The following is a 52,871-nucleotide window of genomic DNA, read 5'->3' as shown; positions in this document are numbered from 1 at the left end:
TGGGCATCGGACCGTCTTTTTCTATTCCTGGAGCCTTAGTTTCACTTACGGTTGGAAGCTGGTTTTCATCCCCGAAGGATGCCCCTTGGCCCGCCCGCATCCAAACATCCAGTCCGTCCCCTTGGCCCGCTTTCCTGCGTAACTTCCTCAACTAAATAAAGATTCCCTACAACACTTTCTGCTCCGCCTCGTGCCATGTTTCGACGCTCTGCAATGCTGTGTCTATTAATTTAATGAGCTCCAAAAAGCTTCTGAAATTCATAATCTGTGAGGTATCTTTCCAGCAGATACGCCCCTGCCAGGTTCCGTTCTGTTGGAACAAGATGCGGATAACAAACGTTGCTTTTTTCCCCTTCTCCCGATACACGCTCAGCGCCTGATTATTTATCACGTTGCTGATATTATGGGGGGAGTTTAGGATTCTCTCCATATAGTCCATCAATTGGATCGTACTGCAGAAATAATGTTTTTTACCGGATACGATCTGGTGAATATTTCCCTCCAGGCAATGGTTGTCGTATTCGTCCACCGCAATCCTGCATACGGGCTCTCCGTTTTCCCATTCTCCGCTTTCAGATTCTCCCTTCAGTTGTTTATTCAACAGCTTCACTAATTCCAAAAAGCTGATAAATCCATATTCTTCTCCGCTTTCCAGGAAAGCTGCATTTCCCTGCCAACTGGCATTATAACGGTGCCTTATGGATAACCTGGCGGTCATAAGCCTGCCCTTCTTTGCCTCATCCTGCTCCGCCTCCACGGTTCTCAACTCCATTTTTGGCGGATTTTTTACCTTGCTGAAATTTCTTTGATCCATGGAAGGCATTGGATAATGAATCTCATCAAATATGGTTTCCATAGACCGGGCCATCTCGATCAGGCCATCAAATGGGATGGATACGCTGCGGCTTGCGTGGTAAATCCTTCCTGTGATCTTTTTATCTTCATAGGAATCTATTGCAATTAAAAATTCTCTGTATTGGTTTATTAAAGCACTCGATTTGGAAATTGCCATCTGCTTCACCTTTTCTTTCTATAACTTGTTTATTAACCCACTAATCCATATTATTTTTTATTATAAACCATACCGGTTACAAAATGGTTACATACATATCTTTTTTTGAATTTCACTAGACAATCTTACTTTTTTTCCGTATACTCAATGTAACGTATTGTGTTTACCTGAAGTGAGGAGATGGATTATATGGAAATTGGGACGAAAAAGCCTGCTGTTTATGTTAATATGTTAGGCGAATTTTCCATTACGATAAATGATAAAAAGATCAATGAAAGCAGCAATCAATCGAAGAAGCCATGGTGCCTGCTGGAATATCTGATCACATTCCGCAACCGGGAGATTCCTCCCAATGAGCTGATCGAACTGATTTGGTCCAATGACGAAAGCAGCAACCCCGGCGGGGCTTTGAAAACCCTTCTCTTCCGGTCCCGGAAACTGCTTACTCCTTTGGATTACCCGCCCCAGAATCTCATTGTCTTACATCGGGGCTCCTATGCCTGGACCAAGGACATGGAAACGGTTGTGGACGCCGACCTTTTTGAACAGATGGCTAACAAAGCCCTGGATTCGCAAACCGATCCTGAGGACCAGCTGGATTACTGCCTGGATGCCATTGATATTTATAAGGGAGATTTTCTTCCTAAGTCGGAATGGGAATCCTGGGTAGTCCCTATCAGCACCTATTATCATTCTTTATATTTAAAGATCGTTTTAATGGCGGTTGATATATTAAAATCTCAGGGTAATTACCAGAAAATCATTGATATCTGCCAGCGGGCAATCGCCGTCGAACAGTTTGATGAAAACCTTCATTATAATTTGATTTATTCTCTGTATAAAAGCGGAAACCAGCACAGCGCGATGGAGCATTATAACCACACGGTTGATATGTTCTATAATGAATTTGCCATCACCCCATCCGCACACCTGAAAGAACTGTATAATATCATCCGGGATACCAAACATGGAATTACAACGGATTTAACAGCCATTCAGGACATTCTGCGCGAAGATTCCAATGTGAGCGGCGCTTTTTACTGCGAATACGCAGTATTCCGGGATATTTACCAGTTGGAGAGCCGTGCCATTGAGCGTACAGGTGATTCTATTTTCCTTTGTCTGCTCACCATTACCGATATCAATGGAAATCTTCTGAAACAGTCGGTTTTAACGAAGGCCATGGACGAACTGAATACAGCAATCTGCCGTTCCCTCCGCCGCGGAGACGTTTACAGCCGTTACAGCGTCAGCCAGTACATGATTCTGCTCCCCACCTCCACTTATGAAAATGGAGAGATGGTTTTAAAACGAATCAGCCAGAATTTCCGCAAAAAATATACCCGCAAGGATTTAGTTCTTAACTATTCCCTGCAGGCAGTACAGCCCAAATAAACAATAGGTAAAAAAATAGATCCGCACATATACGGATCTATTTTTTATCCCTGCTTGAAACAGCAGTCTCTTATTGCTCATTCATCTGGCTCAGCTTCGCTGCCTGGTCAGCGGCAATCAGGCTGTCCAGCAATTCCTGAATATCCCCGTTCATAATCGAATCGATCTTATACAGAGTAAGCTTAATCCTATGATCCGTCACACGCCCCTGAGGGAAGTTGTAAGTACGGATTTTCTCGGACCTGTCGCCCGTACCGATCTGGCTTCTTCTCTCATCCGCTTCCGCGTTCTGGCGTTTTTCCAGTTCGATATCATACAGCTTGGAACGGAGCAGGCGGAAGGCCTTTTCCTTGTTCTGTAGCTGGGATTTTTCCGTCTGGCTGTAGATCACGATTCCGGTTGGGATATGGGTTAAACGGACTGCGGAATCGGTGGTATTGACACACTGGCCGCCGTTTCCGGATGCCCTCATAACATCGATTCTGATGTCCTTATCCTCAATCACCACATCCACTTCCTCAGCTTCAGGCATAACAGCAACCGTAGCCGTGGAGGTATGGATCCGTCCGCCGCTCTCTGTCTCAGGCACACGCTGTACCCGGTGCACGCCGCTTTCGTATTTCATCTTGGAATAAGCGCCTTTTCCGGTAATCATGGCCACAACCTCTTTAAAGCCCCCGATTCCATTTTCATTGACGCTGATCAGTTCCACTTTCCAGCGCTGGCTTTCTGAATAATTCACATACATGCGGTATAATTCAGCAGCGAATAAAGCGGCCTCATCACCGCCTGCACCTGCGCGGATTTCCAAAATAATGTTCTTGTCGTCATTAGGGTCTTTGGGAAGCAGAAGGATCTTCAATTCCTGCTCCAGTTCTTCGATCCTCCTTTTGGCATCCGATAATTCCTCTTTCGCCAGTTCCCGCATCTCCTCATCGGATTCCTCTTCCAGCATGGCAACGCTGTCTTCCACATCCTGCTTTGCCTGTTTATAAGCCTTATAAGCTTCCACGATGGGAGCCAGATCAGCCTGTTCCTTCATGAGCTTTCTGAAACGGTTCTGATCCTCAGCAACCGACGGATTATTCAGTTCCAGCATCAATTCTTCATAATGGATTAAAATATCATCTAAACGATCAAACATGGTAACCTCCTGGTTATCTAATCACAATCACCGGCCGTCGCCTTCACCACACGGTCCAGCCCCGGTAAATCCTTCACTGTTACAATCCGGGTAAAACCGGCATCGGCCAGCAGACCGCCCACATCATCTGCCTGATCCCAGCCGATTTCAAAATAAATACTGCCGCCGGGCTTTAAATACTTTCGGCATTCCCCGGCCAGTTTCCGGTAAAAATACAGGCCGTCCTCCGTACCGTCAAGAGCCAGAGCCGGTTCATGATCCCTGACTTCCGGTTCCAGCCCCCCGATCACTTCACTCGGAATATAGGGGGGATTGGAAACAATAATATCAAACTGCCTGCCTTCCGGCAAATGTTCAAATAAATCACTTCTGATAAAAGAAATCTGGCCTTCCTTTTTGCAGAGCCGCCTGGCATTGTGTTCAGCCACCGCCAGCGCGTCCGCCGAGATATCCACGGCCACCACCTCCCGGTAACCGCCTAAAACCGCCAGACTGACCGCAATGCAGCCGGATCCCGTACACATATCGAGCAGGGCCAGGTTCTGATCCGGATGATCCTTTAAAACCTGTTCAACCAGGGTTTCCGTATCCTGTCTCGGAATCAGCACATGGCGGTTCACCATGAACTCCAATCCCATGAACTCCTGGCTGCCGGTCAAATGCTGTAAGGGAATCCTCATTCCCCGCAAGCCCACAAGCCTGCGGTATTCCTCTGCCTTCTCCCGGTCATGTTCCACCAAGATCCTGTTTCTCTCCATCAACCACCGGGTCATATCCAGATCAAAAACAAAAAACAGAAGAAGCCTGGCATCCAATGCCGCATCCGGCACCCCTGCATTTTTTAATTGTTCTGCCGCATCATCCAGCAGCCCTTGTAGCGTCAAATCCATAGTCATTCTCCGGGAAATTCTCTGTCAGATATTCCTTCCAGTCAAATACGGTTTCTACGGCGGCAATGGCCACCTCGATCATGCTGTCATCCGGTTCCTTTGTGGTCATATTCTGCATCCACATTCCCGGCTTGCTGAGCAGATTAACGAGTTTCGAATCACTCCGGCCCGCAAGCCGCAGAAATTCATAGGACACTCCTGCGATTACAGGAATGAGAACGATCCGGCTGAGAATCTTCAGCCATACGTTATCCACCCTGATCACCATGAAGAACAGGATGCTGATGATCATAACGATGATCAGAAAACTGGTTCCGCAGCGTTTATGCTGTTTTGAACTTTTCCTCACGTTCTCTACGTTCAGGGGAAGCCCGTGTTCTATGCAGTTGATGCATTTATGTTCCGCGCCGTGATACATAAAGGTGCGTTTAATATCTTCCATATTGGAAATAAGCTTGATATACACGATAAATATGCTGATCCGGATCAAGCCTTCAATAATCGCCATAACCGTAGAAGATGTAATAAACCGCTTGAACACCCCCGATATCAGCAATGGAAGCACCATAAAAATGCCTATGGCCATCACAACAGAAAATACCATGACAACCGTCATGAGCATCTTTTCCAACCGTTCCCCAAATACCTTATTCAGCCACAGCTCAAATCTTCCGGGTTCCGATTCCTCGTCATCCTCAAAAAAGCTGGCTGAAAAAGTCAATGTCTTCATACCCAATATCATAGAATCAACAAAGCTGAAAATCCCCCTAATAAATGGCAGTGAGAAAAATTTAACCTTCTCAGTCATACTGACATAGGTATCCTTTGAAACCTCAATCTCACCATCTGGCTTACGTACTGCCGTAGCATAATTCTGCTTGTTTTTCATCATTATGCCTTCGATCACGGCCTGACCGCCAATTCCAGAATATTTCATCTGCAACCACCTTTCTAATTCACTTCAAAGAGAATAACAGCGGAGCGTTTTTATTCCATAGGATGGATTTTCCTATGGAATAAAGAAAATGATGACGCATGCAGGCATGGTCATCATCTTTTCCTTTATGCAAGTCTTCCTCGCATGAAACAGTTTGCATACACAAGCTGTCATTAACCCTATTACTGAGCATTAACACCGTACTTACGATTGAACTTATCAATACGTCCACGTGCAGATGCAGCCTTCTGCTGACCGGTATAAAATGAATGACACTTGGAACAAACTTCTACGTGGATGTCCTTCTTTGTAGAACCTGTTACAAATTCATTGCCACAGTTACATACAACCTTTGCCTGATAGTATGCTGGATGGATTCCTTCTCTCATGATATTCACCTCTCAAATCTCATAAATTATATTGTTCTGTGATCATCTAACAATCGCTATTTGAACTGTTAAAACCACGTCTCGTCTTACAAACAGCTTAACAAGTATATCATAGAATAATTTCCTTTGCAAGTCTAATATGCTCAAATCCTTAGAAAAAACGGATCTTTTTTGAGTTTTCCACAAACTCTTTATTGTTCTTCGTCCTCGCAAACAAATCCAGGATCTTTTCAACCGCATCTTCCGGTTTCAGGGTATTGGTCGCCTTGCGGATCACATCCACAGCCTCCCGCTCTTCATCCGTAAGAAGCAGGTCATCCCGTCTGGTTCCTGATTTTAATATGTCAATGGCAGGGAAGATTCTCTTCTCTGAAAGCTTTCTGTCCAATACCAGTTCCATGTTGCCGGTTCCCTTGAATTCCTCATAAATCACGTCGTCCATACGGCTGCCCGTATCCACAAGGGCGGTTGCCAAAATCGTTAAGCTGCCGCCTTCCCTCATGTTCCTGGCCGCACCGAAGAAACGCTTAGGCATGTGAAGGGCCGCCGGGTCAAGACCGCCCGATAAAGTCCTTCCGCTGGGCGCGACTGTCAGGTTATAAGCCCTCGCCAGACGGGTAATGCTGTCCAAAAGGATAATGACATCCCTTCCATGTTCCACCAGACGTTTTGCGCGTTCAATTACCATTTCTGAAACCCTTTTGTGTCTCTCCGGCAGCTCGTCAAAAGTAGAATAAATCACCTCTACATTAGGACCCACAATCGCTTCTCTGATGTCCGTAACCTCCTCAGGACGCTCGTCGATCAGCAGAATAATCAAATGCATATCCGGGTGATTGGTGGTCACCGCTTTTGCCACCTGTTTTAACAGTGTGGTTTTTCCTGCTTTTGGCGGGGACACGATCATACCTCGCTGTCCCTTTCCAATCGGAGAGAGCAGGTCCAAAACACGCATGGCTGTGGTAGTTCTTCCCGGCGTTTCCATATGAAGCCTTACATTTGGAAAAATAGGAGTTAAATTTTCAAAATTAGGACGTTTTTCTACCACATAGGTGGGATATCCGTTGATGGTTTTCACATATAACAGGGCCGCAAATTTCTCAGTCGCGGTCTTCACCCTGCGGCTGCCCTGGATGATATCTCCTGTTTTCATATTAAAACGGCGGATCTGTGAGGGAGCCACATAGACGTCGTTCTCTCCGGGAAGGAAGTTCTCACACCGTATGAATCCGAATCCGTCCGGCATCACTTCCAGAATTCCCTCTGCCAGCATGCCGCTGTCCAATTCCTGAAGTTCCTGTGGCGTGATATCCACTTTGGCTTCACTGCGGACTGCCGGCTGGCGGCTGTCACTGCGGCCATCATTCCTGGCATCCGTCCTGGTGCCGCCTGCATTTACATTGGTGCGTATATTTTTGTTATATCCCTGTCTGGGCGATGCGGAATCCCCCTGTCTGACAGGTGTGGAATCGTTCTGCCGGGCAGGCGTATAGTCACTCTGCCGTGCAGGCGCAAAATCACTCTGTCTTGAAGGCGCGGTGTCATTCTGTCTGAATGAATTGCTTTCCTGGGCTGCAGGAGCTTTTACCGCCGGAGCGGCGTTATCTTCCTTGGATTGGTTTTGTTCTGCGGTCTCGCACAATACGTCTATCAAATCGGCTTTTTTCATCGTGCTGATTCCTTTTATACCCTGGCTCTTGGCTAATTCCCTTAACTCGGCCAATGGCAGTGTTTTTAATTTTTCTCTCATTTCTACTTTCCTTTCAATCTGTCATGCTTTTATCCTGGGATTTTTTTTAAGAAAATTTAGATACATATTAGATAATTCTATAGTGCAGCTTATCTTTTATTGTCTATTTGCAGCTGTCCGCAGCGGCTCATCTTCTTCACTGGAAAAGCCGGTCAAGAGGCATCGGATGTTCTTCCGATTTTCCCGCCGTCCTGAACTGCAACATTTATTTTATTGAGTTTCCGCGGCAAAAGCGCGGAAACTCAGGTATTGCTTGTATTATAACCCACTTTTCCCCAAAAGAAAAGACATATGATCCTTAATTTTCTTTTCATAGCCATTTTCTGATGGATGGTAAAAGCATCCTCTTTCCATTCCGTCCGGCAGATACTGCTGGTCCACGTAATGGTTTGGATAGTCATGGGCATATTTATAGCCTGCTCCATGGCCTAATTTCTCCGCCCCTTTATAGTGCTTGTCCTGGAGATGAACCGGAACCGGCATCGTTTTCTGTGTCCGCACCGCATTCATCGCCCCGTCTATGGCCATGACTGCAGAATTGCTTTTAGGCGCAGTGGCCACATAGAGCACTGCCTGGGACAGGATGATCTGCGCTTCCGGCATTCCGATTCTCTCCACCGCCTGAGACGCGCTGACCGCCACGGTCAGGGCCTGAGGATCTGCATTTCCCACATCCTCAGAAGCGCATATCATAATTCTCCGGGCTATGAATTTTATATCCTCTCCCGCATAGAGCATCCGGGCCAGATAATAGACCGCCGCATCCGGGTCCGATCCCCTCATGCTCTTAATAAATGCAGAAATCGTATCATAATGGTTGTCCCCATCTTTATCATAACGAACCACACGCTTCTGAATACATTCCTGGGCCACATCAATGTCAATGTGGATTTTACCATCCGCACTGCGCTCCGTGGTGAGAATGCCCAGTTCCACCGCATTCAGCGCCGCCCGGGCGTCTCCGTTAGCCACGTCGGCCAAAAATTCCATGGCATCCTCGTCGATCACCGCTCCGTAGCTTCCCATTCCCTTATCCATATCATAAACGGCCCTGTGGATCAGCTCTTTAATATCGTCTTTTTCCAGTGCTTTCAACTCAAATATACGGGATCTGGAAATCAAAGCCCCGTTCACTTCAAAATATGGATTCTCCGTAGTCGCCCCGATCAGGATCAGCGTGCCGTCCTCAACAAAGGGCAGCAGATAATCCTGCTGGCTTTTATTAAACCTATGAATCTCATCCACAAATAATATGGTTTTCCTTCCATACATCCCCAGAGAATCCTTGGCCGCTTTCACCACATCTTCCATGTCCTTTTTCCCGGCCACCGTGGCATTGAGCTGGCGGAAATCAGCGCTTGTGGTATTGGCTATCACTTTAGCCAACGTGGTCTTTCCCGTTCCGGGCGGTCCGTAAAAAATAATTGATCCCAGCTTATCGGCCTGGATTGCCCGGTATAGAAGTTTATCCTTACCAATAATATGCTTCTGCCCCACCACTTCATCCAGGGTGGACGGTCTCAGTCTGGAAGCCAGAGGCGATTCTGTTTCCATCGTATTGCTTCTCATATAATCAAATAAATCCATGTTCACCAATCCTTATCTTCTGACGCAGTCAATCGATTAACAATTCATCTACTGTAACAAAAGTATATCCCTGCGCCGTCAGTGTGTCAATGACTTCCAGCGCCGCATCTACGGAACTTCCATAAACATCGTGGAGGAGTATAATGCTGTTGTCCTCCACATATTTTAAAATGTGCTTTGTCACCCTCTGGGAACTCTGGTATTTCCAGTCGAGAGGGTCGATATCCCACAAAACCACGGTCATGGGCACCATGCACTCCAATTCTTCGCTCCAGGAACCATAGGGAGGGCGGATGTATGTTGGATATTCACCAGTGATTTCGTAGATCTTGCGGTTGGTCATGTCAATTTCCTCACAGGCCTTTTGGGCATCCTCTGCGGTTAACTGCACATGGGTGTGGCTGTGGTTTCCAATCAGATGGCCGTCCTCCTTCATCTGGCGGACAATCTCTTCATTGCCGTCTATGCTGGCTCCGATCAGAAAAAAGGTTGCTTTTACATTGCGCTTTTTTAATCCTTCCAGGAGACGTTTGGTATATTGGGGGTGAGGGCCGTCGTCAAAGGTCAGAGCTACCAGTTTTTGCTCTTTTACGACAGGTGCATCCACATTTTTAACATCAAGCGTGAAGGCATTTTTGAAAATGCCTTCACGCTTGATGTTAAAAAATCCCTCGCCAGAAATCAAAAAATACGCGGCACAAAAAACCGCCGCGCAGAAAAGCAGCCATTTCATCCATCTTTTTTTATCTGTCATTCCACTACAATCCAAAGCGTCATTATTATCTATATATGCTGTTTTTTACAGAATATTCCGCCGTCTCCCCCCTTAGCCGTCAGCGCCGGCAAAAAACAGGGGCGCGAGCCCAAATGCCGGATCCAATCCGACGTTTTGCCTCACGCCCCTTTTCCCTTTTCCCTTTTTCATCGGCATGTTATGCAGCCAGCCTGTAATTCACCTGGCTTATAATCCGCCTATTTTGAAAAAGTTCCATCCTGATAAAACGTATACTTCTCTTCTTTTCCATTGATCTGGAACGTAAATGTGCCGGTCTGCATCCGACCGCTTTCGTCAAAATAATACCCTTTTTTTCCAGCCTCATCCACAATCCACAGCCCCAGTTTCATCTTTCCGTCATCTCCGAGATAATACTGGGAACCTCCGTCCAGAAGCCATCCGGTACGGCAGGTACCGTCTATATTATAAAAATACCAGTCGTTCCCAACCTGCGCCCAGCCGGAAGTCCCTGTTCCATCCGCCATCTTCTTAAACGGAGACACATCAAACAATTCTTTAGGGTTGTTTCCATCTAAATCACAACTGTACAGCGGCGTCCACTCATTGGACTGGCTCGTGCTGTTCATGTAGATCTTTCCGTTGATAATGTTATACCAATCCAGCACATAAGGGAAGGTCTTTTGATTGGAGCCGTCTAAATCCATCACACAGAGATTTCCCGCATTGATTCCCGAGATATAGTAGACCTTATCCCGGAAAATGTTCAGCTTCATATAACCGTTGGAATTGGCCGGCACCAGTTCCTCCAAACCTGTACCGTCCAGTTTTACACGCCCTATGTATTGGGGATATTCATTTTCAGGCGCGGTCACAAAGTAAATATAGCCTTTCGCCATCAAAAACTCATGGCAGACCAAACCAGGCACCAGACAGGTCACATTGCTTCCATCCAGTCCGCAGCGGTAGATTCCGTCGGACTGCTGATAATAGAGGTAATCTCCCACCACATTAGGAGAAATGCGGCGCGTCACCTTGTCCGGCGTAATATGAGCTATGGTCCAGCTCCGTCCGGTCTGCTCGTCAAACACGCTGATATCCGAGCCGTAACCAGGGCCGCCCCCGTAAAGATAATAAAGGCGTCCGTCCACAATCGTTTCAAAGCTGCATCCTGAATCTGCGGCTGTAAACTGCAGATTGGTCAGTTTTATCTTTTCAGAACCGTCTGTCTTTATTTTAAACAGGTTATTATCCTGCTCTCCGCTGTAATAGATCCAGTCTCCGATCAAATGAAGATCTTTCACCGGCTCGTCTAAGAGCCTGACAATGCTGCTTCCATCCGGTTTAAATGCATAGAGCCTGGCGTTGTCATAGGAATTCCGGTAATAAATATTCTTACCGTCAAATACCATACGGCCAAAACAGTGTTCATTTCCCACCGTATTACCTTCATTTACAGACCCTTCCGGATCCTGCGGCTCTTTTTCAAGAGCTAAAATGGCCTCTGTTTCACTCTCTTCGGCCGTTGTACTCTCCTGCGTTTCTTCTTCCTTTGTTCCATCCGCTGTGCTTTCCGTCTCTTCTTCCGTTGTTTTTTCAACAGATTCCGTTTCGATCAGATCAGTGATTCCTTTTACTGTCTCAGAATTTTTTTTGAGTTTCAGCATGGTAATCACGCCCACCGTCATGGCGCACGTGATCAGAAAAACTAAAATCAGCGCCAGAATCCACGGGAATTTCTTCTTTTTCTTCTTGGGCGGTACCGGCGGCGTCCCCTGAGGCGCAGGCGGCATTCCCTGCGGCTGCGGCATTCTTCCCTGAGGTACCGGAGGAGTCCCTTGAGGTACCGGCGGCCTTCCCTGGTATGACGGCGTCTGATTCATGTTTTGAGGCGCAGCAGGCTGAGACGCTCCGGGAGCCATGCGCATACCGCATTTGGGACAAAATGAAGCGTCATCCTTCATCTGCCATCCACATCGTGTACAAGTTTTCATACTCTTATCCTCTGTTCCTTTAATTATAGTTACATCTTACACTCAATTTTACTGTCGGTGTCAATTCTTGTCAACTGCTGATAATGATACCGTCAAAGAATGATAAGATAAAAGTCACAGTTTTTAAGTATTTTTTGCCGCCCCATCCCGATAAAACATAACCCTGTTTTTTCCGTGGCATTTTGAGCTGTATAAAGCTTTATCCGCCTTTTTCAGCAGTTCCCCAAACGTCTGTCCATCCTCCGGATAAACAGCGACGCCAATGCTGGCCGACAGGTGCTGGTCCGGTTCATCGATTTCCAAATTCCTGCAGATTGCCGCCGCTTTTTTCAAAATATCCTCCCGTCCTGAAGTATGCCGGAGGAATACCAGGAATTCATCCCCGCCATAGCGGCCGACCACAGCTTCCTCATCCGTCAATTCCCTAAGACGGTATGCCAGACTGGTCAGAACTTTATCGCCGCAGCTATGGCCGTAGGTGTCATTTACACGTTTGAAATCATCCATATCTAAAAAACAAAGAGCGCCCTGACAGCAAGGCTCTTTTCCTAATAGTTCTTCTATTTTCTGGATCACTCCGGTCCGGTTCAGGACCCCGGTCAGCGGATCAATCTTCATCTGCCGTTCCACAGCCTTCAATTCTCCCGCATAACGTCTATTTTCCTGCTCATAATATTCCAGAATGTATTTCAGCCGATTGATTGCGGATTGGTCAAAACAATACCAGATTCCATCCCCGCCCTCTTTTGCCACGCCATCTTCCCACTTATCAGCCGTCAGAAAGGTACAGCCATCCGCGTTTCCATTTTTCATAAAATCTTCAAGCCAGGAATAATCTATATTTTTATCCTTATCAATAATTACTACGTTTTTCTTCCTGTCCATTTTTCTCCCATAATTAATCTGTATGCACACTATGTTTATCCAGCTAATTATAACATAAAGTGAATATCGATACAATATAGATACCAAAATAAACACCAGAGTGTGTTTGAAATATCCCGCACACAGCTCATCACCCAGATGCCGTGGGCATATATCAGGCACGTTCCAGGAGAAAACCGGAGGTCGCACAAGTGGAAATAAATTATCAGGAAATTGGGAAACGAATCCGGCTGGCTCGGATCAGGAAAAATTATACTCAGGACATGCTGGCGGAAATAGTTAACCTGTCTACTCCTCATATGAGTCATATAGAATCAGGCAAAACTAAATTAAGCCTGCCAACCTTAGTACGTATCGCCAATGCGCTTAATTGTACCGTTGACCAGCTTCTATGCGACAGTCTGGATAATGCCAAAATTCTTTTTGAAAATGAAATCCTATTGGAAACGAAAGACTGTTCAGAAGAAGAAATTAAAATTATAACAGATATGGTAAAAGCTTTAAAAAAAAGCCTGCGCAAACGAAGCTCTAAATCAAAAAGCCATTATGAATAATAAGAAAGAGGCCCCATCGCGGGATTCTCCGCCTGCGGCGGGCCGCTTCAGCGACATAATTCCCTACCGCCGCGTTCTATGCGATACGCATCCTATGCGATACGCATCCTATACGATACGCAGTGCGATCCTGCCCGGAGGTTTTTTTATTTCATAAAACGCTCTTTCCTATGAAATAAAAAAGAGCCGCAGTCACAGCAGCTCTTTTCTTCTTATTAAATTAAGCCAGAGATACGTTAACAGCCTGGATTCCTCTGTTTCCTTCAGCTGTATCGAAAGTAACTTTCTGTCCGTCTTCCAGTGTCTTGTAGCCGTCAGCTACGATTCCTGAAAAATGTACGAAGATTTCTTCGCCTGAAGCGTCGTCTGTAATAAATCCGTATCCCTTTGTTCCGTTAAACCATTTCACTGTACCATTTCTCATTGTTTGGTACCTCCTATTAAAATATTTGTATTTCTCTTGAAACAAAAAAATCACATATTTTTGTAAATCATCAATTGCATAATGACTTACAAAAATATGTGAATCAAAAGCTCATATCAAAATACATTTAGAATATAGCATTTAATTTGAAAAATGTCAAGTGTTTTGAAAAATTAAAAATGTATTTATTGTTATACAAAGTAACCGTTCAGATAGGTCTGCGCATTTACTGCGCAGACCGTACGAAAACATAATAGTTGCAGGCATCCAGCCTCTCGCCGCAGGCGACTTTAATGGGCTGGATGCGTAACAGTTACTCTTCATAGCCCCGCAAAGCGGCACGGCCGACAGGCCGGGTCTGCCTGAGGGGTTATGAAGAGTAACTGTATACAAAAATTCCGCCTCTTAACAGGGTCTTCTGCCGTCATTCATCCGGACCAGTTCTATGGATTCTTTCCCCGTCATGTGGTCCACAGCGATCTCCACCATGCATACCTGCTTAAACAGTTTGTCTATTTCCTGCAGGCGGCCTGCCTCATGATCCGGCGAGTATTTTGCCGCCAATTTTTCCAGCGCGGCTCTTTTCTCCGTCTCCTCATTTAAAATCCTGGCTGTTCCAAAAATGATCACACTGCGGAAATAAGTGGTATATTCCTCAGGCACCACTTTATCCTGATCGATTACACAAAATGATACCTTATTATTTCTCCCTATGGCATCTAATTTATGTCCTGTTTTTGCACTGTGGAAAAATATCTTAGAATCCTCATACACATAGCTCAGCGGAACCGCATAAGGGTAGTCCCCATCTCCCGCCACAGCCAAAATTCCCGATGTCCCTTTATTCAGAACACAAACACTGTCCTCATAGGACAATTCCTGATTTTTACGGCGCATTCCTCTAAACATACACTCACCACTTTCTTTAAACATTTCCCCAGGGCCTATTTCCCATGGACGAAGATTCCCGTGAAACAGGAAAGAATCCAGCCCGGAGGGCTTTTTTATTTCATAGGACACACTTTCCTATGAAATAAAAAAACGCCTGGCCTTCATTCCTTCTTAGGCCTAATGGAATGAGTGCAGGACGCTTACCCGGCGGCAATTCAACTATTAATAATCCCCATGGCTTCGCAGCCACAATCCCTTTAATTAAGGAAAATCCCCATGAAGCCCGCATATCCGCAGGCTTCGCGGGGATAAAGAAGAATCAAAATTACTTTAATGTAACTTTTGCGCCTTCTGCTTCTAAGGAAGCTTTCATCTGCTCTGCTTCTTCTTTAGAGATGCCAGCTTTAACTACCTTAGGAGCGCCGTCAACTACTTCTTTAGCTTCTTTCAAGCCTAAGCCGGTAGCTTCACGAACAACTTTGATAACTTTAACTTTGTTAGGACCAACTTCTGTCAGTTCTACGTCGAATTCAGTCTTCTCTTCTACTTCTGCTGCTGGGCCAGCTGCTGCTACAACAACGCCTGCTGCTGCGGATACACCAAATTCTTCTTCACATGCTTTTACTAATTCATTTAATTCTAATACAGATAATTCTTTGATAGCTTCGATAAATTCAGCTGTAGTTAATTTTGCCATTTTAATATACCTCCGTTTTATTCTTTCTTTTATAAGTTTCGTTCCGGCCTGGCCGGTATTATGCGGTTATCCGCTTCATGTCCAACATGAAATTATGCTTCTGCGCCCTGAGATTCTGCGATCTGGTTAAGCACACGAGCAAAGTTGGTAATTGGGGACTGCATGCTTCCAAGCAGTCTGCCGAGAAGTTCTTCTCTTGACGGGATGCTGGAAATAGCCTTCATACCTTCTGCGTCGTAGTAAGCTCCTTCAACAACGCCGCCTTTGATTTCTAACTTGTCTGCTTTTTTAGCAAATGCTGCAAGAATTCTTGCTGGAGCAGTTGCGTCTGTTTTAGATACAGCTAATGCTGTAGGGCCTTCAAGTACAGCGTCTAAAGCAGCAAAATCGGTTCCTTCAGCAGCACGGTGAATCATGGTATTCTTATATACTTTGTATACGATACCTGCTTCTCTTAACTGTTTACGCAGTTCTGTATCCTGCGCTACGGTTAAGCCACGGTAGTCTACAACTACTGCAGTCTGTGCTCCGTCGAATAATTCTGCAATTTCTGTAATGATAGGCTGTTTTAATTCAACTTTTGCCATAACTGGTTTACCTCCTGTTTTATTTTTTCCGGAAATGCATCCGGACTGGAAAGTAATTAACCGCGAAAAAAGCCTCCCCGCACAAGACAGGGAGGCCACATCATCTCTGTAATTCCGCACCTGGGCACGGATTCTCTGAGTTTCTGTTCGCTTCAGTGTTGTCTGAAGCATTCCTCGGCAGGCGTTATCACCTTATACCTTACGGTACCTGCTGTCTTCGGCAGTCAATACTTGCATATATTAACATGATATATTACCAATGTCAATCAAAAAATCAAAATTAGTTGGTTAATTTCGCTACGTTCAGTTTTACACCAGGTCCCATTGTGGAAGTGAGTGTAACGCTCTTTAAGTAAGCGCCTTTAACTGTACTTGGTTTTGCTTTCATGATTGCATCCATAAGCGTCTGGAAGTTGTCCGCTAATTGTTCTTCTGTGAAAGAAGCTTTTCCAACTGGCACGTGGATAATGTTTGTTTTATCAAGTCTGTACTCAATCTTACCAGCTTTGATATCGTTGATCGCTTTTGTTACATCCATGGTAACTGTACCAGCTTTTGGGTTAGGCATTAAGCCCTTAGGTCCGAGTACACGTCCTAAACGTCCCACAACACCCATCATATCTGGTGTAGCAACAACTACGTCAAAATCAAGCCATCCTTCGTTCTGGATCTTCGGAATTAATTCCTCTGCTCCTACGAAATCTGCGCCTGCCGCCTGAGCCTCGTCAGCTTTAGGTCCCTTAGCAAATACTAAAATTCTAACAGTTTTTCCAGTTCCATGAGGTAATACAACCGCACCACGGATCTGCTGGTCAGCGTGACGTCCATCACAACCGGTTCTGATATGAGCTTCGATAGTTTCATCAAATTTAGCAACAGCAGCTTTCTTTACTAATGAGATAGCGTCTGTTGTATCATAAAGAGTAGCGCGGTCTACTAATTTAGCAGCCTCTACGTATCTTTTTCCTCTTTTCATTATAAATAACCTCCTAGTGGTATTGTCGGGGATTTCCCTCCCACGTTTTTAATGTTGCAGCAACGTTGAATAATTATTCTTCAATTGCGATTCCCATACTTCTGGCAGTACCTGCGATCATGCTCATAGCAGCGTCAAGGCTGGCAGCATTTAAATCAGGCATCTTCAGTTCAGCGATCTTCTGAACTTCTGCTTTGGAAATGGTAGCTACTTTTGTCTTGTTAGGAACTGCAGATCCTGATTTGACCTTAGCAGCTTTCTTTAACAACACTGCAGCCGGTGGAGTTTTTGTAATAAAGCTGAAACTTCTGTCAGCATATACGGTAATTACTACCGGAATAATTAAATCACCCTGATCAGCGGTTCTTGCGTTGAATTCCTTAGTAAACTGTACAATATTAACACCATGCTGTCCAAGTGCAGGACCAACTGGTGGTGCTGGTGTAGCCTTTCCAGCAGGGATCTGTAATTTAATATAACCTGTTACTTTCTTTGCCATAATTAGGCACCTCCTAAATAAATGTGGTATTGTCGGGGATTTCCCTCCCACCAGCCCTTAACCGATAAGAGCCGATTTTACATGTTACATCTTCTTCACTTCTGTGAATGCCAATTCAACCGGTGTTTCACGGCCAAACATTTCAACATTGATGGTGATGGTTCTCTTACTCTCGTTGATGGACTTGATGGCACCAACAGTATCCTTCCATGCACCGGCAGTTACGACCACCATATCGCCTTCTTCAAAATCGATCACAATATCCGGAGTTCTGAATCCGAGATTTGCCATCTCTTCTTCCGATAACGGAACCGGCTTCGATCCAGGTCCGACAAATCCGGTCACGCCACGGGTATTACGCACCACATACCATGTATCATCATTCATGACCATGTTAATCAGCACATATCCGGGGAACATCTTTTTGTCCACCTTTTTCTCCACACCGTTTTTGAGTTCAGTCACTGCTTCCATCGGAACCGATACTTCCAGGATCTGGTCCTGAAGGTTGCGGTTTTCGATTGTCTTCTCAATATCGACTTTAACTTTGTTCTCATAGCCTGAATAGGTATGGACTACATACCACTGTGACTCTGCCATAAATTACTCACCTTTACCCTTATTAAATGATAAAATTAATTCCAAGTTTGATGATGAGATCGAGAACCCCGATCACCAAGCCCAGAGCTACGGACACTGCGATTACCGCTGCTGTCTGTTTGTAAATGGTTTCCTTGTCCGGCCAGACTATCTTGTTGAACTCTGCTTTTAAACCTTTAAAGAAGCTCGCCTTTGGAGCTTTTTCAGCATTGCCTGATTCTCCCATAGTTCACACTCCTTACTTGGTTTCTTTGTGTAAAGTATGTGTTTTGCAGAATCTACAATACTTCTTTGTTTCCATACGATCAGGATGCGTTTTCTTATCCTTCGTCATGTTGTAGTTACGTTGCTTACATTCTGTACATGCCAGTGTAATTCTTGTGCGCACGACTTCCACCTCCACTTAAATTTTCGTTGATTGTTTCGGACTTTCTTTTTCTCGTAAATTTGAGCATAAAAAAAAGACCTAAGCTCTTCCATTCGCCCAATAACTATACCACACGATGATTAGTTCGTCAATATTTTTTTAATTATCAAGGGCTGATGGGGGGATATGAAGCAAAAATGTGCTTTTCGTAAAACAGGAATCAAGTACATCCCGCTTCAAACAATTACCGGCGGGAGCAAAAACTCCCGCCGGTAATGTCTTTATGCATATCTTATGCCTCCGCGGCCTCTTCGTTATCCGTCTTTACCACAGCATCCGGCTGCCGGGTCTGTTCCGGTCTGGCACCGCTGCTCTGTTCCCCTTTTTCTTCAGCGCCAGACGGTTCATCCTGCTCATTTTTATCGTCATTGACTGTAATTATAGTTTCGGTCATGGAATCGGTCTGTCCGCTGCTGTTCTCTTCGTTTTCAATTACGATGCCCGAATCCGGGATCTCTTCATCATTTTCGATATCCGTTTTTTCGCTGGCGCTTTCTCCTCCCTGCAATTCATCGGGGTGTCCGCTGTGATTTCCGTCGTTTGTTTCATCTTTTAATCCGGGGGCAGTTCCGGTGTCTGCTGTGTCTTTCGGCGCGTCTTCTGATGTATCTTTTATCTGATCCTTTGACGAATCTTCTGTTTCGTCTTTTGATGCGTCCTCCGCACCATCTTTTATCTCATCTTTTGACGCGTCCTCCACACCGTCTTTTATCTCATCTTTTGACGCGTCCTCTGTACCGTCTTTTATCTCATCTTTTGACGCATCCTCCGCACCGTCTTTTATCTCATCCGTCGGCACATCCTCCGCACCGTCTATTATCTCGTCCGTCGACGCGTCCTCTGTTTCATCCTGCCCAATGCCGCCGTCAGCCTCGTCTCCCGCTCCTGCATGTTCTCCGTCAACGATGCCGTCAGCCGTACCATCCTGAATGATTTCATCTTCCTTCCCATCGATCACTTTATCCGTTTCCGGATTTTGAACCGGCTGTAATATTTCATTTTCCTTATCCAGAAGATATTCCTCATATGTTGGAAGGCCTTCATAGTATTCTTTTGCTTCCTCAATTAAATTTTTCAAGTCATCCGCAGGCAGACTGTCCGTATTTTCATCCCGGATGGATTCGTCCATAGATTCTTCCATGTACTCTTCCATATATTTTTCCACATCAGAAATGAATTCAAAATACCATTCATCCGTTGTTTCGTCCTTATACTCCAACGCCATGATGTCATCCAGAATCTGCCGGATTTCCGCTTCCTTCCCTATCAAAGAAAAGGCTGATTTGATACCGTTTCCATCGGCCGCCCATCCTGCTCCTCCGGAAAACTCCACTTTGCCCAACAATTCGTCACTGCAAAGTTCCGTTGGTTTCTCTCCTTTATAATTCTGAGAATACATGTACTTGGATACACGGATGCTGCTGTCTCCGGTAATATTAATAGAAGAAACTGCATCCAAAGAATCTCCATTGCTTCCGGCGCCTAAATAAACATCCCCGTTAAGCTCAAATCCCGGTTCAAATTCCACGCTCAAACTGCTTCCATCCAGGAATACGGCATCCTGGCCATCGCCTTTTATGCTGTTCGTACCTATATAAAAGTCACCGTCCAGCATAGCTCCCTGGCGGACAAAAATATCCACATTGCCAACGATTCCCCGGAATCCGCCCTGGAAAGTCATACAGCCGGCATATTCAGGATTACCAGGATACGCTCTCTCTCCCGGCAGCACCGCATTTTCACCTATTTCAACGTTGGCAGAACCGGTGTATCCATTGGCCCCTCCTGCAACCAGCATGGTGGTTATTTCCCCGTTGACGGTAATTGACGTTTCATCGATGGAGCTGATTGAAAATCCGCCTCCATGGGCTGAATTAGCGGTTCCGTTAATTGTAATCTCAGCCCGGTCCGTGTGATTGTCCGTATGATGGCTGCTTCCATCAAGCTTGCTTTCATTGATGCCCATTCCTCCGCCGTTAATATTGTATACCCAGCCGTCAACCTGGATATAGCTGGTGCCCCTGCGGACGCTTCTGCCGCTTCCTCCGCCGTAGACATTTCCTGCTTTGGCTCCTTCCTCAATTACGATTCTGACATCTCCTTCTAAATCTGCTGATCCTGTCCCTTTCGCCGACACGGGTCCTGCACCGCCTGCAAAAATCCATTTTACGGCAGCTCCGTCTTTAATTGTGATTGTCTGTTCACCGGACAATTGGATATCTTCATCGTCCAGACCTCCGGCCACTATGACAAGTTTTTCCGCATCTCCGGTATAAATGCTCTGCTTTTCTCCTATGGTCACCAGGCATCTCCCTCTTCGGTCCTTTTCTACCGTCACGTCTTCTCCCTTAGCCGCAACTGCCACAGCAGAAGAATAGGGTGTATTGATATTTACAACAGCAAGGGATTCAAGGCTGGAAACCCGGGCCGTATTTTCAAAATTCTTATCCGCGTTGGATGCCAGGCCGCCAATCAGCAGGCAGGTATCCGTCACATCCTTATCTTTTAAGGTATAAATGACGCTCTCTGAATCCGTAAACGTATCCTGGGCATCCAGGGTAATGGTCTTACAATATGCCCAGCCGCCCAAACGCCCCAGCGTGCCTTGGAGGGCTGTTATATCGCCTTCATTACGGCAGCCGCTGATGATCATTTCCGTATCATAACCGGTAGCCGTATACTCAGTCCCATCCGGTTTTACCTGGTCAAATGTATTCGTATTAAATGCTTCCGTAATCGATCCCCACATCGCCCCTACATTATACTGGCCGGTTATGGCGGCGCTGTTTTTGCAGTTGCTGATAGTAACCGTGCTGTCGGGTCTGCCCACATTATAATCACTGTAATTCCATACCTGGCCGATGATGGCGCCGCAGGCCCAGCCGTCCAGGGCCTCCACCTTACCGCCTTCAACCGTGATGTTGTCAAATACCGTATCTCCGCCATATACATACGCAGCCACGGCGGCAGTCCTGTCCGCCCCGGTAACATCGCAGTCCTTTATGACCAGATTGCAGATCGTGGCATCGGCCACATGGGCAAACAGCCCGGCCCCCAGAATGGCAACGTCATCGTCAGAAACAGGCTCTATTGTCATATTGGAGATCACATGGCCCTGGCCGTCAAATGTTCCCTGGAACGCCCTGTATTCCCGCCTCCATTCGCTGTACGTACCGTCTTCATAGGTAAAGTTTTTAACCGTTATCCGCCTGCCCGCCGGCACCCATACCTTTCCGGATAAATCCATATCCGCTCCCAGGCTTACAACCGCGCCGGAAAAACTATCGGCCTCCATGTTGTTTTCCCCATTAATAATATCGGCAAACTCATATAATTCCTCCGGGCTGGAAAGCACATATTCCCTGCTCTCTTTCCCTTCATAATACCAGTTGTATGCGTCCGTTATCTGTATTTCACCAATATCGACTGACGCGTCCGTGTTCTCTACAATGGTATTTTTGCCGTGCTCGACCAGATCAATCCTGCTGCCGGTCCCTTCAATTTCCACATCGGCATTGGCTGTCAGCCGCTCAACTGCCACATGATTCAATTCTATCCGTGCGGGGGTATTGGTGGAAACCGCTCCGATCCCGGCCTTCTGGCCGCCTGCCGGCCCGTGCAGTCCGGCATCGCAGTTTACAATGATATTCTCAATGACCGCCCCGCTGTTTTTTATGGTGACATTCACCGCAGTACCGGAATCCGAGGTCAGGGACAGGCTGTTCACCACCGTATTATCCCCGGCTACCGTTACATCCGCTTGGGCCCGCACATCCGCAAATGAATAAGAATCTCCGGGTGCAGTTTGAATGGCTGCAGGCTGTTTTACCTGGATTTCCTTATGAATCGTAACTCCCCCGGCAACTTCCAGGCGGGGAATTTCCCGGTTTTCTCCCGGTTCTTTATCTATAATGATTCTGCCTTCCACGATGGTCCGGCCTTTTAATTTCACGGAATTGAGCCCGCCGCCCTTTATGTGGAGATCGCCTTTTATGACCACATCTTCCAAAACAACGGTTCCATTGCCCACCTCGGGAGCTATGACAACGTTCTTATAAGTTCCTCCGGTCAGGGAAGATTCTTCCATGATCGTGAGATCATTTACCGGATCCTCTTCCGGCGGATTTTCATCCGGCCGGTTTACACCGCCTGAATACGTATCATCCCCATCACTGCTGTCATCATCCAGCGTTCGGACGCCTTTGGAGGGATTCCATGCGCCGCTGCCGTCCATATAGTACTGTTTTCCATCCACAGTGATCCATCCGGTCAGCATGGCTCCTTTTGTTCCATCCGAAACAGGGTTTAAATAATACCACCGGCCATCCTGATCCTGGAACCAGCCCGTCTTCATCGCCCCTTTCGTTCCGTCCGAAACAGGATTGAGATAATACCAGCGGCCGTCACGGTCCTGAAACCATCCCGTATCCATATATCCTGAAGCGTTCAAATGATACCAGTTTCCATTATCCTGTATCCAGTGATCCGCTTCTCTGCTGCCGTCTTCTCTCAGATACCTCCATCCGCTGCCATCCTGCAGCAGCCCAGGCCTGGCCTGTGCCAGTTAAAACCATGGCCGTTGTGAGACATGCAGCCATCAGGCGCTTAAACCGTTTTCTTTTCATGTCACATCGTCTCTCCCCTCTTTTTAAAGCCATATACGGCCATGCTCAAGCAATGATCATCGCTCTGCCATATTTACGCTTTTTCATATTTATACGAACAATATTATAAATCATCAACCGCAACCCAAGCGCTACTTCTTCCATTTTTTAACAATAAATATATGCCTGGGATGCGGCGGATATTTGAGGGAATGCGCGGTTTTTACAAGTCCTACCCTTTTCCCCGCCCGATACAGATTGTTACAAAGAAAACTTGTGAAATACCGGATTTTTTCAGGATTCTGGCACAGGCCTCTATGGTGCTCCCCGTTGTATAAATGTCGTCCACCAGAAGCGCCCGTTTTACTCCCGGCAGCTTTCTTCCTGGAGCAAATGCTTCACTCAGGTTTTTCAGGCGTTCCGCAGGGCCTAACTGTTTCTGCGGCGCCGTTTTCCTGGCCCGTATCAGAGCGTCACTCACCACCGGCACCCCCATTTTCCTGCCCAAAAGCTCTGCCAGCGCCTCTGCCTGGTTAAACCCCCGTCTCCTTTTTCTGGAAGGATGGACCGGCACCGGAATCAGGACGTCCGGTTTGATCCGCATCAACTGCCCGGAATATCTGTTCCAAATGGCTTCCGCATAAAAATCCAGATATTCCTGTTTATTTTTATATTTAATCTTTACCATGGATTTCCTTGCCGTATCGTCGTAATTTAAGAGGGCAAAACCATAGTCAAATGACCGTTTATGGTGGTTACAGTCATAACAGTATTCCTGCTGCGCGCTGCTGATCTCTTTTCCGCATTTTTTACACGTGGGCCCGCTGACAAAGGACAGTTTTTTCAGGCAGCCGGAGCAGATCAGCCCGCCTTTAGGCATCACAATATCACCGCATGCAGGACAGCAGCGGGGAAACAGCATATCAATTATTAAATTTTTCACTTTGGAATTCACGGAGGAATCTCCTTTCAACTGTCAGATCACAGATATCCGCCTGCACCCGGATGTGCAGGCAGAATTATAGTCAAAATTCTTTAATCCGGTCACAGAGGCCGGTATAACGAAGCTGCTCGGTTTCATTGTCCACCATGGACTGAAATACTTCCGGCAGGCCTACCAGGCAGACGCAGGATCTGGCCCTGGTTACGGCGGTATAGATCAGGTTCCGGGTCATCAGCATCCGCGGACCGGAATGGAGAGGGATTACAACCGCCGGATACTCGCTTCCCTGGGATTTGTGGATGGTGATGGCATAAGCCAGTTCCAGTTCCTCCAACTGCTTAAAGCTGTACTCCACCCGCTTTCCGGCGTCGAACTCCACAGTGATCAGCTCGGCAAACTCATTGATCTCCCGGACAATGCCGATATCGCCGTTGAATACTCCTGCGCCCTTGTCCACCGGAATCCCATAACGGTTCTGGCATTCCCATTCAATGGTGTAGTTATTCTTAATCTGCATCACCTTATCGCCTTCACGGTAAATGGTTCCGCCGCTTTCCTTCTCCTTCTTGGACGGAGAAGGGGGATTTAAAAACTCCTGCAAAATTGAATTCATCCGTTCCACGCCCAACGCGCCTTTTCTCATTGGCGTCATGATCTGGATATCAAATGGATCCGCATGGACATATCCCGGAAGCTTCTGCTTCACCAAAGTGATCATCGCATTGATGATGGCATCGGGATGATCCCTTCTGATAAATAAAAAGTCATTGCTCTTCTTGCCCAGGGGAATGGTTTCCCCGGCATTGATCTTGTGGGCATTGACAATGATGTCGCTTTCCGCCGCCTGCCGGAAAATCTTAGTCAGGCGGACCACATTAAAACATTCGGACGAGATCATGTCCCGCAGCACATTTCCCGGACCGACGCTGGGGAGCTGGTTGATATCCCCCACCAGAATCAGCCTGGTACCCACATTGACCGCCTTTAAAAGCGCATGCATCAGGTGGATATCCACCATGGACATCTCATCGATGATGATTAAGTCGTATTCCAGGGGATTTTCTTCATTTCTTTCAAAATGCATGCCGCCGCTTCCCCGCTCTTCCGGCACACCGCTCAATTCCAGCAGACGGTGAATGGTTTTGGCGTCATAACCGGTGGCTTCCGTCATCCGTTTGGCCGCCCGCCCCGTGGGAGCCGCCAGGGCAATGCTCATGTCCTGCAGTTCAAAATAGCGGATAATGGTATTGATGGTAGTGGTCTTACCTGTACCGGGACCGCCGGTGATGATTAAAAGGCCGCTGTTAACCGCCTCGATCACCGCCTGAATCTGCATCTCATCCAGCTCGATCTCTTCCAGCTCCTGGATTCCGGCAAGCTGGCTGCGGACCCGTTCGCCGGGAATCTCCCCCTTGACGTTCAGATCGTGCAGCATCTTCGCCGTATTCAGTTCCATATAATAATATTGGGATGCGAAAATAATCCTCTCTTCGCCCTTCTCCCGAATCACCAGACGCTTGTCCATCTGCATATCCATCAAATGCTTTTCCATGTGTTCCGGAGCCACATTCAGCAGTTCCGACGCCTGCCTCAGCAGCAGTTCCTGGGGAAGGTAGGTGTGGCCGTTGTTCAAGGCCTGAAGCAGGGTATATAAAATACCGCTTTTAATGCGGAAATCGGAATCCGTAAAAATCCCCACTTTCGAAGCGATCTCATCCGCGATCTTAAAACCCACGCCGGGAATATCATCGGCCATCCGGTATGGATTTTCTTTCACAATACCATACAGGGCAGGGCCATACTCCTGATAAATCTTGACAGCCAGATTCATGGAAATGCCGTATTCCTGCAAAAACATCATAGCCTGGCGCATCTCTTTTTTCTCTTCTACCTGGGCGCCTATGGCCCGGGCCATCTTTTCACTGATCCCCTTCACTTCTGCAAGCCGTTCCGGCTCTTCTTCCATGATCCGGAAGGTGTCCGCCTTAAAGCGCCGGACGATTCTGGCGGCCAGGGCGGCTCCTACCCCTTTTACCGCCCCAGAACCCAGATACCGTTCCATGGACATGGTGTCTTCCGGGGCCTGGATTTCATAGCTTTCCACCGCCATCTGTTCCCCGTAAACCGGGTGTTCCGTCATGGTCCCGGAAGCCTCCAGCAGTTCTCCTTCACTGATATAATGAAAGGTTCCCACCAGTATGTATTCTTCCCCGTCGTTCTGACCTGTCACACTGAGAACGGAATAGCCGTTTTCTTCATTGCGAAACTTAATTTTTTCCACATAACCTCGTACAGTTGCCATATCCCATGCTCCTTGATTCTATCTCCCGGCCAGACAAACTTCAGCCAAGATAAATCAGGGACGGAGGATCTAACATCCTCCGTCCCGTCTGTATTCATCATTAAAATTCCTGTTTAGGACCGTCTCCGTGAACGAACTCAATGAATTTACCGGTTCCAATGGCCACTGCTGTCAGCGGATCTTCCGCAATCATGGTATTGATTCCCGTTTTTTCTTCGATCAGGGAATCCAGGCCGCTCAACAGGGAACCACCGCCCGTAAGGACGATTCCGCGGTCAAAAATATCGGCTGCCAATTCCGGCGGAGTGCGCTCCAAAACGTTGTGTACGGCGTCTACGATCTGGAGGGCCGGTTCTTTCAGCGCATCCAAAGTCTCATCCGAAGTCACCACAATGGTCTTGGGAAGGCCTGTTACCAGGTTCCGTCCTCTTACTTCCATGGTCAACACTTCCGGTCTGCGGTAAGCCGCTCCAATATTGATCTTAATCTCTTCCGCGGTTCTCTCACCGATCAGAAGATTGTGTTTCTTTCTCATATAGCGGACTAAAGCTTCGTCAAAATCATCTCCGGCAATCTTGATGGAGGTGCTCACAACCGTGCCGCCCAGGGAAATCACCGCGATATCCGCAGTACCTCCTCCGATATCAACGATCATGTTGCCGCAGGCTTTGGAAATATCGATTCCTGCTCCAATGGCCGCCGCTACCGGTTCCTCAATGATGGTAACCTCTCTGGCGCCTGCCTGGTAAGTTGCGTCTTCCACCGCCTTTTTCTCCACTTCTGTGGCCCCGCTGGGGATACAGACGCTGATTCTCGGCTTGCGGAGCGTCTTTTTGCCAACCGCTTTATTAATAAAGTATTTCAACATCTTCTCAGTAACCGTATAATCGGAAATAACACCCTGACGCAGCGGTCTGACCGCTACAATGTTTCCCGGAGTTCGTCCAATCATGAGGCGGGCTTCTTCACCGATCGCCATAATCTTATTGGTATCCCGGTCTATGGCAACTACGGAAGGTTCTTTCAGCACAACGCCCTTTCCCTTAATATATACAAGAATACTGGCTGTACCCAGATCGATTCCAATGTCATTAGACACTAACATATATGTTCCTCCTGTTCATACTGCTTCATACAAACTTTTCTCTCTATGATTACTCTCTATTACTAAACAGTGGCAGCAGCCACTCATTGCCAGTTTAAACTATCGTTACTATTATATACAATCTCTAAGTGTTTTTAAAGGGTTTTTTTATTTTTTATTTTCTTTATGCTTTTTTTATGATAGGTACACACTTTCGTCACAATTGTTTTTTATACTTTAAGTACGTTATTCGAAAGAGTAACGGGCCTTTGTTTCAAGTAAATGACTTGAAATCACAAAGCTTTTTCATACTCATACCGGCTAAGGGTCGAACCTTAGCCGGCCCCCCTATAAAGTATACCCGCTTTGTTTCTTGCAAAGCGGTTTTTTTATAAAAATAGACATTTCATTTCTGAGTTCATAGGTATTGCTATAATATATCATTTTTCTGATTTCATTCCACTAAAGCAATAAAAATCTCTTTTCTTCCCAGACTGGACCTTTATATTCATCCAATAAACTCTCTCTAACCCCTCTAAACCATAGACAGTCTCTGTCCATCCTCCGGCTATTAAAGTAAATGCGCATGCCTGATAAAAAGTAACAATTAACAGATCTTAATTCAAAAAAATCCAGCGATAAGATCGACACCATATACGATACCACAATATAATACAAAGGAGTAAATCATGTCACAATGGGATAAATTATTATACAGGATCAGCTCACTGTCAAAAGATTTACGTTTTGAAAAACTTCGGCGTATCTTGGAATCATATGGATATGAGATGAAGGCACCGAAAGGCTGCGACAGCCACTATACCTTCCGTAAACCGGGATGTATGCCGATAACGATTCCCAAACATGAACCAATAAAAGAGATTTATGTTCAGATGGTAAGAGAGATTGTGGAAAGCGAGGCGATGAACGATGAAGACAATTGATGAATATATGAAGCTTCCTTACAAAATGGAGATCATAGAGGATTCCGATGAAGGCGGTTATATTGTATCTTATCCTGAGTTAAAAGGCTGTATAACCTGTGCAGATACATTGGAGAATGCGATAGCTAATATAAAAAATGCGAAACAGGCCTGGCTTGAGGCGGCCATAGAAACCGGATGCGTAATTCCTGAACCGGATGATCTGGAAAAGTATTCGGGGCGGTTTAGAGGGGGCCCTGGGAAGGTATTTCCTCTCCCAGGGCCCTCTTTTGAAAAGTACGCTGTAATACGAGGAAAGATACCCATTCTCTGAGGTATATATGGTCTCTTTTTATCTTAATAGTTCTAAAAATTCATGAGGTAAAACCGCCTTTACCTGGGCCTGTATAAAATCCTTAATGTTTCTGGTGATGATGTAATCGGCCTGAACAGAGACGGCGCATTCATCCTGCAGACAGTCTTCAAAATCTGCAAAGTTTTCATTTTTAATTGCCTTAATTATTTTTTCAGAATCAATGCTTTCTATTGTAAAAATATTGCATAGATTCACAATAGCTGAACGTCTTGCTTCTAATGATAGATGTTTTCGTAAGATATAAAAAATATTAGGGATGGAATGAGCTGCTAAATATCCATGGATTTTCTTATTTGCACACATCTCAATGATCTTATCCGCATCATCAAAGTAAGGCGGCCTGCCAATTAAAGCATCTATAATAACATTTGTATCAACCAAGACTCTCATATTTTTCCTCCAAGGCCTGTATCAATTCTGCTTTATAGTCAAGCTCCGCAGTCCCTTTTTTTCTCAAATTCTGAAGGCTTTGATAAGCTTTTTGTGAATCTGTCAGCCTTATTTCCTCTCTTTCGGAATAAAGGCCCTCCAAACCCTCGAGAATACTGACCACATAAAAAACTTTATCATCCGGCAAACGTTTGATCAATTCTATTGCCTGCTCTTTTATTACTGTCATTCAAACCACTCCTTTTCAATCTGTTCTGTTTTTATCTGGTTATTATATATAATTTCCATATCTGTATTGACTCATCTATATACTTAGTATATCCCATCCAGTCTGTTCACACAATAATTATATTTTGTGTCACCTATCGTGTCAATTTGTACCTTCATCTCTCTTTCCGAATTTTAATGCTCATGTTCAAGAAGGAATCCCGCTCGCGGGATTCTCCGCCTGCGGCGGGTCGCTTCCGCGGCGTAATTCCTGAACCGGATGATCTGGAAAAGTATTCGGGGCGGTTTAAAAAGGCCCTGGGAAGGTGTTTCTCCCTCCCAGAGCCCCGTTAAAACATTTGCTTCCCGCAATGTCTTCAGTCCCATATCCCGCTGTATTTTCCGTTTTTCCGGCATTTTGGGGGTGGGTGACGGCGGTATTTTATAATTTCTAATTTTATCTGTTAAATATCTTCTTAATTACATACGATTTCTCCTGGCTGAATTCCTCTAAAGCAGTCGAAATTCCTTCCCTCCCAAGACCGGACATTTTATAACCGCCAAATGGCATATCCATATGTCTGTAGCTGCCTGCGCCGTTGACTACGACTGTGCCGGCCTGCAGAAGTTCAGCCACCTTTAAAGCCTTGGGCAGATCTTTCGTAATAATAGAAGCTTCCAGGCCGTATATGGACTGATTCGCAATTTCAATCGCTTCTTCTTCCTCTTTAAATGTGATAATCGGAATAACTGGTCCGAACACCTCCATGTCTGACGCAATATCCATTTCCCTGGTAACATGTACTAAGATTGTTGGATGTACAAAAGTCCTGTCACATACGCTGCCGCCATATACACATTCTGCGCCTTGCCCGATCGTTTTCTGGATTTGTTCCATGACAGCAGAGGCCGCCTTTTCGGATATGATACATCCTATTTCTGTATCCTCTTCTTTTGGATTCCCCATTTTAACTTTATCCAGACGGACTTTCAACCGCTCCACTAAATCATCTGCTATAGATTCATGAACAAGGAACCTCTTGCTGGCACAGCAAATCTGCCCTGTATTGCTTAACCGGCTATTGACGATTTCCTCCACGGCATAATCTAAATCAGCATCTTCAAAAATAATAAGAGGATCATTGCCGCCTAATTCCAAAAACAGCCGATGCAGTGTTTCCGACGAGTTTTCAAAAATATCAATTCCCGCCTGTGTGCTTCCTGTCAGAGAGATCGCTTGAATTCTGGAACTCTTAATAAGGTTATCACGTACAAACTCTCTGTCTGCAAAAACAAGAGAAACTGCGGATGCGGGTACTCCTGCTTCCACCATAAGTTCTGTTATCCGGAACAATGGCATGGGATTTTGCGAAGGCAGCTTCACAATTACAGAATTTCCCATAATCAGCGCCGCTATGACTTTATGTGTAAACAGTTCCACCGGATAGTTAAAGGGTACGATACACAGAATTACGCCCAAAGGCTCTCTTCTGGTAAAGATCAAATCATGTTCAAGCCCCTTTTGGTTCTGAGATATCACATGCCCGTATAAATGCTTTGCCTTTTCTACGTATCCTTTCGTTAATGCTATGGCTGTTTCAACCTCTCCCCTGCACTCCCGAATAATTTTACCCATATCGCGGCATTCTGTCTGCGCAATTTCTTCCTTATTATCAGCCAAAAGCTGTGCATACTTTTCAAGTATTTCCGCTCTCTCCAACATTGAAAAACCGGACCATCTGCGGTATCCTTCCTCAGCAGCAGCTAAAATTTGTTCTCCATCATCTGCGCCTGCCTGATACAATTCTGCTAACACTTCTCCATTGGCTGGATTTATTATTTTTTTTACTGGCCTGTTATTCTGTATTTCCTGAAACCCGTTTATAAAAATCTTCATATCACATCTTTCCTTTCCAAATATCATGCATGGGTACTAAGAAGACAAGCATAAAGGGACCGGTCCCATTACGTGCTTAATTCACTGCTGACAACTACATCCTTTCTATATTCTATATTCTCTTTTCCGATCCCTTTAACACCAGTTCCGCAGGTATCATCTGTTTTCGAATTTCCTTATCCGGATTTTCAAAACTCTCCAGCAAGAGCTGCATGGCTATCCATCCCATGTTTACAGCGTCACGCTCCACATAACTGGCATTAATATTTAATATATCCAGCGCTTCCACGTGGTCAAATCCCACAAAGCAGACATCTTTTCCAAGAACTAATTCTTCCTCAAATACAGCTTTCAAGAAACCCTTGCTTGTCAGGTTATTACACACGAACATCGCTTCAGGCAGTTTCTTTTCGGCCAGAAGTTTCTTTGTTATCGCATAAGCCTGCCCTTCGGTAGAATCACTCTCAAATATATAATCCGGATTTATTGCTATGCGGCAGTCTTCCAATGCCTTCAGATATCCTCCCAGACGTTCCTGAGCTACAATACTTTTTTGATTGCCTGTAATAATTCCAATCTGGCTGTTTCCGCCTTTAATCAATGCCGAAACCGCGTCATAAGCGCCGCCAAAGTTATCAAACACCACGCTGCTCCATGTTCCGGATAATACGGAACGGTCTAAAGTGACCACCGGGATGTTCATGTCTTTCAACATCTGTATCAGTCCCTGCATATCTTTTTCATCACTGGAATCAAATGCAGGCGTAAGAATCAAACCTTTAATCCAATGTTCCCGAAGCATCCTCAAAGCCTTTGCCTCTTTTTCCGGATTATTATTCGTGTTGCACAGAAGCATACTTATATCATTGAGATCGGCTAAGGCACTTATTCCGCTGACCACTTCCCCGTAAAACGGATTACTGGATTCCGGAATAATCACACCAATCGTATCTGTTTCACCTTTTGAAAGATATCTGGCAGTTGCCGACGGAATATAGTTATACTCCTTCATGACAGCTTCTACTTTCTTTCTGGTTTCCTCATTCACATAACCTGTATTACTCAAAATTCTGGATACAGTAGACTTCCCCACACCGGCCAATTTTGCAATATCCCTAATTGTCATTTCCCATGCCCCTTAAATAAGATTCTTACTTTTATAATTGATTTTAATATAACCAGTTATTTTTGTATTGTCAATCGATTATTAAAGCGGCTTTAACTTCATAAGGTAAATCCCATCATAGGAATGAAGAGGCATGAGTATGAGTTCTCCCGACGCAGTACCGCAAATTCCATGTGTTCTTAAAGGGGAATTGTAAAAACCTAATTGAGATACAATATTTAAATCCATATCAATCATGGTTATTTGGCCGCCTCTCTCTCCGATGTATACATAAGTTCCGTCGGACCATAGATCTGACGGCTGATACAGCCCTTCTTTCATATAGCCGAGAAGTTCACCTTCTTCAGAAAAAATATGAACACTGTTGCCTTCCCGGTCTGCCACCCATACCCTGCAGAACTTATCAACCCAAATGCCATGAGGAATCACAAATTTTCCCGGTTCATTACCAGGTCCTCCCCACGTCATCAAAAGCTCTCCATTTTTTGAAAACTTATGAACCGCCGCATTGCAATAACCATCGCTGACAAAAATATCTCCTTTAGGGCTTATAGAAACTCCCGTCGGCCTGTTAAACGGTTCTGCTGCTCTTTTTATCGTCTTTAACCCTTCTACAAAGGCCCAGTCAGAATTGAATCTGATATCCGTGGCAATCAATTCTCCGCTCCTTTGCATTTTCTGCCAAACAGCCCCGTCATGTCCGCTGTCACTGGGAGTATCCAATTGGCCGATATCACGGATCAGGCCGCCGTACACGTCTATTTCCCGGACCACATGCCGGTCTGAGTCCACGCATAAAAGGGTATTTTCTTCCGTAACACAAAGGGTATGCAGATTCTGGAACAGCCCCTTTCCGAAATCCCGCACATAGTTTCCGTCTTTATCCAGCATTACAACCGGATGCTGCCAGTCCCTGGTTACAAGAAACAAATTATCCTCTTTGTCGCAGCAGCCTCCCGAGAATGGGGTAAACCTTAAAAAGTCCGGCAATTTTCCGTAAAACGGTTCCAGGGAATACCGGTATTCTCCTCTTACAAAGAAAGTCCCTATTTCAAAATCCCGTTTATGGTCTCCTTTTAACAGTTTCACATTCCTGTCCCCCTATCAATTTTAAATAACTTTTCGGCATTTTCTCCCATTACCATGTTTAATTCATTATCGGTTAAACCCAACTCCTCCATATAGCATAAATTCATGTCTTCATCCATATTATCCGTTCCAAACAAGACACGGTCCGCACCCAGCAATTGAATAATACGCCTGATAAGCCCTTTACCATCCGTTCTGGGCCAAACCAGCCTTTCACATATCCAGGGCAGTCCGGCTATATCTACCATAATATTAGGATTTCTCATGGCAATCATCACGCCATCCTGATACCAGTTTCCTCCTGTATGGCACATAATAATTTTTAATTCTGGAAAATGGCACGCCAGTTCATCCAAAGAATGAGGCATGGACGTTATGTAATGATCGATGCCGCGCTCAGGCGGAAAACCTGTATGAAAAGCCACAGCAATGTCAAGCTCTATGCATTTGTTATAAAATGGGGTTAATCTCTCATCATCCGCACTGATGTTGTAGTGAGCCTGATGTATCTTAGCGCCCCGGAACCCATGTTCCTTCACCAAATACTCCAGATGCTCAATAGAATCCGGTTCCAATGGATTTAAACACGCCACACCTAAGAATCGTTGAGGATACCTTCTATGCGCTTTTATAATCCATTCTTCTGTTGTATATGTCCTGATCCGGGATAACGCCCCTGTCTCACCAAAGTGGAACAGATGCTCGATATCGGAAGGCATAGCAAGCAGTATTTTCGTATCTGCCTGTAACCGGTCCATCTGGCAGACCAAATTCTCCAGATCCTGTTCAAACCGGCATTCAACTTCCTCCATGGATTGGGGAACTGCACGCTCTTTTTGTACGGAAACTTCATCTCTGGGCGGATGGGCATGGGCGTCAACTACATATATTTTACGATTCATCCTCTGATCCTTTCTGCATAGCTGGAAAATATCTCCTGCATGATTTTTATATCCGTTTTTCCTTCCTCTATAGAAGTCCATGGCTTTTTATGTTCAGTCACACACTGGTAAAAATGAATCAGTTCATTTTTAAATGCTTCAGAATAAGACGCCTCTATCCGTTTTTCTACCACTGCTCCATCTGAGTTTTCTTTTACGATGACTTCTGTAACTGCATTTTTCAAAAGAGGATTGGGGAATCGGACTGTCACAGCCTTTTCATCTCCATAAACAGTTATCTCTTCATCAAACCACTTATAATTGGTAAGCCCCACTTCAAAAAAGGCTCTGCACTTATCCCCATAATCCATTTCACATGATAAAGTTTCTCCTTCATTCCAAATATCACAATGAAGAATTTTTTTTGGTTCCCCGAAGGACGCCCTCATAAGTTCAATATTATGAACTCCGCACATCAGCAGCGTCTCATATAAGTTTCCCGGCAATTCTTTTGTGACCCCCCGAAGTCCCTTTTCAAATTCTGCCGCCGTCTTTTCCTTCACTTCATCCGGTATATCCGCTGCAAACCGTACCGGATATATCTGGCCATAGGACCGCTGAAGGCCATCCGAAAAATCTCTGGCTCTAATCATCCAGATATCTTTCATATTCTGAAAACACTGCATCGCATACTGGAATCCCGGATCATACCGTTTCATCTCTCCTACCATCAGAATCACTCCGGATGTATTAACAGCTTCTTCAATGCGGCACGCCTGTTCCAGGTTCTCACAAAGGGGCTTTTCAACCAAAACATGTTTTTTATTTGCAGCAGCAGCGATACAGATCTCTTCATGGCATTTTGTCAGTACAATTACAGCATCTATCTCTTTATCCTCCAGCAGAAGACGCCAGTCCGTATACCGCTTCTTTACTCCATAATAGTCTCCGTAGTAATCCACAAGTTCCTTTGAAGCGTCACAAAGAGCCGCCATTTCAAATTCATCCAATTCATGAAGGTAATAAAGCCACTGTGTCTGCGCAATAAATCCGCACCCAATCACCCCTGCATGCAACTTCTTTTTTATGTCCATTACCTATATATCCTCCTTTAAGCTTTTACTGCTCCTGCCATAAATCCGCGTAAGAACGTTTTTAAAAATGGGAAAAAGAAAATCAGCAGCGGAACAAAATTCAGAGAACAGCCCGCTAATAACAGCCCCCATTTCTGGTCAATGTGATTCATATACGTCGCCAGCGCCACAGGTATGGTTTTTAATGTTCCGCTGTCTATTAAAATGGATGCGAACATATACTCCCCCCAAGAGTAGATCAGGGAATACATTCCGGCAGCCAGCATGCCGGGAGCCGCCAACGGAACCAGAATCTTTAAAATAATCAGGATTCTTCCGGCTCCATCTACCTTGGCTGATTCTTCTATTTCCTTCGGAATTGCATCGAAAAAGGAGCGCAGCAGCCAGGTACAGAACGGTGCAACCAGCGTGGTATGTACTAATATCAATCCAATATGAGTGTTTATCAGCTTCATTTTTGCCAGAATATTATAAATTGGAAAAATTGCCAGTATTGTAGGAAATACATATAAAAACAGCATTAATTGAGCCAATAATTCACGTCCTGCAAACTCAAATCTTGACAATCCATAGGCGGCAATGACTGAAACTACCATGGACAGAATACAAGTGCCAAAGCTGACTTTTATACTGTTCCATAAATAGAGTGCGAACGCTGTACTTCCTTCCTTATTAGACAATATATTTATATAATTCTGAATCGTCCACTCATGTGGTATTAGTGAAGTTGTGCCTGTCTTTATGGACCATTCACTCTGAAAGGATGCTGAAACCACATACACAAACGGTATTACAGTAACAAAAAGAATCATTAAAATTACAATATAAAACCGGATCATTGATGATCTGTTCCGAAACGCCCTTTGTCCTTCTACATTCATATCATCCCTCCTTTGACATATTCATTTTCCTAAAATACCATATACCAAACGTGATCAGTATGATACCCACTAAACTCGCCAAAGCCACTGACTGCCCTACATTGAATTCAGTAAATGCTTTTTCAAAAATAAGGATCGGAACCGTGTAGGTGGAATTAGCCGGGCCTCCTTTTGTCAATAAATAGATCAGGGAATAGTTGCTGAATGTCCAAACCGTGCCCAAAAACATCAGAAAGCCAATCATATTACCGACATTTGGCAAAATTAAATTCTTCAAAATCTGTATCCAGGTTGCTCCATCAACCTTCATTGCGTCATAAAGCTCTTCTGAAATAGTGCTCAGTGCAGAAGTCAGAAGCAATACGCCAAAGGGCATAAACTGCCAGAAATTCAGTAGGATCAGCGTAGGCAGAGCTAAATCCTTGCGTCCGAGAAAATTGATTCCCTGCACAAGCAGCCCGGCTTTTTTCATAATTCCTCCAATCACTCCAACATCCGGTTCCAGCAGCCACTTATTCATCATCGCAAATCCTACTACCGGGGTTACCCAGGGAATTAAAAGAGCCGCTATAACAAAAGTTTTCCCTTTAAAATTGCGGTTGAGCGCAACTGCTAAAAGCAGAGGAATAAAGGAATTCAGCAGTACGCTGACAGCTACCCATATGAGAGAGTTAGCAAGCGCTATTTTCATCTTTTCCAATTTGATAAGAGAAAGATAATTTTGCAGACCGCAAAACTTCAAATCTCCAAACCCATATTTCGTCGAAAAAAATGAAAGATAAAAACCATTGATAAACGGGTAGAACAGGAATAAGCAGAGCAGCAATGCCAATGGCAGCAAACATAGATATCCCATCCATTGATTTTTATTTTTCTTCATACATTACCTTTCTTTCCATGGAACGTATTCATGCCGCTAATTATTCATGGATTTCGACTGTTCAGATATTTCCACCATTTTATCCTGAGCCCATTTCACAGCTTCCGGAATGGATACCTGATCAACCACTATTTTCTGAATCATATCCGCAACCACAAACGAACCATTGATTTCTGTCATGGACAAATTGACTGCTCCGTATTTGTTGCCTGTCGCATAACCTTTCCAGTTGAATCCGCTTCCTACTTCCGTAAAATTCTCCAGTATTTTTCTGTGTTCCGAACCATCTGCATCGTCAAAATCCTTTAATGGAAGGAACTCTTTATTGATATATCCGCTTTTCACTAAATCCATGCCGGTCTTAGTAGGCGGTACGAAAAATCCTGGTTCCTGTCCCAGTGTGAGAATCCAGATATTTTCCGGCTCCATCATGTATTTTAAAAGCTTTTTAACTGCCTCATAGCGTTCCGGTTCTTTCGCTGCAATCGTCACATTTAAGGCATGGTTTGCAATATACTTTGGAGAATCCTCTGCTGTCATGTCGTCCGGATGCGGCATGGGAGCTGTTGCAACATCGTAAATTCCTTCTTCAAAAAATGCCGGAAGGTTCGGAGATATGTATGGAATCATAGCGAGATTGCCTGCGGCGAAGTTCATCTCGATCTCTCCATAACTCCAGCTGGTGCTTGAAGGAGAGGAAAATTGAAGAAGTTTTTGATAATATTCAGCCGTTTCAATTACTTGCGGGGAATCAAACACAACCTCTCCCTGTTCATTGAATATGTCATAATTTTTACTGATTAAAAATGCGGAAAAAGTCTCGTTGGTACAGGTATTTCTGCCCGCTGCCATGCCGATTCCATATACTTCAGGAGTTCCGTCTCCATTTTCATCAAAAGTACAGTTTTCCGCATATTCCAACAGTTCCGACCATGTTTCCGGCGGCCTGTCATATCCTGCTTTTTTAAGTAAGCTGGGGCGGTACATGAGATTGATGGTACTGCTGTTAATCGGCACTGCCCAGTCATGTCCGTCATAGTGATAGCTTTTTAAAGAATCAGGATTAAACTGTTCCGCCTCATCGATCTCCTTTACAATATCATCGATGGGAATAATACTGCCTGCTAAAAAAGAAGTACTCCACTGAGCATCAGACACCGCGTGAATATCGGGCAAGGTTCCGGCTCTTGTGGCGCTTAATAATTTCTGCATCGCATCATCCCATAATACCGCTTCCTGCGTCACCTTGATGCCCGGATTTTCCGCCATAAATCCATCCATTACCGCCTGCCACGCTTTAATTCTGTGAGCCGGTGTTTCATGGTGCCATAATACAAGTTCCAGTTCCTTCTCTCCCTCTTTCTTATTCCCGGTCTGCTCTGCATTGCTGCTTGCCGTATTGTTATCAGCCCCCTGCCCTGCCGGTTTCTGGCAGGCAGTTAATAGCAGCATCGATACCAAAAGTACAGACAATAAAACCTTTCTTACTGAGTTCTTCATAATATCTCCTTTCCTGTAGGATTACTTGGTTATGGTGACAATTGTAGTCTGCGCAAACTACGAAAGACAGCCGGCCCTTTAAAAATATTCGGATATGGGACCGGTCCCCTCTCTTATGAGCTCATTATACACTTATCAGAAAATGAATGCAATACCATTTGTATTTTTCGTACAAATAATACAATGTTTGCTTATTTTGTTCATGCAATTTTCACAGTTCAGTCCTCTCATTTTAATTGACTTTTGAAAAATATAGATACTTCATAAAGAAGTATAGCGATTACCAGAGTGTTATTAACGTTCAGCATATATTTTAACCAGATCAGATATAGATAAAGCCATGAAATATAATAGGAAAACCGGGAAGGTAAAATACCTTCCCGGTTTTCCTGCCGAAGCCGTCGGTTTCAGTCATGATTTCCCGTCTCTCCGGCTGTTTTTCTGTAACAGTTCAGACAGGTCTGAACTGTTACGTTTTTCTTCAGTTCCGTTCATTTCTTTATTTTACAGATTTTCCCCATTCTCCCTTATCACATCCCTATACCAGTAATAAGAATCCTTGAGTATTCTCTTCTGTGTCTCATAATCCACATAGACGATGCCGAATCTGTCATTATATCCCCTGGCCCATTCAAAGTTATCCATAAAGCTCCACTGGAAATACCCCGCAGCTTCCACGCCCTCTTCTGCCGCTTTTTTCAGCCACCGCAGATGCCGCTGCAGATAATCGATCCTCTGCGGATCATGGACTTTTCCGTCTAAATGAACCCAGTCGTGGGACGACATGCCGTTTTCCGTGATGAATATGGGAGTTTTATAACGCTCATATAAAAATCTGGTTCCCCAGTACAGGCAGTCAAAATTCACATGCCACCCAATGGCTGTTTTCGGATCGCCCTGGGGATAGGGAACGTTCTTGGGACGTCCGTTTTCATCCGCCCGGACAGGCACGCCGCGGTAGATGTTCTGGCCGTAAAAGTCCAGGGGCTGGCAGATGACGGCCATGTCATTTTGTCCCATGAGAGGCAGATCCTTTTCCAGAACCTTCATCCCATCCTCAGGATAATGCCCTAAAAGAACCGGGTCGCTCCACCATGCCGTATTCCAGGACCAGTCTCCGTCCTCCGGCATTTCGAAAAACATCCGGCGGGCGGCGGCGATGTCCTCCGGACGGTCTGAAATTGGAACCGGGACATTGGAAGTGGGCGCATAGCCGATTTTCGCGCCCGGCACATGGCTCCTGACCGCCTGGGCGGCAAGGCCGTGGGCCAGAAGCACATGATGGGCCATCTGCAAAGTTTCTTTCCTGGTGTATTTATGGCCCGGCGCATGAACGCCGTCCACAAAGGCCAGGCCGATAAATACCTGTGGCTCATTAAACGTCATGTAGTGTTTCACCCGGCTTCCCAAGCGGGAGGCGATCAGGGCTGCGTACTCCGCAAACCATTTGGGGGAATCGGGATTCATCCAGCCGCCCCGCCTGTAGAGCTCATAGGGCATATCCCAATGGTATAATGTTAGATAGGGAGTGATCCCGTATTTCAGCATCTCATCCACCAGATCGCTGTAAAATTGGATTCCCTTTTCATTTACCGGGCCGGTTCCATTGGGCAGAACCCGGGGCCAGGATACGGAAAACCGATACGCCTTAACTCCCAGCTCCGCCATTAATTTTATATCTTCCCGATAACGGTGGTAATGGTCGCAGGCGATGTCTCCGTTATCACCTTCGAACGTCTTTCCCGGCTGATGGCTGTATACATCCCAAATCGACAGCCCTTTTCCGTCTTCCTGTGCCGCTCCCTCAATCTGATACGAGCTGGTGGCCACACCCCAGACAAAATCTTTTGAAAAACTCACTGTAATCTCCTCCTGACTGTTTACCTGTACATTTTTAAATGTCACACATCTCCAAATCCAGCATCCGGCTGTCTCCTAACCGGCCCACATGGAGCCTGGGCCTGCTGTCTCCATCCGGTTCCTCCAATGCGGTGATTCGAATCCTCTTTTCCTGTCCCGTCATCATCGGAAAATAATTATCTTCGCAGACAATTTTAATATCGCTTTCAATTTCCACCATTTGAACCATTCCCTCTGAATCAATGGCCAGCTCCCACTCCCGTTCACCGGCCCTTTCCAGAGAAGCCCTGAACGGTTTATTCACCAGCTCCAGTTCCCCGTAAGGGCAGAATAACAGCAGGTCCTCAGATTCCACCCGGCCGTCAGCCGCCGCCCTCACAAATACGGTTTCTTTGGTGCGGTCCTGCACGTTTGAATACAGATTCTCCAATGTCAATGCCACGAGAAGTTCTCCTGAACGGCACATGATATCTGTATGGAATTTCTCCAGGACATTTCCCTCCTGATCCAAATGGAATGCCTCCACGTTTACGACAGCCGGGGACGGCATGTGATTGGACAGCATCACCCGCACATTCCACAGATCCCGGTATGGGAATATGGATATCCCTTCATAAAGACGTTTTACCACATAATAGCTCATCATGGGCCGTCCGTCGTAATCCACGCATCCGAACTGGAACAAAGGCCCTCCCTTATTGAATGACCAGTAAATGACTCCGTGATTGGATGGGCCGGTAAACCGAAACTGGCTGAGGGCATGATAATCCGCCCGGGCCTGCTCCACTTCCAAAGCGTGCAGATAGGCCCTGAGGGAACGGACGTCAAACCAGCTGCTGTAGGGCCTGCGGCTGAAAATGGGCAGCGAAGTCAGCGCCTTCCATTTTTCCCCCCAGCCCGTTCCTTCGAATTCCTCCAGATTCAGGCCCATGTATTTTTCCAGCGTTTCGGGACGGGAATAGCTCTCTGTCGTCCAGCAGGTTTCGCTGACAAACAGGGGATCTTTAAAAGCGTTGTAATAATTGCCCCAGCAGTGGCAGTCTCCTTTTGCCGGGGACTGGCAGTATTTCCCTCCGTGGGGGGAATTGCAGATATAGGGCAGCTGGGGGCAAAGGCTCTGCACCAGCCGGGGAGCCTCCTCCATGGGGAGAGAGCTTCCGTAAAAATGATCCAGCTCCTGCTGCCAGCCGTATTCCTCCCATCCCTCCAACTGCTCATTTCCTCCGCAGATCAGGCAGATACACGGGTGGGAGCGGATGGTCTTTAACACGCCTTCCGTTTCTTCCAGAAATTCCCGCACGAAGCCGGGATCATAATCCGGATACACATTGCTGTGGAGAAACAAGTCGTGCCAGATGAGGATTCCCCGTCTGTCGCATTCTGAAAAAAAGCGGTCGTCTTCCACAGCTCCGCCGCCCCAGACCCGCACCAGGTTCACATGGCTGTTTTCCAGCAGGGTAAACATGGCTTCATACTGCTTTTGGGTTCCATATACGTTCAAATAGTCAAACGGTATGTAATTCTGGCCATGAACAAAGATTTTCTGGCCATTTACGGCGATATAGAACGTATTTTTCCCGCTCTCCGTCCTCTCTATGATTTCCACCGTGCGGATTCCAACCTGCATCGTCTTTTCGTCCGCCACAGTTCCATCCTGTACCACCGTCACATTCAGGGTGTAGAGCCAGGCTTTTCCATATCCCGCGGGCTGCCACAGTTTGGGGTTGGGAATCAACATCTCCGTTTCCCGCTCTCCCTCCCCGGCCTCATAGGCGGTATCCCAGACGCAGGTTCCGTCCTCTTCCATCAGTTTGATCTTTATCTGCGTGCCGGGGCCCCAATTTTTTAAGGAAACCGTTACCCGCCCACGGGCCTGGGGACCTGTGGTGATGGTGGAATAGAATACGTCGGTGATATAAGCCGATGGGTAAAAATGAAGTTCCACCGGACGGTTGATCCCGATTCCCAGCACGCCGGTGCCCACATTTAAAAGGCTGGAATTGGTAAAAAAGCTGCGCTGGTAGCGGCGGATCAATGACTTTCCAAGAAGCCCCTCCGTTTCATTTCCTCTTTTCAGGCATTTGGCAGCCTCGATCTTATCCTGAATCATCCTGGTATGGGCCTGGATGCGGATTTTCAGGCAGTTGTGCCGGGGCCTCAAAAGGTCAGGCCGGATTTCAAAACCGTAGCTTCTGTATGCATTGGCCGTTTTTCCCAGTAATACACCGTTCAGCCAGACTTCTGAAAATGTGTCCACACCCCACAGTTTCAAAATCACCGTGCCATACCGTTCATATCCGGCAGGGGCGTCAAATTCTGTTTCATACAGCCAATCGCTTTTTGCAACCCAGGCGGCGTCAAAAGCGGCCTGGGTGCCCCCGTAAGGGTTTTTAAGTTTTCCATGGCGTACCAGATCGTACTGCACGCAGCCCGGGACGTTAGCGTCCATAGCTCCATTTTCAGCCCCGGGATTTTCTGCCTCTTCAGGAGGCATATTGTCCGGCAGACCGGAATCGTACTGCCTCACGCTCCAATGGGGCAATTCTATCTTTAATGTTCTCATATAACGGCTCCTTTGTCACCTTATTTTTATATTTGGTTTTATTCGTCTAATGCTTATTCTTACTGTTCTTATTCCACAGCCCCCATTCCTTTGGCGGTTATTACTTTGGCTGTTATTACTCTGGCTGTTATTACTCTGGCTGTCATTCCTCTGGCTGTTATTCTTTTGGCTGTTATTCTTTTGGCTGTTATTCCTTCGGCCGTTATTCCTTCGGCCGTTATTCCTTCGGCCGTTATTCCTTCGGCCGTTATTCCTTCGGCCGTTATTCCTTCGGCCGCTATTCCTTCGGCCTGGTCTTCGTATAAACATCCCTTATTGCAAGCTGGTTTCTCATGGGACGCCCCTCCCGGTAACGGCTGATGTTGTCGCAGATGATCTCCAGCGACTGGGCTGTCAGATCCGGCATTTCCGGGGTACAGTGAGGTGTGATCACCATATTGGGAAGATCCCACAGGGGGCTGCCGGTATCAAGCGGTTCATATTCAAATGTATCACAGCCCGCTCCCGCAATCTGGCCGGTTTGAAGGGCTGTGGCAAGAGCCTCTTCATCCACCACGGAACCACGGGCCATATTGATTAAAAGGGAGGTCGGTTTCATGATTTCGAATGCACGCCCGTCAATCATATGGTAAGTTTCATCCGACAGGCGGACGGATAAAACCAGGATATCGCTGCACCTTAACAGTTCGTCCAGGCTCTCCCCTTTGTCCGCGCAGAACATTGTATCCACCCCCTCGGGCAGTTCCCCGCAGTTTCTGTCATATCCCAGCACCTTCATTCCGAACACTTTGGCCCGTTTCGCCACTTCCCTGCCGGTAAAGCCCATGCCGATAATGCCCATGGTTTTGGAGTACAGCCCCCTGCTTTCCACGTACATTCTTCCGCCCCAGACATGGGCTTTCTGCTGGGCCGATAACTCATGGATTTTATAAATCAGGGACAAGGCCAGGAAAAATGTATGTTCCGCCAGTACAGGGCCGGATCTTCCCGCCGACCCGGTCAGTATAATTCCCCTCTGGAAAATTTCCGGGCGGGCGGAGAAATTCAGGCCCGCATGGTCGCAGTGGATCCACTTGAGATGTTTTCCCTCATTCAGAATCTGGTCGCTGATGTCCCCGCCCAAAATAGCCGCGTCCGCCTCTTTTAACGCTTCTGAAATGGCTTTCGCGTCATTTTTATCCGCCCTGATGATATTCGCCGGAGCCAGGGCCCCGGCCAGCTTATCCCAATGCCAGCCTTCGTAATTTACCGTTGTGAGTACTGTTTTAATTTGTCTTTCCATTATTTTTGATCTCCATTCATTGATTTTTTCATAATTACAGGACATTTCTTACGATCAGCCTTTCACCGATCCCACCATAACCCCTTTTGCAAAATGTTTCTGCAAAAATGGATACACGCACATGATGGGCAGCATGGACAGCACAACCGACGCCATGCGCATGGTTTCCTGCGGCGGAGCCGTATCGTTAAAGGACTGGGCCACCCCGGAGGCGTCCGCATCGATAACAAGCTGTTTCACCATCAACTGAAGGGTCCATTTATCCGTATCTGAAATGTACAGCATGGCATCAAAGTATGTATTCCAGTGCATTACCGCAAAAAACAGGGTAAATGTGGCGATAACCGGCATGGACAGCGGCAGGATGATTTTGAAAAACACGCCCACCTCGCTGCACCCGTCAATCCTGGCCGCCTCTTCAAGGGACAGGGGGATGGATTTAATAAAGGAGCAGACCACGATCAGATGCCACGCGCTGGTCAGGGACGAAAAAATCAACGCCCAATAGCTGTTTAGCAAGCCCAGTTTCTGCACCACAAGATAGGTTGGTATGGTTCCGGCGCTGAAAAACAGTGTGACAACCACCATTCCATAGATCAGCCTATGGCCCGGCAGGTCGGTTTTCGTCAGGCCGTATGCCATGGTCATGGTAACGGCCAAATCCAGCACAGTCCCCGCAATGGTGATAAATAAGGTGCTTTTCAATGAATTGATATAACTATGGGTCGATAAAATATACTTATAAGATTCCAAAGACCACTTTGGCGGAAGGATATAAAATTTAAATGGTTCATATGCATCCGGGTCTGTAAAGGAAATGCTCAGTACATATAAAAACGGCAGCACACACATCATTGAAATCAGCAGCACAACTGCTGAGATCAAAATATCGCCCCAGGAAAACCTCTTTTTTCTTTTCATCATTTCCGTTCACCTCCTCAATAGATTCCCTCATATCCCATTTTTTTCACAATCCGGTTTGATACCCATACGAACAGACAGCCCACAAATCCCTTAAATACACTGACCGCAGACGCGAAGCTGATATTCCCCTGGATAATACCCAGCCGGTATGCGTATGTATCAAATACCTCGGCCACGCTGTTTACAGACGGATTGGCCATCAGAAGGATCTGCTCAAATCCCACGTTCAGAATGGTTCCCAGCTTCAGGATCAGCAGCGTGACAATGGTGGGCGCTATGGCAGGAAGGGTGATATACCAGATCTTTTGAAGCCGTCCGGCCCCGTCCATAACCGCCGCTTCATACTGTTCCATATCCACTGCCGAAATGGCCGCCAGGAAAATTATGGTTCCCCATCCCGCCTCTTTCCAGATATTCTGAGACACGATAATCCCCCAGAACAGCTTTGGTTCAGACAAAAATGACACCGTAGGGCTGCCCATGGACACAAGGGCCTTATTCACCACTCCCACATCAACGGACAGCAGGAAAAATGTCATACTGGCCACGATCACCCATGATAAAAAATGAGGCAGATAGAGCATGGTCTGGTTAAACCTCTTAAACTTGTCATTTTTGATTTCATTCAGCAAAAGGGCCAAAATAATCGGCACCGGAAAATGGAACAGCAGATTCAGGAAATTGATGCACAGGGTGTTGCGCAGCATCAAATAGAAGTAATCGTCCTGTATCAGCTCTTTAAAATGTTTCAGGCCCACCCACTGGCTTCCCGCCATTCCCACATAGGGGTTGTAATCCTGAAATATGATGCCCAGCATCCCCATGGGAACAAATTTAAATATGATGAAATAAATAATCCCCGGCAGCATCAGCAAATACACATACCGTCCCTGGTACATCCGCCTCAGGGTCCGGCTGTAAGAGGTCTTTTTCTCATTTGGCACTCCCATCATCTCCTCCTTCTTTTTAAAAAGCTATTACATGTTGATGTAATAGCTTTTTACTCATGCTTTTATTCTGATATAACCGTTTTGCAGCCGCACAGCATTATTCCGATATAACCGTTTTGCAGCCGCACAGCATTATTCCGATATAACTGTTTTGCAGCCGCACAGCATTATTCCGATATAACCGTTTTGCAGCCGCACAGCATTATTCCGATATAACCGTTTTGCAGCCGCACAGCATTATTCCGATATAACTGTTTTGCAGCCGCCACAGCATTATTCCGATATAACTGTTTTGCAGCCGCCACAGTATTATTCCGATACAACCGCCTTATAGCTGGCAGCAAATTCCTGATAAGCTTCTTTCATCTCAGGCTTCTCGTTCAACTGGTCGACATAAGCCTTGTATTCCTCCATGGATATCTGGCCGGTAACAGCCTGAACCCCTTTGGCAGCCCATTCCTGTGAATATTTGGGCCATACGTTGATCCATTTCTGGCTTGTGGCGATATAGAAAGGATTGGTGCGGGCTTTTTCCAGATAGCCGTAACTGTCGAACAAGTCTCTTTGAGCCTGGTTGTATTCTTCCGGCGCGGCTGTGCTGTCAATCTTCATAAATGGGTTGTACATCAACGGCAGCACCTGCCACGGCGCGCTGGAGCCCATTTCCTGATCTCTCAGCTCTGTCATCACTTTTTCCCCATTTTCAACATTATAATGTACGCCTTCCACTCCATATGTAGTCAGGTCATAGAATTCTTCTGTGGTGGTTCTCTCAAAATAATCCAGGATTTGAAGCATTTTTTCTTCCGGAACCGCTTTGGAAATGAACATGCTGTCGACTACGCCGGTGCCCGCGTCTACCGCGTAACATCCTTCGTTTCCTTCCAAAAGAGGCACGAACTGGGCAACCGCATCCGGGTTCTTTTTCTTCAGCGTCTGGGTAAATGGATAGCACCAGCGGCCTGATTCATTAATCATCACCACTGCGGAACCTGACTGGAACATTTCTGTGGCCTGGGTTGGCTTCATAACGGAAAATTCTTTGGACAGGACGCCCCTCTCATAGGCCTCCCTCAGCCATTCCACAAATTGGGTGAATCCGGGCGTTAGTTTCTGGAATACCAAACCGCCTTCTTCATTATAATATGGTTCATCCACACCAAATGCGGATACCAGGCCGCCGCTTCCGCCCAAAAACATATCCTGCTTGGACACCAGGCCCACCATATCCGGGTTCATTTCAACCACTGCCTCCAGCACATCCAGAAACTCATCCATGGTTGTGGGCATCTCTTTTCCCGCTGCTTTTACCAGGTCTTCCCGTATGATCGGCGCTCCCTGTACCTTGGGCACGCTCTGGGGGATGCCATAGATGCGCCCGTTAATCCGGCTGGTATTCCAGGCATCCGGCGCCACATTGTTTTTCAGGTTCGGATAATTGCTGAAATCCCCCAATACATCGGTTAAGTCCCAGAACGCTCCGTTCTGCACCGCGTTGATAAAAGAAGGATCATTCAGATTTTTGGATAAATTGGCGACCAGGACTTCCGGTATCTGTTTGGAGGCCAGAATCAGGTTTAATTTAGTGGTATAATCCCCGTCAGGAATCCATTCCACCTTTAATTCCGTATTGGTTCTTTTCTGATATTCCTGCCAATAGGTATTGTTCATGTCCGGAATCTGATCGAACAGGCGGACTGTCATTTGGATCTTCAACGGCTCTTCGCTCTGTGCTTCTGTCCCGGCTTCGGTTCCTTTTCCGGTTCCATTTCCAATTTCCGATCCTTTTTTTGTTCCATTTTCATCGGTTCCATTGTCAGTTCCTTTTGCAGATTCCTTTGCCGTTTCCTTCGCTGCCTTGTCAGCGGTTCCCGCGCCGCCGCATGCTGTTAATGAAGCTGCTGCTAAAGATGCTGCCAGCAGCGCCGCTATGGCTTTCTTAAACATAGTAAAACCCCCTGTTTTATTTTTCGATGTAATAAAATGATTTTATTTGTATTTTGGTACTGATATTTTTGATACTGTTTTTTACTTCTTACTTTTTACTTCTTACCTTTTACTTCTTACCTTTTACTTCTTACTACTGCTTTCTGCTTCTTACTACTTCGGTTTGATAATTTACAGCATTTTGACAGTTTGATACAGTTTGATAATGAACTACAGTTTAATAATCTGCTGCAGTTTGTTTCTCTCGGCGTGCACACACCAACTGTTGATCTAACTGTAAACCAATCACCGTTTTACGTAAATATTTACTTTCTTTTTCCGTTCTGATATCCTACGGTCAGGCGTTGTATTTTTCTACGTTTGTAATAACATTCTACGTTTCATACCCTTTATTCATCGACAATCCGGGGATTTCATATTATACTTTGTCTAAAGAAATGACGGATCAGGGCGTCATATTAAGGGGATTCATTTTAAAGGGGAGGGGTTATATCAATGAGGATTAAACACCGGCATCAAAAACGGTCTGTACTTTGGAGAAATGTCATTCTTCTTTCTCTCCTGCTTTTATTCCCCATCTGCTCCATGCTCTATTTTGTACTGCGGATCGGCACGGAGAATCTGCTGGAATATACTCAGAATAAGGAAGTCCAACTGCTCTCCAACTATACCAACGGACTGGATTCCAACCTGGTCACAGCGGATAATCTGACCAACCAGCTTCTGTTTGACAATGATGTGATGACGGTTCTGGCTTCCGATCCCGAAGAGCCTGATTATCCCGCCATAAAATCCGTGCTTCTGAACATTGAGAGGATGTACTATTCCAACCGTTTTATCGAATCCATTTACCTGTTTGATTCCATTCATCCCTATGTCTTGTCCGATGCGATGATCTATAAAAAAGACTTTTTGGATACCGCAGTGCTAAATGAGGAACAGTACGCCATTACAGGACTGAAACCGCTGCGCACCGTGGACCGCAGCACTGCAGTCACTCCAAAAAAGCCGGTCACTCTGCTCAGTTATGTAAAACAGGTCTATAACCACAGTGCGGGAACACCGGTGACCATTATCGTCAATGTGTATCCGGAGGCATTTGCCACCCTCACCAATACGGAACACACCGGTTCCTTTTTCATATTGGATTCTGCCCTGGAACCTCTGTACAAATTCAGGGCGGACGGGGTGCCTGAAAAAGAAATTTTCGAAGAATTCTCCGGACTGGCTTCCAAACAGGAAAATTCCAGGACTGGAGGATGGTCTTCCCTCTCCATTCATAAGGAGAAATATTTCCTATGCTATGAGTTTCTGCCGGATTTCGGCCTGTATACCTTATCGGTGCAGAATTACACTTATTTTACGGACAGCATACTAAAGACTACAGGGAATTTGGCCATCCCATTTGTGATCATCATCCTGATCTCCATCCTGGCCATATTGTTCGTTTCCTATCTGCTGTACCGGCCGCTGCAGCAGCTTCTGCAAAAATTTGAGATTCCCATGCACCTGCTGCCTCAGACCAACCAGCCCAACGAATACTATCTGCTGTCAAATGCCATGTCAAACCTGTACGAGCAGAAACGGGAACTGGAACAGCAGTATACCATCACCCGTTCCTATGCGGAAACGTATTCGCTCCACGAGTTTTTGATCGCCCCGGAATTCAATAAAGACGATTTTCTCCAGCTCTGCTCCACCCTGAAGCTGACCCTGGAACACCCGTTTTTTTACCTGCTGCTCCTTAAATTTAAACAGCCCATACCAAAAGAGATACGGAAATCATTTTCGGATACGCTGGCGCGCCTGATTTCCGATTCCTTTTACAACATCACCATAACGGATCCTCATAACCTCACCGTCCTGCTCAACACTTCTCTGAGCGAGGAGGCGGTTCTCCAGGCGGCCCGCCGTCTGGAACAGGAATTTACCGGTCAAAAATACACTGCGATCATCGGCGTCAGCATCTGTTTCGATGAAATGGAGCCGATCCCCGCTTATTATAATGAGGCCCTGAAAAAGCTCAGGGAACAGCCTTTTACCGCCTTAAACCAGGCGGAAATCATCGGTCTCGATCCCGGAAAAACCAGCGCGGACTTAAACGCCGCCTACCCCAAACCCTCTTTAGACGCTCTTCTCACAAAAATATCGGAGCAGGACCGGGACGGGGTGCTCACCGCTGCACTCGACCTGCTGGAACCATTTACTTCAGTGCCGGAAAATAACTACCTCTACCTGAAATACCTGGTTTTTGAAATAGAAAATTCCGTATATAAACATGTGGCGTCCTTAGGAGGCGTATACGATAACCCGGAATACAACAATTACCAGTTGTACCGGCGAATCCGTGAAACAGACGACCTGTTTTCGCTGAAACACAATCTGCTGTCCTTTTTAGAATACAGCCTGGATATACTGGAACTGAAAAGCCGGCGCCAGCACAGCGACATCATTGAGCAGGTGCTCCAGTTCATCGGAGAACATTACAGTTCGGATATTTCCGTGGTGGATATAGCAGAATATGTCCATCTGTCGCCCAACTATCTGAGCAACCTGTTCAAAGCGGAACGAAATGAGACATTATTGGAAACCCTGACCACAGTCCGCATGGAAAACGCTAAAAAGCTTCTGGACAATCCGTCCCTGCGCATCAAAGATGTGGCGTCCATGGTAGGGTACAATACAGTCCAAAGTTTTATCAGATATTTCAAGAAATATTACCACGTGACGCCGGAACAATGGCGGAAAATCAACCAATAAATAAAGGAATATACTTTTTTAATTCTTTGGTCATGGTTTTTATTATTTTTTTATGGAATATCCATAATTTACTCACAAATACATGACATAATAAAGAGGAACCAGTCAATAAGACTTTTTCATTTTCATACTCATACAGGATGCGCAAGCGTCCTGCCCCCCTATAACATTTTTAAACATATTATACCTACCATTCCTAAAGTGAAAAAACAAACGCCTGCCAACCCCAGCAGGCGTTTGTTTTTTATGTATATGCAAGTATGCGTGCAAATGTGCCGGCAGGTATATCGGCAATTTGGCATGCAGTGGAGACAGCGCTTGGACTGTTCCCCTTATCTGTTTGGTGAGATTGATGAGGTGTATTTTAGTAAGTTATACTTTAGTAAATCGTAATTGACCTATTTAGTCAAGCATGGTACAATATAAATAGTACAAAATGGAGGTGAAACTATGTTTATTGGCAGAGAGCACGAGTTGAGTTCATTAAATAAATGTTATACATCGGATAAATTCGAGTTTGTAGTTATATATGGCCGCCGCCGTGTAGGAAAAACTGCGCTCATTAACCAATTTATAGACGGCAAAAAAGCAATCTATTTCATGGGCGTAGAAAGCAACGCCAAGCAGAATTTGGAAAATTTCAGCAAAAACATTATGGAGTTTAGTGCAGGCATTCAGGCACAGACTGCTTTCTTGTCTCTCCAGGCAGCGTTGGAGTATGTATTCCATTTATCGGAACAGGAAAGGCTGATTCTGGTTATTGACGAATACCCTTACGTAGCCCGCGCTTCCAAAAGTCTTGCTTCTACACTTCAACTATTAATCGATAAATACAAAGATCATTCTAAATTGATGCTGATTCTATGTGGTTCATCTATGTCTTATATGGAAGATCATGTACTGGCCTATAAAGCTCCTCTCTATGGCAGGCGGACAGCTCAAATGAAGATACTGCCTTTTGATTTTGCGGATACCTGCCGGTATTTTAAAAACTTTTCAGCAGAGGATAAGGCACTGATCTACGGCATTGCAGGTGGAACCCCTCAATATCTGCTGCAAATGGATGACAGGCTGAGCGTAGCGGACAACATCAAAAACACCTTTTTAAACCCCGCATCATCTCTGTTTGAAGAACCGGAGAATCTTCTGAAACAGGAGGTACGGGAACCGGCATTATACAATGCAGTCATAACAGCAATCGCAACCGGCGCCTCCCGTATGGCGGAGATCTCTACCAAAGTGGGAGAAGACACCAGTGTCTGTGCATCCTACTTAAAAAATCTCTTGACATTGGGGCTGATTCGAAAAGAAACACCTTATGGTGAAAAGGCTTCCCGAAAGTCCATTTACTCCATTGATGATAATATGTTCCGGTTTTGGTACAAGTTTATACCAGAGAATAATTCCATCATTGCCCGCGGGGCCGCTGATCTGGCCTACAAGCGGATCGAACCGTATCTGTCGGACTATATGGGGAAAGTATTTGAAGAGATATGTATGCAGTATCTGTGGAACCTCCTTCTAAAGGGCCAATCCCCCATAGAATTCAGGGATCTTGGCCGTTGGTGGGGCACTGACCCCCTTACCCGAAGCCAGACAGAAATCGACATAATGGGAGAACAGGACAAGAATACCGCTTTATTTGGAGAATGCAAATGGACCAACGAAAAGATCGATACAGGCATTTTGGAAACCCTGTTAAGACGAAGCCAGATGTTTCATTATGAGAATACCCATCTATATTTATTTGCAAAATGCGGGTTCACCAAAGGCTGCGTGGATAAAGCCGCGTCTATAAATAATGTTTCCCTGGTGACCTATAGAGATATTGTGGAATCTTTATTTAGGTGACTGGCGAAGGGGACGCCGAGGATCCAGGGAATGTGAGGCCCGAAACCGTTCAGACGGATGGAGAGGGGCACCGGATGGGCGGTTGGATCTGCAGGAGGCCGGGGCGCGGTTTGCGGTTCCAGCTCATGGTTCCGGCCGGGGCATCTCTAAGGCCGAAAAAAGGGAAATGAAGGGTACCGAGAACAT

Annotated in this window: 46 protein-coding genes and 1 other annotated feature; of the genes, 6 read left to right on the top strand and 40 right to left on the bottom strand. The window is 45.9% G+C overall.

What is annotated here, in order from left to right; all coding sequences use genetic code 11:
* Positions 1 to 166: 166 nt before the first annotated feature.
* Positions 167 to 1,012 carry a hypothetical protein gene (locus tag GPL15_RS27415; RefSeq protein ID WP_252198287.1) on the bottom strand — a complete coding sequence of 282 codons (846 nt, stop codon included), beginning with the start codon at positions 1,010 to 1,012 and terminating at the stop codon, positions 167 to 169.
* Between the two features lie 189 nt (positions 1,013 to 1,201).
* On the opposite strand from GPL15_RS27415, the gene GPL15_RS10335 reads away from it, so the two are divergent.
* On the top strand, positions 1,202 to 2,407 hold the full coding sequence (locus GPL15_RS10335; protein ID WP_215698596.1) for a bacterial transcriptional activator domain-containing protein: 1,206 nt from the start codon (positions 1,202 to 1,204) through the stop codon (positions 2,405 to 2,407).
* 70 nt (positions 2,408 to 2,477) lie between these two features.
* On the opposite strand, the gene prfA is transcribed toward GPL15_RS10335, so the two are convergent.
* The 9 genes from prfA to GPL15_RS10290 all read right to left on the bottom strand — a co-directional run bounded on the left by prfA (position 2,478) and on the right by GPL15_RS10290 (position 12,716).
* Positions 2,478 to 3,551, bottom strand: coding sequence for a peptide chain release factor 1 (gene prfA / locus GPL15_RS10330; RefSeq protein ID WP_215698595.1), 1,074 nt, complete (start codon positions 3,549 to 3,551; stop codon positions 2,478 to 2,480).
* 17 nt (positions 3,552 to 3,568) lie between these two features.
* A complete protein-coding gene (prmC, locus tag GPL15_RS10325) occupies positions 3,569 to 4,441 on the bottom strand; it encodes a peptide chain release factor N(5)-glutamine methyltransferase (RefSeq protein ID WP_346344939.1) in 873 nt (290 codons plus the stop codon).
* Positions 4,410 to 5,378, bottom strand: a complete 969-nt coding sequence (locus tag GPL15_RS10320) for a DUF1385 domain-containing protein (RefSeq protein WP_215698594.1) — start codon at positions 5,376 to 5,378, stop codon at positions 4,410 to 4,412. The genes prmC and GPL15_RS10320 overlap by 32 nt, the downstream gene beginning before the upstream one ends.
* Before the next feature lie 182 nt (positions 5,379 to 5,560).
* Positions 5,561 to 5,767: a 50S ribosomal protein L31 gene (gene rpmE / locus GPL15_RS10315; RefSeq protein WP_103229786.1), complete on the bottom strand. Its 207-nt coding sequence runs from the start codon at positions 5,765 to 5,767 to the stop codon at positions 5,561 to 5,563.
* Between the two features lie 151 nt (positions 5,768 to 5,918).
* Entirely contained in the window at positions 5,919 to 7,517 is a 1,599-nt protein-coding gene (gene rho, locus GPL15_RS10310) for a transcription termination factor Rho (protein WP_215698593.1), read from the bottom strand.
* Between the two features lie 258 nt (positions 7,518 to 7,775).
* Positions 7,776 to 9,104 (bottom strand): replication-associated recombination protein A, encoded by a 1,329-nt coding sequence (locus tag GPL15_RS10305; RefSeq protein ID WP_215698592.1) that lies wholly within the window; start codon positions 9,102 to 9,104, stop codon positions 7,776 to 7,778.
* 28 nt (positions 9,105 to 9,132) lie between these two features.
* Positions 9,133 to 9,858 (bottom strand): polysaccharide deacetylase family protein, encoded by a 726-nt coding sequence (locus GPL15_RS10300; RefSeq protein ID WP_215698591.1) that lies wholly within the window; start codon positions 9,856 to 9,858, stop codon positions 9,133 to 9,135.
* Between the two features lie 218 nt (positions 9,859 to 10,076).
* Entirely contained in the window at positions 10,077 to 11,831 is a 1,755-nt protein-coding gene (locus GPL15_RS10295) for a DUF5050 domain-containing protein (RefSeq protein ID WP_215698590.1), read from the bottom strand.
* Positions 11,832 to 11,954: 123 nt separating this feature from the next.
* Positions 11,955 to 12,716: a GGDEF domain-containing protein gene (locus tag GPL15_RS10290; protein WP_215698589.1), complete on the bottom strand. Its 762-nt coding sequence runs from the start codon at positions 12,714 to 12,716 to the stop codon at positions 11,955 to 11,957.
* Between the two features lie 191 nt (positions 12,717 to 12,907).
* Here GPL15_RS10290 and GPL15_RS10285 point away from each other — a divergent pair, with 191 nt between their 5' ends.
* The gene (locus tag GPL15_RS10285) at positions 12,908 to 13,270 is read left to right on the top strand and encodes a helix-turn-helix transcriptional regulator (protein ID WP_215698588.1); all 363 of its coding nucleotides are present in this window, start codon (positions 12,908 to 12,910) and stop codon (positions 13,268 to 13,270) included.
* A gap of 220 nt (positions 13,271 to 13,490) precedes the next feature.
* On the opposite strand, the gene GPL15_RS10280 is transcribed toward GPL15_RS10285, so the two are convergent.
* The 14 genes from GPL15_RS10280 to mreB form a co-directional block, all read right to left on the bottom strand.
* Positions 13,491 to 13,694: a cold-shock protein gene (locus GPL15_RS10280; RefSeq protein ID WP_215698587.1), complete on the bottom strand. Its 204-nt coding sequence runs from the start codon at positions 13,692 to 13,694 to the stop codon at positions 13,491 to 13,493.
* Positions 13,695 to 14,099: 405 nt separating this feature from the next.
* Complete coding sequence (locus GPL15_RS10275) at positions 14,100 to 14,603, bottom strand: pyridoxamine 5'-phosphate oxidase family protein (RefSeq protein ID WP_215698586.1); 504 nt, start codon at positions 14,601 to 14,603, stop codon at positions 14,100 to 14,102.
* Positions 14,604 to 14,910: 307 nt separating this feature from the next.
* The gene (gene rplL, locus GPL15_RS10270; protein ID WP_215698585.1) at positions 14,911 to 15,282 is read right to left on the bottom strand and encodes a 50S ribosomal protein L7/L12; all 372 of its coding nucleotides are present in this window, start codon (positions 15,280 to 15,282) and stop codon (positions 14,911 to 14,913) included.
* 92 nt (positions 15,283 to 15,374) lie between these two features.
* On the bottom strand, positions 15,375 to 15,869 hold the full coding sequence (gene rplJ, locus GPL15_RS10265) for a 50S ribosomal protein L10 (protein WP_215698584.1): 495 nt from the start codon (positions 15,867 to 15,869) through the stop codon (positions 15,375 to 15,377).
* A gap of 56 nt (positions 15,870 to 15,925) precedes the next feature.
* Positions 15,926 to 16,108, bottom strand: a sequence feature (ribosomal protein L10 leader region).
* 41 nt (positions 16,109 to 16,149) lie between these two features.
* On the bottom strand, positions 16,150 to 16,845 hold the full coding sequence (gene rplA, locus GPL15_RS10260) for a 50S ribosomal protein L1 (RefSeq protein ID WP_215698583.1): 696 nt from the start codon (positions 16,843 to 16,845) through the stop codon (positions 16,150 to 16,152).
* A gap of 73 nt (positions 16,846 to 16,918) precedes the next feature.
* The gene (gene rplK / locus GPL15_RS10255) at positions 16,919 to 17,344 is read right to left on the bottom strand and encodes a 50S ribosomal protein L11 (RefSeq protein ID WP_215698582.1); all 426 of its coding nucleotides are present in this window, start codon (positions 17,342 to 17,344) and stop codon (positions 16,919 to 16,921) included.
* Positions 17,345 to 17,428: 84 nt separating this feature from the next.
* The gene (gene nusG, locus GPL15_RS10250; RefSeq protein ID WP_215698581.1) at positions 17,429 to 17,944 is read right to left on the bottom strand and encodes a transcription termination/antitermination protein NusG; all 516 of its coding nucleotides are present in this window, start codon (positions 17,942 to 17,944) and stop codon (positions 17,429 to 17,431) included.
* Positions 17,945 to 17,966: 22 nt separating this feature from the next.
* Positions 17,967 to 18,170 carry a preprotein translocase subunit SecE gene (secE, locus tag GPL15_RS10245; RefSeq protein ID WP_215698580.1) on the bottom strand — a complete coding sequence of 68 codons (204 nt, stop codon included), beginning with the start codon at positions 18,168 to 18,170 and terminating at the stop codon, positions 17,967 to 17,969.
* 12 nt (positions 18,171 to 18,182) lie between these two features.
* Positions 18,183 to 18,332 carry a 50S ribosomal protein L33 gene (gene rpmG / locus GPL15_RS10240; RefSeq protein ID WP_021640493.1) on the bottom strand — a complete coding sequence of 50 codons (150 nt, stop codon included), beginning with the start codon at positions 18,330 to 18,332 and terminating at the stop codon, positions 18,183 to 18,185.
* 271 nt (positions 18,333 to 18,603) lie between these two features.
* The gene (locus GPL15_RS10235) at positions 18,604 to 22,821 is read right to left on the bottom strand and encodes a hypothetical protein (RefSeq protein WP_252198286.1); all 4,218 of its coding nucleotides are present in this window, start codon (positions 22,819 to 22,821) and stop codon (positions 18,604 to 18,606) included.
* A gap of 16 nt (positions 22,822 to 22,837) precedes the next feature.
* Positions 22,838 to 22,996, bottom strand: a complete 159-nt coding sequence (locus tag GPL15_RS27410; RefSeq protein ID WP_252198285.1) for a hypothetical protein — start codon at positions 22,994 to 22,996, stop codon at positions 22,838 to 22,840.
* Positions 22,997 to 23,207: 211 nt separating this feature from the next.
* Positions 23,208 to 23,930, bottom strand: a complete 723-nt coding sequence (locus GPL15_RS10230) for a ComF family protein (protein WP_346344938.1) — start codon at positions 23,928 to 23,930, stop codon at positions 23,208 to 23,210.
* 70 nt (positions 23,931 to 24,000) lie between these two features.
* On the bottom strand, positions 24,001 to 26,220 hold the full coding sequence (locus GPL15_RS10225) for an ATP-dependent RecD-like DNA helicase (protein ID WP_215698579.1): 2,220 nt from the start codon (positions 26,218 to 26,220) through the stop codon (positions 24,001 to 24,003).
* A gap of 100 nt (positions 26,221 to 26,320) precedes the next feature.
* Positions 26,321 to 27,325: a rod shape-determining protein MreB gene (gene mreB, locus GPL15_RS10220; protein WP_103229805.1), complete on the bottom strand. Its 1,005-nt coding sequence runs from the start codon at positions 27,323 to 27,325 to the stop codon at positions 26,321 to 26,323.
* Positions 27,326 to 27,993: 668 nt separating this feature from the next.
* Between mreB and GPL15_RS10215 the strand changes: the two genes are divergently transcribed.
* On the top strand, positions 27,994 to 28,248 hold the full coding sequence (locus GPL15_RS10215) for a type II toxin-antitoxin system HicA family toxin (RefSeq protein ID WP_215698578.1): 255 nt from the start codon (positions 27,994 to 27,996) through the stop codon (positions 28,246 to 28,248).
* Positions 28,235 to 28,561 carry a type II toxin-antitoxin system HicB family antitoxin gene (locus tag GPL15_RS10210; protein WP_215698577.1) on the top strand — a complete coding sequence of 109 codons (327 nt, stop codon included), beginning with the start codon at positions 28,235 to 28,237 and terminating at the stop codon, positions 28,559 to 28,561. The genes GPL15_RS10215 and GPL15_RS10210 overlap by 14 nt, the downstream gene beginning before the upstream one ends.
* 18 nt (positions 28,562 to 28,579) lie before the next feature.
* Here the strand turns inward: GPL15_RS10210 and GPL15_RS10205 are convergent, their stop codons facing one another.
* From GPL15_RS10205 to GPL15_RS10130, 16 genes are all read right to left on the bottom strand, one after another.
* Positions 28,580 to 28,993, bottom strand: a complete 414-nt coding sequence (locus tag GPL15_RS10205; RefSeq protein WP_215698576.1) for a PIN domain-containing protein — start codon at positions 28,991 to 28,993, stop codon at positions 28,580 to 28,582.
* A complete protein-coding gene (locus GPL15_RS10200) occupies positions 28,977 to 29,222 on the bottom strand; it encodes a UDP-N-acetylenolpyruvoylglucosamine reductase (protein ID WP_215698575.1) in 246 nt (81 codons plus the stop codon). Before GPL15_RS10200 ends, GPL15_RS10205 begins: the two co-directional genes overlap by 17 nt.
* 435 nt (positions 29,223 to 29,657) lie before the next feature.
* Positions 29,658 to 31,097, bottom strand: coding sequence for an aldehyde dehydrogenase family protein (locus GPL15_RS10195; RefSeq protein ID WP_215698574.1), 1,440 nt, complete (start codon positions 31,095 to 31,097; stop codon positions 29,658 to 29,660).
* Positions 31,098 to 31,209: 112 nt separating this feature from the next.
* Positions 31,210 to 32,223 (bottom strand): LacI family DNA-binding transcriptional regulator, encoded by a 1,014-nt coding sequence (locus tag GPL15_RS10190; RefSeq protein WP_215698573.1) that lies wholly within the window; start codon positions 32,221 to 32,223, stop codon positions 31,210 to 31,212.
* An 81-nt stretch (positions 32,224 to 32,304) separates the two neighbouring features.
* Positions 32,305 to 33,312, bottom strand: a complete 1,008-nt coding sequence (locus GPL15_RS10185) for a hypothetical protein (RefSeq protein ID WP_346344937.1) — start codon at positions 33,310 to 33,312, stop codon at positions 32,305 to 32,307.
* Entirely contained in the window at positions 33,309 to 34,214 is a 906-nt protein-coding gene (locus GPL15_RS10180) for an amidohydrolase family protein (RefSeq protein ID WP_215698572.1), read from the bottom strand. Before GPL15_RS10180 ends, GPL15_RS10185 begins: the two co-directional genes overlap by 4 nt.
* Positions 34,211 to 35,287 (bottom strand): Gfo/Idh/MocA family oxidoreductase, encoded by a 1,077-nt coding sequence (locus GPL15_RS10175; protein ID WP_215698571.1) that lies wholly within the window; start codon positions 35,285 to 35,287, stop codon positions 34,211 to 34,213. Before GPL15_RS10175 ends, GPL15_RS10180 begins: the two co-directional genes overlap by 4 nt.
* A 17-nt stretch (positions 35,288 to 35,304) precedes the next feature.
* Complete coding sequence (locus GPL15_RS10170) at positions 35,305 to 36,168, bottom strand: carbohydrate ABC transporter permease (RefSeq protein WP_215698570.1); 864 nt, start codon at positions 36,166 to 36,168, stop codon at positions 35,305 to 35,307.
* A gap of 1 nt (position 36,169) precedes the next feature.
* A complete protein-coding gene (locus GPL15_RS10165; RefSeq protein ID WP_215698569.1) occupies positions 36,170 to 37,048 on the bottom strand; it encodes a sugar ABC transporter permease in 879 nt (292 codons plus the stop codon).
* Between the two features lie 36 nt (positions 37,049 to 37,084).
* Positions 37,085 to 38,548, bottom strand: coding sequence for a sugar ABC transporter substrate-binding protein (locus GPL15_RS10160; RefSeq protein WP_215698568.1), 1,464 nt, complete (start codon positions 38,546 to 38,548; stop codon positions 37,085 to 37,087).
* A gap of 504 nt (positions 38,549 to 39,052) precedes the next feature.
* Complete coding sequence (locus tag GPL15_RS10155) at positions 39,053 to 40,408, bottom strand: GH1 family beta-glucosidase (protein WP_215698567.1); 1,356 nt, start codon at positions 40,406 to 40,408, stop codon at positions 39,053 to 39,055.
* Between the two features lie 34 nt (positions 40,409 to 40,442).
* Entirely contained in the window at positions 40,443 to 42,971 is a 2,529-nt protein-coding gene (locus tag GPL15_RS10150; protein WP_215698566.1) for a glycoside hydrolase family 2 protein, read from the bottom strand.
* Positions 42,972 to 43,248: 277 nt separating this feature from the next.
* The gene (locus tag GPL15_RS10145) at positions 43,249 to 44,253 is read right to left on the bottom strand and encodes a D-2-hydroxyacid dehydrogenase (RefSeq protein WP_215698565.1); all 1,005 of its coding nucleotides are present in this window, start codon (positions 44,251 to 44,253) and stop codon (positions 43,249 to 43,251) included.
* A 54-nt stretch (positions 44,254 to 44,307) separates the two neighbouring features.
* Entirely contained in the window at positions 44,308 to 45,177 is an 870-nt protein-coding gene (locus GPL15_RS10140) for a carbohydrate ABC transporter permease (protein ID WP_215698564.1), read from the bottom strand.
* Positions 45,178 to 45,191: 14 nt separating this feature from the next.
* A complete protein-coding gene (locus GPL15_RS10135; protein WP_215698563.1) occupies positions 45,192 to 46,130 on the bottom strand; it encodes an ABC transporter permease subunit in 939 nt (312 codons plus the stop codon).
* Between the two features lie 306 nt (positions 46,131 to 46,436).
* Positions 46,437 to 48,074: an extracellular solute-binding protein gene (locus GPL15_RS10130; RefSeq protein ID WP_215698562.1), complete on the bottom strand. Its 1,638-nt coding sequence runs from the start codon at positions 48,072 to 48,074 to the stop codon at positions 46,437 to 46,439.
* Positions 48,075 to 48,569: 495 nt separating this feature from the next.
* Between GPL15_RS10130 and GPL15_RS10125 the strand changes: the two genes are divergently transcribed.
* Both GPL15_RS10125 and GPL15_RS10120 read left to right on the top strand, forming a co-directional pair.
* Entirely contained in the window at positions 48,570 to 50,834 is a 2,265-nt protein-coding gene (locus GPL15_RS10125) for an AraC family transcriptional regulator (RefSeq protein ID WP_215698561.1), read from the top strand.
* A gap of 450 nt (positions 50,835 to 51,284) precedes the next feature.
* Positions 51,285 to 52,685, top strand: a complete 1,401-nt coding sequence (locus tag GPL15_RS10120; protein ID WP_215698560.1) for an ATP-binding protein — start codon at positions 51,285 to 51,287, stop codon at positions 52,683 to 52,685.
* The last annotated feature ends 186 nt before the right edge of the window (positions 52,686 to 52,871 follow it).

The sequence above is a fragment of the Clostridium sp. MCC353 genome, assembly GCF_018785315.1.
In the GTDB taxonomy this organism is placed as follows: domain Bacteria; phylum Bacillota; class Clostridia; order Lachnospirales; family Lachnospiraceae; genus CHH4-2.
This window is presented reverse-complemented; position numbering and strand designations above follow the sequence as displayed.

Excerpts from the sequence above, each read along its gene's own strand:
- GPL15_RS10145 (WP_215698565.1), bottom strand. The coding sequence starts at position 44,253 with ATGGAAAGACAAATTAAAACAGTACTCACAACGGTAAATTACGAAGGC.
- rplL (WP_215698585.1), bottom strand. The coding sequence starts at position 15,282 with ATGGCAAAATTAACTACAGCTGAATTTATCGAAGCTATCAAAGAATTA.
- GPL15_RS10195 (WP_215698574.1), bottom strand. The coding sequence starts at position 31,097 with ATGAAGATTTTTATAAACGGGTTTCAGGAAATACAGAATAACAGGCCA.
- secE (WP_215698580.1), bottom strand. The coding sequence starts at position 18,170 with ATGGGAGAATCAGGCAATGCTGAAAAAGCTCCAAAGGCGAGCTTCTTT.
- GPL15_RS10280 (WP_215698587.1), bottom strand. The coding sequence starts at position 13,694 with ATGAGAAATGGTACAGTGAAATGGTTTAACGGAACAAAGGGATACGGA.
- GPL15_RS10135 (WP_215698563.1), bottom strand. The coding sequence starts at position 46,130 with ATGATGGGAGTGCCAAATGAGAAAAAGACCTCTTACAGCCGGACCCTG.
- GPL15_RS27415 (WP_252198287.1), bottom strand. The coding sequence starts at position 1,012 with ATGGCAATTTCCAAATCGAGTGCTTTAATAAACCAATACAGAGAATTT.
- rplA (WP_215698583.1), bottom strand. The coding sequence starts at position 16,845 with ATGAAAAGAGGAAAAAGATACGTAGAGGCTGCTAAATTAGTAGACCGC.
- GPL15_RS10295 (WP_215698590.1), bottom strand. The coding sequence starts at position 11,831 with ATGAAAACTTGTACACGATGTGGATGGCAGATGAAGGATGACGCTTCA.
- GPL15_RS10335 (WP_215698596.1), top strand. The coding sequence starts at position 1,202 with ATGGAAATTGGGACGAAAAAGCCTGCTGTTTATGTTAATATGTTAGGC.
- mreB (WP_103229805.1), bottom strand. The coding sequence starts at position 27,325 with ATGTTAGTGTCTAATGACATTGGAATCGATCTGGGTACAGCCAGTATT.
- GPL15_RS10190 (WP_215698573.1), bottom strand. The coding sequence starts at position 32,223 with ATGACAATTAGGGATATTGCAAAATTGGCCGGTGTGGGGAAGTCTACT.
- GPL15_RS27410 (WP_252198285.1), bottom strand. The coding sequence starts at position 22,996 with ATGAAAAGAAAACGGTTTAAGCGCCTGATGGCTGCATGTCTCACAACG.
- GPL15_RS10175 (WP_215698571.1), bottom strand. The coding sequence starts at position 35,287 with ATGGACATAAAAAAGAAGTTGCATGCAGGGGTGATTGGGTGCGGATTT.
- prfA (WP_215698595.1), bottom strand. The coding sequence starts at position 3,551 with ATGTTTGATCGTTTAGATGATATTTTAATCCATTATGAAGAATTGATG.
- GPL15_RS10165 (WP_215698569.1), bottom strand. The coding sequence starts at position 37,048 with ATGAAGAAAAATAAAAATCAATGGATGGGATATCTATGTTTGCTGCCA.
- GPL15_RS10210 (WP_215698577.1), top strand. The coding sequence starts at position 28,235 with ATGAAGACAATTGATGAATATATGAAGCTTCCTTACAAAATGGAGATC.
- GPL15_RS10125 (WP_215698561.1), top strand. The coding sequence starts at position 48,570 with ATGAGGATTAAACACCGGCATCAAAAACGGTCTGTACTTTGGAGAAAT.
- GPL15_RS10320 (WP_215698594.1), bottom strand. The coding sequence starts at position 5,378 with ATGAAATATTCTGGAATTGGCGGTCAGGCCGTGATCGAAGGCATAATG.
- GPL15_RS10160 (WP_215698568.1), bottom strand. The coding sequence starts at position 38,548 with ATGAAGAACTCAGTAAGAAAGGTTTTATTGTCTGTACTTTTGGTATCG.
- GPL15_RS10130 (WP_215698562.1), bottom strand. The coding sequence starts at position 48,074 with ATGTTTAAGAAAGCCATAGCGGCGCTGCTGGCAGCATCTTTAGCAGCA.
- rplK (WP_215698582.1), bottom strand. The coding sequence starts at position 17,344 with ATGGCAAAGAAAGTAACAGGTTATATTAAATTACAGATCCCTGCTGGA.
- GPL15_RS10225 (WP_215698579.1), bottom strand. The coding sequence starts at position 26,220 with ATGGCAACTGTACGAGGTTATGTGGAAAAAATTAAGTTTCGCAATGAA.
- rplJ (WP_215698584.1), bottom strand. The coding sequence starts at position 15,869 with ATGGCAAAAGTTGAATTAAAACAGCCTATCATTACAGAAATTGCAGAA.
- GPL15_RS10170 (WP_215698570.1), bottom strand. The coding sequence starts at position 36,168 with ATGAATGTAGAAGGACAAAGGGCGTTTCGGAACAGATCATCAATGATC.
- rpmE (WP_103229786.1), bottom strand. The coding sequence starts at position 5,767 with ATGAGAGAAGGAATCCATCCAGCATACTATCAGGCAAAGGTTGTATGT.
- GPL15_RS10305 (WP_215698592.1), bottom strand. The coding sequence starts at position 9,104 with ATGGATTTATTTGATTATATGAGAAGCAATACGATGGAAACAGAATCG.
- GPL15_RS10150 (WP_215698566.1), bottom strand. The coding sequence starts at position 42,971 with ATGAGAACATTAAAGATAGAATTGCCCCATTGGAGCGTGAGGCAGTAC.
- prmC (WP_346344939.1), bottom strand. The coding sequence starts at position 4,441 with ATGGATTTGACGCTACAAGGGCTGCTGGATGATGCGGCAGAACAATTA.
- nusG (WP_215698581.1), bottom strand. The coding sequence starts at position 17,944 with ATGGCAGAGTCACAGTGGTATGTAGTCCATACCTATTCAGGCTATGAG.
- GPL15_RS10180 (WP_215698572.1), bottom strand. The coding sequence starts at position 34,214 with ATGAATCGTAAAATATATGTAGTTGACGCCCATGCCCATCCGCCCAGA.
- GPL15_RS10300 (WP_215698591.1), bottom strand. The coding sequence starts at position 9,858 with ATGACAGATAAAAAAAGATGGATGAAATGGCTGCTTTTCTGCGCGGCG.
- GPL15_RS10200 (WP_215698575.1), bottom strand. The coding sequence starts at position 29,222 with ATGACAGTAATAAAAGAGCAGGCAATAGAATTGATCAAACGTTTGCCG.
- GPL15_RS10120 (WP_215698560.1), top strand. The coding sequence starts at position 51,285 with ATGTTTATTGGCAGAGAGCACGAGTTGAGTTCATTAAATAAATGTTAT.
- GPL15_RS10275 (WP_215698586.1), bottom strand. The coding sequence starts at position 14,603 with ATGTTTAGAGGAATGCGCCGTAAAAATCAGGAATTGTCCTATGAGGAC.
- rho (WP_215698593.1), bottom strand. The coding sequence starts at position 7,517 with ATGAGAGAAAAATTAAAAACACTGCCATTGGCCGAGTTAAGGGAATTA.
- GPL15_RS10215 (WP_215698578.1), top strand. The coding sequence starts at position 27,994 with ATGTCACAATGGGATAAATTATTATACAGGATCAGCTCACTGTCAAAA.
- GPL15_RS10140 (WP_215698564.1), bottom strand. The coding sequence starts at position 45,177 with ATGATGAAAAGAAAAAAGAGGTTTTCCTGGGGCGATATTTTGATCTCA.
- GPL15_RS10290 (WP_215698589.1), bottom strand. The coding sequence starts at position 12,716 with ATGGACAGGAAGAAAAACGTAGTAATTATTGATAAGGATAAAAATATA.
- GPL15_RS10205 (WP_215698576.1), bottom strand. The coding sequence starts at position 28,993 with ATGAGAGTCTTGGTTGATACAAATGTTATTATAGATGCTTTAATTGGC.